The 44172-nt window shown below is 48.1% G+C and carries 37 protein-coding genes and 3 tRNA genes; 18 read left to right on the top strand and 22 right to left on the bottom strand.

Going from position 1 to position 44172, the window contains the following annotated elements; all coding sequences use genetic code 11:
- The first annotated feature begins 121 nt into the window (after window positions 1–121).
- On the top strand, window positions 122–547 hold the full coding sequence (locus H6F68_RS11400; protein ID WP_190559087.1) for a sensor histidine kinase KdpD: 426 nt from the start codon (window positions 122–124) through the stop codon (window positions 545–547).
- A gap of 16 nt (window positions 548–563) precedes the next feature.
- Here H6F68_RS11400 and H6F68_RS11395 read toward each other — a convergent pair whose 3' ends face one another.
- Window positions 564–3587, bottom strand: a complete 3024-nt coding sequence (locus H6F68_RS11395; RefSeq protein WP_199300042.1) for an NACHT domain-containing NTPase — start codon at window positions 3585–3587, stop codon at window positions 564–566.
- Between the two features lie 197 nt (window positions 3588–3784).
- On the opposite strand from H6F68_RS11395, the gene H6F68_RS11390 reads away from it, so the two are divergent.
- Window positions 3785–4120 carry an ankyrin repeat domain-containing protein gene (locus tag H6F68_RS11390; RefSeq protein ID WP_190559084.1) on the top strand — a complete coding sequence of 112 codons (336 nt, stop codon included), beginning with the start codon at window positions 3785–3787 and terminating at the stop codon, window positions 4118–4120.
- A 289-nt stretch (window positions 4121–4409) separates the two neighbouring features.
- Here H6F68_RS11390 and H6F68_RS11385 read toward each other — a convergent pair whose 3' ends face one another.
- Both H6F68_RS11385 and H6F68_RS11380 read right to left on the bottom strand, forming a co-directional pair.
- Entirely contained in the window at window positions 4410–4643 is a 234-nt protein-coding gene (locus H6F68_RS11385) for a DUF2283 domain-containing protein (protein ID WP_190440212.1), read from the bottom strand.
- The gene (locus H6F68_RS11380) at window positions 4628–4954 is read right to left on the bottom strand and encodes a hypothetical protein (protein WP_190559082.1); all 327 of its coding nucleotides are present in this window, start codon (window positions 4952–4954) and stop codon (window positions 4628–4630) included. The genes H6F68_RS11385 and H6F68_RS11380 overlap by 16 nt, the downstream gene beginning before the upstream one ends.
- 406 nt (window positions 4955–5360) lie before the next feature.
- Here H6F68_RS11380 and H6F68_RS11375 point away from each other — a divergent pair.
- The 7 genes from H6F68_RS11375 (at window position 5361) to H6F68_RS11345 (ending at window position 12826) form a co-directional block, all read left to right on the top strand.
- Window positions 5361–5488 (top strand) — tRNA-OTHER (locus H6F68_RS11375).
- Window positions 5489–5504: 16 nt separating this feature from the next.
- Window positions 5505–5632: transfer RNA gene (locus H6F68_RS11370), tRNA-OTHER, on the top strand.
- Window positions 5633–5656: 24 nt separating this feature from the next.
- Window positions 5657–5779, top strand: a tRNA-OTHER gene (locus H6F68_RS11365).
- A 40-nt stretch (window positions 5780–5819) separates the two neighbouring features.
- Complete coding sequence (locus H6F68_RS11360; RefSeq protein ID WP_190559081.1) at window positions 5820–7424, top strand: TROVE domain-containing protein; 1605 nt, start codon at window positions 5820–5822, stop codon at window positions 7422–7424.
- A 204-nt stretch (window positions 7425–7628) separates the two neighbouring features.
- A complete protein-coding gene (locus tag H6F68_RS11355; protein ID WP_190559079.1) occupies window positions 7629–10901 on the top strand; it encodes a DEAD/DEAH box helicase in 3273 nt (1090 codons plus the stop codon).
- 8 nt (window positions 10902–10909) lie between these two features.
- On the top strand, window positions 10910–11749 hold the full coding sequence (locus H6F68_RS11350; RefSeq protein ID WP_190559077.1) for an SWIM zinc finger family protein: 840 nt from the start codon (window positions 10910–10912) through the stop codon (window positions 11747–11749).
- An 84-nt stretch (window positions 11750–11833) separates the two neighbouring features.
- Entirely contained in the window at window positions 11834–12826 is a 993-nt protein-coding gene (locus tag H6F68_RS11345) for an isopenicillin N synthase family oxygenase (protein ID WP_190559075.1), read from the top strand.
- Here the strand turns inward: H6F68_RS11345 and H6F68_RS11340 are convergent.
- From H6F68_RS11340 to H6F68_RS11330, 3 genes are all read right to left on the bottom strand, one after another.
- Complete coding sequence (locus H6F68_RS11340) at window positions 12794–13228, bottom strand: DUF1634 domain-containing protein (RefSeq protein ID WP_190559073.1); 435 nt, start codon at window positions 13226–13228, stop codon at window positions 12794–12796. The genes H6F68_RS11345 and H6F68_RS11340 overlap by 33 nt on opposite strands.
- A complete protein-coding gene (locus tag H6F68_RS11335; RefSeq protein ID WP_242065455.1) occupies window positions 13229–14032 on the bottom strand; it encodes a sulfite exporter TauE/SafE family protein in 804 nt (267 codons plus the stop codon). It lies immediately after the preceding gene.
- A 190-nt stretch (window positions 14033–14222) separates the two neighbouring features.
- A complete protein-coding gene (locus H6F68_RS11330; RefSeq protein ID WP_190559069.1) occupies window positions 14223–14903 on the bottom strand; it encodes a DUF1003 domain-containing protein in 681 nt (226 codons plus the stop codon).
- A gap of 485 nt (window positions 14904–15388) precedes the next feature.
- Between H6F68_RS11330 and H6F68_RS11325 the strand changes: the two genes are divergently transcribed.
- From H6F68_RS11325 to H6F68_RS11310, 4 genes are all read left to right on the top strand, one after another.
- Window positions 15389–16009, top strand: coding sequence for a hypothetical protein (locus H6F68_RS11325; protein WP_190559067.1), 621 nt, complete (start codon window positions 15389–15391; stop codon window positions 16007–16009).
- Window positions 16010–16067: 58 nt separating this feature from the next.
- Window positions 16068–16772 (top strand): TerC family protein, encoded by a 705-nt coding sequence (locus H6F68_RS11320; RefSeq protein WP_190559065.1) that lies wholly within the window; start codon window positions 16068–16070, stop codon window positions 16770–16772.
- Window positions 16773–16904: 132 nt separating this feature from the next.
- Entirely contained in the window at window positions 16905–17222 is a 318-nt protein-coding gene (locus H6F68_RS11315; protein WP_190559063.1) for a hypothetical protein, read from the top strand.
- Between the two features lie 47 nt (window positions 17223–17269).
- Window positions 17270–17878, top strand: a complete 609-nt coding sequence (locus H6F68_RS11310) for a hypothetical protein (protein WP_190559061.1) — start codon at window positions 17270–17272, stop codon at window positions 17876–17878.
- A 108-nt stretch (window positions 17879–17986) separates the two neighbouring features.
- Here H6F68_RS11310 and H6F68_RS11305 read toward each other — a convergent pair whose 3' ends face one another.
- Window positions 17987–19336, bottom strand: coding sequence for an FAD-dependent oxidoreductase (locus H6F68_RS11305; RefSeq protein WP_190559059.1), 1350 nt, complete (start codon window positions 19334–19336; stop codon window positions 17987–17989).
- 188 nt (window positions 19337–19524) lie between these two features.
- Between H6F68_RS11305 and H6F68_RS11300 the strand changes: the two genes are divergently transcribed.
- Both H6F68_RS11300 and H6F68_RS11295 read left to right on the top strand, forming a co-directional pair.
- On the top strand, window positions 19525–19710 hold the full coding sequence (locus H6F68_RS11300) for a hypothetical protein (protein WP_190440249.1): 186 nt from the start codon (window positions 19525–19527) through the stop codon (window positions 19708–19710).
- A gap of 349 nt (window positions 19711–20059) precedes the next feature.
- A complete protein-coding gene (locus H6F68_RS11295; protein ID WP_190559057.1) occupies window positions 20060–20302 on the top strand; it encodes a hypothetical protein in 243 nt (80 codons plus the stop codon).
- Between the two features lie 72 nt (window positions 20303–20374).
- Here H6F68_RS11295 and H6F68_RS11290 read toward each other — a convergent pair whose 3' ends face one another.
- From H6F68_RS11290 to H6F68_RS11240, 11 genes are all read right to left on the bottom strand, one after another.
- Window positions 20375–22558, bottom strand: a complete 2184-nt coding sequence (locus H6F68_RS11290) for an ATP-binding protein (RefSeq protein WP_190559055.1) — start codon at window positions 22556–22558, stop codon at window positions 20375–20377.
- A gap of 58 nt (window positions 22559–22616) precedes the next feature.
- Window positions 22617–22937, bottom strand: coding sequence for an MSMEG_0570 family nitrogen starvation response protein (locus tag H6F68_RS11285; protein ID WP_190559053.1), 321 nt, complete (start codon window positions 22935–22937; stop codon window positions 22617–22619).
- Complete coding sequence (locus H6F68_RS11280) at window positions 22930–24141, bottom strand: MSMEG_0565 family glycosyltransferase (RefSeq protein ID WP_190559051.1); 1212 nt, start codon at window positions 24139–24141, stop codon at window positions 22930–22932. The genes H6F68_RS11285 and H6F68_RS11280 overlap by 8 nt, the downstream gene beginning before the upstream one ends.
- A 1-nt stretch (window position 24142) precedes the next feature.
- Window positions 24143–25111: a sll0787 family AIR synthase-like protein gene (locus tag H6F68_RS11275; RefSeq protein ID WP_190559049.1), complete on the bottom strand. Its 969-nt coding sequence runs from the start codon at window positions 25109–25111 to the stop codon at window positions 24143–24145.
- The gene (locus H6F68_RS11270) at window positions 25111–25614 is read right to left on the bottom strand and encodes an MSMEG_0567/Sll0786 family nitrogen starvation N-acetyltransferase (protein WP_190559047.1); all 504 of its coding nucleotides are present in this window, start codon (window positions 25612–25614) and stop codon (window positions 25111–25113) included. The genes H6F68_RS11275 and H6F68_RS11270 overlap by 1 nt, the downstream gene beginning before the upstream one ends.
- Window positions 25615–25632: 18 nt before the next feature.
- On the bottom strand, window positions 25633–26718 hold the full coding sequence (locus H6F68_RS11265; protein ID WP_190559045.1) for an MSMEG_0568 family radical SAM protein: 1086 nt from the start codon (window positions 26716–26718) through the stop codon (window positions 25633–25635).
- A complete protein-coding gene (locus tag H6F68_RS11260; protein WP_190559042.1) occupies window positions 26715–27146 on the bottom strand; it encodes a nuclear transport factor 2 family protein in 432 nt (143 codons plus the stop codon). Before H6F68_RS11260 ends, H6F68_RS11265 begins: the two co-directional genes overlap by 4 nt.
- Before the next feature lie 12 nt (window positions 27147–27158).
- Entirely contained in the window at window positions 27159–28151 is a 993-nt protein-coding gene (locus H6F68_RS11255; protein ID WP_190559040.1) for a Nit6803 family nitrilase, read from the bottom strand.
- A gap of 3 nt (window positions 28152–28154) precedes the next feature.
- On the bottom strand, window positions 28155–28637 hold the full coding sequence (locus tag H6F68_RS11250) for an MSMEG_0572/Sll0783 family nitrogen starvation response protein (protein WP_190559038.1): 483 nt from the start codon (window positions 28635–28637) through the stop codon (window positions 28155–28157).
- Between the two features lie 204 nt (window positions 28638–28841).
- Window positions 28842–30125, bottom strand: coding sequence for an MSMEG_0569 family flavin-dependent oxidoreductase (locus H6F68_RS11245; RefSeq protein ID WP_190559036.1), 1284 nt, complete (start codon window positions 30123–30125; stop codon window positions 28842–28844).
- Between the two features lie 132 nt (window positions 30126–30257).
- Window positions 30258–31730, bottom strand: coding sequence for a LuxR C-terminal-related transcriptional regulator (locus tag H6F68_RS11240; RefSeq protein WP_190559034.1), 1473 nt, complete (start codon window positions 31728–31730; stop codon window positions 30258–30260).
- Between the two features lie 358 nt (window positions 31731–32088).
- On the opposite strand from H6F68_RS11240, the gene H6F68_RS11235 reads away from it, so the two are divergent.
- Both H6F68_RS11235 and H6F68_RS11230 read left to right on the top strand, forming a co-directional pair.
- Window positions 32089–33135 (top strand): hemerythrin domain-containing protein, encoded by a 1047-nt coding sequence (locus H6F68_RS11235; protein ID WP_190559032.1) that lies wholly within the window; start codon window positions 32089–32091, stop codon window positions 33133–33135.
- 169 nt (window positions 33136–33304) lie between these two features.
- Window positions 33305–35611 (top strand): NB-ARC domain-containing protein, encoded by a 2307-nt coding sequence (locus tag H6F68_RS11230; protein WP_190559030.1) that lies wholly within the window; start codon window positions 33305–33307, stop codon window positions 35609–35611.
- Window positions 35612–35753: 142 nt separating this feature from the next.
- Here H6F68_RS11230 and H6F68_RS11225 read toward each other — a convergent pair whose 3' ends face one another.
- Complete coding sequence (locus H6F68_RS11225) at window positions 35754–36299, bottom strand: glycine-rich domain-containing protein-like (protein WP_190559028.1); 546 nt, start codon at window positions 36297–36299, stop codon at window positions 35754–35756.
- Between the two features lie 226 nt (window positions 36300–36525).
- Between H6F68_RS11225 and H6F68_RS11220 the strand changes: the two genes are divergently transcribed.
- Window positions 36526–40149 (top strand): eIF2A-related protein, encoded by a 3624-nt coding sequence (locus H6F68_RS11220; protein WP_190559026.1) that lies wholly within the window; start codon window positions 36526–36528, stop codon window positions 40147–40149.
- Here the strand turns inward: H6F68_RS11220 and H6F68_RS11215 are convergent.
- From H6F68_RS11215 to H6F68_RS11205, 3 genes are read right to left on the bottom strand one after another with little or no spacing between them, the layout of a single operon-like run.
- Window positions 40146–40451 (bottom strand): DHH family phosphoesterase, encoded by a 306-nt coding sequence (locus H6F68_RS11215; protein ID WP_206755516.1) that lies wholly within the window; start codon window positions 40449–40451, stop codon window positions 40146–40148. The two genes, H6F68_RS11220 and H6F68_RS11215, sit on opposite strands and share 4 nt — an antisense overlap.
- A 27-nt stretch (window positions 40452–40478) precedes the next feature.
- On the bottom strand, window positions 40479–41225 hold the full coding sequence (locus H6F68_RS11210; RefSeq protein ID WP_190559021.1) for a DHH family phosphoesterase: 747 nt from the start codon (window positions 41223–41225) through the stop codon (window positions 40479–40481).
- Window positions 41226–41238: 13 nt separating this feature from the next.
- Complete coding sequence (locus tag H6F68_RS11205) at window positions 41239–43014, bottom strand: ATP-dependent DNA ligase (RefSeq protein WP_190559019.1); 1776 nt, start codon at window positions 43012–43014, stop codon at window positions 41239–41241.
- Between the last annotated feature and the right edge of the window lie 1158 nt (window positions 43015–44172).

The following is a 44172-nucleotide window of genomic DNA, read 5'->3' as shown; positions in this document are numbered from 1 at the left end:
CGAGCAAGTGGTAGATTAGCTCTTGGGCGTGGGCAAGAATATCCATTGTTCTTGCAGAGTATTGGTTTCACGCCCCTTCTTCTCACCTTTCAAGCCTTGGTGCAAGATGTGAGTTATCCCAGTGATCGAGCCTTTCACAGACCGAATTTGCCAGCAACAACAATGCCTACAAATTGCGATCCCACCTCAACTCCCCCCATTAGAAACCGATTTTTCTTACCTAGAACGGATACTGAGCGAACTGCTCAACAATGCTTACAAATACACTCCTCCCCAGGGAAGCATCACCATCTCAGCCCAGGCGACAGCGACAAACTTAGAATTGCAAGTGAGCAACTCAGGAATAGAAGTTCCTGAGAAAGAACTCAACTACATCTTTGACAAGTTTTACCGCATTGCTAGTAATGATCCTTGGAAACACAGTGGCACAGGACTAGGACTAGCCTTAGTCAAGAAGCGAGTAGAACAAATTCAAGGCACTATTGAGGTAGCTAAGAAGAACGATGCGATCGCCTTTACACTACATCTTCCTTGGTGCGTCGCCTAGAATTTAGCCTCCAGTCTTACTTCAGATGCCAAGCCGTATAAAAAGCGGCATAAGGTAATTGTTGGGCGCAATACCAAAGCAGCTTGTAACACTCCTGGGCTTGAGAAGAAGGCTTTTCGTTGGGTTTGTCTTGGGGCAGGTCTGTCTTAGTTGCAGAGCCAAAACCTCTCAAAGTAGAAACAATCATTGGTAACTGTTCTTGCAGGAGAATCTCTCTCAAGTTCTCACCAATGCGGCGATAGAGAGTCGTAGAGCGTTGAGATTGCAACAGTTGCAGCAATATCTCAACTGCTTGAGGGTGTCCTGGCTGGAGATGCCCCAATTGACAAGCCAACCGTCGCTGGGTAGAAGCATCCGCCGCTGCTGCCAAACGCTGTTCCAAAGACGCGATCGCTTGGGCTGGATCTCTTTGCACTTGGGATTTAGTCTTGCGCTGTGGCTTGGGGAATGGTGCAGGTTTTCGATGCGCTTGGATGAACTGGGTAGCGATCGCATTCCCTGGATCTAACTGCAATAAATTCTCTGCTGCTTGCAGACATAAAACCTCCTCTGGAGCTGACTTGATCAGGTTGAGTAAAGTGGTGATGGCGATCGCATTGCCTGGATCAAGTTTGCCGAGGGCGTAGGCAGCTTTCCGCCGCAGCGTGTTTTGTTGGGTCGTGGCAATGAGTTCTATTAGGGTCGCGATCGCCAAAGCATTGCCAGGGTCAACTCTGCCTAAACTCTCACTAACTTGCAGCCGCAACGGTTCACTCTGTAGCGTTTGGAGGAGCTGTGTCATTGCTGCGATCGCCACTACATTCCCCTGATCAAACGTTTTACCCAAACTATAAGCCGCATTCCAGCAGGCAAAGAAATTGGAGGTAGATTGAATAAATTGTTCTAAAGCTACGATCGCTTGGGTGCGATCGCTTTGCAGCAATGCCACTCTCGCTCCCTCTTGTGCTGGAAATGGGTAGCGGTGCCAATGCTCCTGAGAGTCGAACTCACCAAACCGCCATCGCAGCAACTGAGCAAAGATAGATGCTGCGTTAGGATATTCGGGAAACTCTGCCAAACCTGCGGCTGCGAGGAAATAAGCTTGATAGTGATAGAACCCGCCACAGCTATCCTCCCATGCTGTGAGGGCTTGCAGAAAAGCGGTCTTCTCTGTAACAGGTATATCGGAGCGTCCTAACCACAGCAAGATCACTTCTCGCCACTGGGAGGCAAAGACGAGCGGAGATGCTTCTAGATCTACCGTTAAGTTGGCAGCAGTTGCAGGGAGAAAGCAACGCCAATCAGCGATCGCTTGCGCGGCAAAATATTCCTGAAACGTCGGGTGGTAAAAGGCGTAGACCTTCTCTCCAGATGCAGTAGAGATCCCCACCTGATTCAGCCAGCCCAAATTGAGAGCCAGCTCTAGCAGTTCCAGGGACTGTTCTCTAAAGACCTGCTGGACAAAAGATTGCGACAACCGAAACTTAGTCTTTGCTTGAGCCAATCCCTGCAAAGCCAGATGCCCCAAGGCTTGATTCAGTTGCCAGCGTTGAGCCAAAGTCGTGGGAAAGCGATCTTGCTTCCACTCGTAGATAGTCTCGACAAACTGTTGGTATAGCGCGGCTTTCGAGTTGGGCAGAGTCCCTTGGCTGAGTGACCAAGCTCGACAGAGCAAGGCCAGTCGCAACGGATTTTTTACTACATCCTTAATCCGTCTCCGCTCCAGCTTATCGAGTTCTGCCTGCAAGCGATCGCCCAATGTGGGGTGTTGATGAAACCAACGCTCAATAAATTGTCCTACCTGATCTGCACTGGCAGCATCTCCATGACTAAACGTGAGATTACGATAGGTGGTAAAGGTTTCTAGCGCGTTTTTGCCACTATCCCAAACGTTGAGGCGACAGGTGAGAATCACATGGGCATCGGCAACCCAACCCCGCAATTGCTTCGCGATCGTACTCAAAGCAGAACTCGCCTCCGTTGCCATCTCATCCACTGCATCCAGTAACAGCCAAACCCGTCCTTGATTAAACTGCGCTCCTAAGGCTTCTTGTAGCTCTGTTGAAACCGTGACTTTGCGAGTTGCTGCTTTCAACCAATCTTGTAGTAGATACTGCTCTAGGCTAGCTCCCTGCAAATCTGCCAAAGAGATCCAAATCGGCAACGCTCGCTGGTCTAGCAACCAACTGGCGAGTTTTTGCAGCAATGTGGTTTTGCCTGCTCCTGGTTCTCCGGCGATCGCAATCCGCTTTGCCGATCCAGGCTGCTGCAACTGTTCTAGAAATTGCTCTAGAGCAAATTGAGCTGTATCTCCCTCCTCCGCCTCATAGAGTTTCGAGCCTTGATCCACCCTCACTTCTGTATCTCGCCGCTCATGTTGTTTACGCTCCACTAACCCTAGTGGCACATAGACTTCATCTAACTCAAACGCAACACCATCTCCCATCGTCAACGGATTGGTTGTGAGTCGTTGATACTGCTGCGCCTCTAAAACATCTTGGCACCACTGCCACCACATATCTGTTTCGGACTCATCACCATTTGCCTCTATAACTGCGACTTCTGCATCCTGAGTTGTGCTTTTCTGGGTAGACTGCTTCGACTTCTGAGACCGTCGCTGCTCCCACTCCTGCTCAAATCGCTCTAAGTTGGCTTTGCGATCGCGCCGAGGATGCCAGAGCTTCAAGGTGAAATGCCAAGTTTCCGACCCACCCCGATTCGGGCGATTATCCTCTAGTAGTTCCAGAAAATCCTCCAGCCGTCGCAATGCTTCCTTAATCTGTTCTCCGGTTAAAGGAGGAACCACAATCCGGGTTAAAGCCTCCAAAAACCGCACTTTCGTCCGCACCACCAACCGCTGTTCCGTCTGCCAATGCGCCTGAATCTGCGATCGCAACCCATCCAAAGCCACGTCATCACAGTCCAACTCATCATTGGCATAATCCAACAACACCGCCAACAACTGCTGCGATCGCTTCTTCACTTCCGGGCCATAACTCAGGCGTGCCATTGGTAGAACAACCAGCGCTGAAAAGTGGTTTTGTAGACTGCGTTGCAGCATAGTCTACACTTCTAATAATCTCTTCTCTATTTTTTCACCTGTTGGGGTGTAACTGAAGCTGAGCGTAAAAAGGTCAAAGAGTCTCAGCTCAAGAACGTTTCTACTACAATTGTTTGCGAGTAGGCCAATACCAAGATTTACAACTATACAGGTGAAGTATTTTACTAGGGCAGAGGTGTTGCATTGGGGTTTGCAGCATGTTTAATCATGAAGAAGATCTACCACTTTTCTTTAGTCTAATCCGAGCAGGAGAGGTGGAAAGAGCAAAAGAACTAATTGCTATTGGACATAATGTAAATGCTGCCTTTGAAGATGGAAGGACACCACTTATATCAGCGGCCCATCATGGACATTTTGAAATTGTCAAACTGTTAGTTGAGGCAGGTGCAGATGTTAATGCTGTTGATGCAGAGCAAAATTCACCGCTCTTCTCTGCTGCATATCGTGGCTTTCAAAACATAGTTCAATACTTGACTCCAATAACCGATCTGAAACTACAGGAAACTGTTCAACAGCAGTTGGAAGAAATCTAACTACTTGGACCAGCGCTTAGAGTAGGCATTGCCGAAATGTATATGAATGCATGAAGTGCGATCGCCCTAGCTCCCCATCTTCAACCAACCAAAAACTTGATTCACTGTTAAGGTCAGCTCAATCCCTAGTAACACAGGCAAAAGGTAAGGGGTTAAGGCGTTACCGCAACCATGTTCTAGCATCCTCTACAGATGTGTTCTGAGTTTAGCAAAGAGAACAGTGAGCGATCGCAATGATTCAATCTTCAACGGGATATGACAACATCAATTTGTTAAGATTCTGCAATTACTAGCTCGCAAGCCGTAAATCAGCGATTATAGGTAATTCAAACAAATTATTACTGAGCAAGCGTTTTGAGAAAAATAAAATTTCTAAATTCTCAATCTCACCAGACGTTGGATTCAATCGAGCAATGATTTCGTCACCAATCTCTTCAGATTCTTGATCGGAGTAAGGAGAGCATTTATCGATGTACAGGATATCTCCTGCACGATCATATCGAAAGGTTAGCTTTTCTTCCATATCACCTGGCCTCCAGTCAGCTTACGAGCAGTATAAGCTGTCACAATCCAATATCTTGCTGAGCTTGTATCTGTAACAGTAACCACAATGAAGTATCTTCCTGTTCGGATCGTATCAAACCATTTGGAGAATAGTAGAGCATTTTCATCTCGTTCGCTCTGGCGGATCAGATCCGGATCTACAAGCGTGATGCTCAACTGCTCCAAATACTCAGGTAATGTGCCTGGATGTGTCTGAATAATATGCTGCTCTCTTTCGTCCGTTAATTCAATGTCTGTTCCTAAATAAGAACAAGGGAAAAATCGAGTCATGGCTATTATTAGCTTCTAGAAAGCCCAGTCCCAGTGTATGGGGTTGAGTTGATAGTGCGATCGCCCTAGTAGGTTGAGTTGTAGCGCACCACTTAGCCAGGGTCAATATTGACAGGATACCTTGCAATTGCTTTGTAGCATGGGTAGCGCAAGCATTCATCTTAGGACGGTACGTTGCAACGTACCCTACGATTTTTGGAAATCAACCGCAAAACCTAGGGGAGTCCCCCAGGTGCAATTATTCCCATAGTATTCAAACCTTTGCTACAGAAGCGTTTTGCCTGTTGCTCGATTGATTCGCTTGAGGGAAGGTGTCTCGCCTATTCTGGATTCATCCAAGACAGAGAGGCAGCAAAAACGATGAATTCACGACGAAATTAAACCAAACGCTCCAATAACTTTGCATGTGGCGGCTAGCTCAACAGTAGAGCACCAACTTTGCCCTTACGGGCCGCAGATTTAGGGTTATCGCTTGAAAATCGACACCCCCTTAATCGCCGGAGATGCGGGTGCAACCCCCGCGCCGCTACACCAAACTCTAAGCCTACATGTGGCGGGTAGCTAAGTGGTAAAGCAGCGTGAGTATGTCCTTGTTCACAACCTTGTCCGTAAGGGCCGACGAATGAGGGTTATCGTTGAACACGCGGTCGCAGGTTCGATTCCTGCCCCACCACACCAAACTCAAAATTTCTCTATTTACACTGGCAGGTCGCTTAATAGTAAGGCACCACTTTTTGCCCTCACGGGCCGCAGATTTAGGGTTATCGCTGTAGACGAAGTCCCCCTTAATCGCCGGAGATGCGGGTGCGATTCCCGTCCTGTCAATTTTCCAATTTGCCCAATCGGGCCGGAGGTGTAGAAGACTATGAACTACAAATTTTTTGCTCAAAACAAAACTCGTACTCCTCAAACTCAACCCATTCCTGGACGCGAAAAGGAAATGATCCAGGGGCGCTCTGGGGGGTACATGTTCAAAGCGGGGTTGTGGCAGAATCTGCGACGTTGCTTGCTGATTGGTACCGCCCAGAGCACTTATTACGCCGGGAAACAAGAACTGACGAACGAGTTTGCCAATGTCTTAGGGCAAGCGATCGCAGAGAATCCGGAGCGAGTTGCGGCTGAGATTGTCTATGCCTCGGATGGTCGTGCCATCAATAACAGTGCGCCGATCTTTGCCCTGGTGTTGCTCTCGATGGGGGAGGCACCAGAAGCGAAACATGCATTCCAAAAAATCTTTCCCAAAGTGGTGCGCACAGCTAGCCATTTCTATGAGTGGTTGAGCTACACCAAGTCAGTGCGGGGATTCGGCAAAATTGTCCGAGCAGCGGGTCAACGTTGGTTAACCCGAGAGAACGTCAAAGAATTGGCCTATCAACTGCTGAAATATCAACAGCGCCAAGGATTCTCGCATCGAGATGCGCTGCGTCTATTCCACGTTAAGCCCTCAACTGAAGAACATAACCAGTTGTTTCAATGGGTGACTCAAGGTTGGGAGAACTTGCCTAAAACAGCTCCCTCCGAGGCTCTGTCACAAATTTGGTGGTACGAGTGGCTGAAGCGGCACCCAGAGCAAGCTCATGAGGCGATCGCGAAAGGCCGCTTAACTCACGAAATGGCTGCACCTGTCGGCAAAATGGACAAGCAGGCTTGGCAGCTCTTGTTTAATGACATGCCAATTGGAGCCATGTTGCGGAATCTAGGTTCCTTGACAGAGTTGGGGGTTCTTCGTTCTGATCACCGCAAAAATCTAGACAAAGTGGAGAAAGTTCTCAACAGTCGCGATCATCTCCGTAAAGGTCGTATCCATCCCATTGATGTTCTCAAAGCGCTGAAAACTTACCAGTCAGGCGGTAAGTTAGGCCGCAGCCAGAAAACATGGGAACCGATCCCTCGCATTGTAGACATTTTGGAAAAGGCGTTAGAACTCTCCTTTGATGTGCTGCAACCGACTGGAAAAGTCTTTCTCCATGCGATCGATGTTTCTGGCTCTATGTCTTACTACAGCGTCAGTTCCATCGGCTTAACCTGTTGTGAAATTGCCACCACAATGGCACTCGCCACGGCTAAAGCTGAGAAGAACTATGTGATTCGAGGTTTTGCAGAGAACTTTCGAGACCTCAATATCTCGGCTCAAGATTCCTTCAGTTCTGCGATCGCCAAAGCCAATAACCAAAACTTTGGTGGCACCGATGCCTCGGTCGCTTACGACTGGATGATCAAGCACAAGTTCAAAGCAGATGTCGTTTGCTTCTGGACCGATTGCGAAAGCTGGGCGGGACGGCGACATCCTAGCCAAGCGCTAGCAGAATATCGCCGCAAGGTGAATCCTAACGTAAAGGCGGTGTATATCACCTTGGCTCCCTACCAAATCTCCCTAGTTGATCCCCAAGATCCACTTTCCTGGGATATGGCAGGCTTTGATCCCGGCGCTCCTCGCCTGATTCAGATGCTAGCAACAGGTGAATTGTAGATGGAGACTTAACCCACAGCCCCTTTCCTACTAGGGAAGGGAAGCTAGATTCATAGCCCCTCTCCGACGCGGAGAGGGGTTTGGGGAGAGGTCGGTAAGAATGTAGCAAACCCCCAAAGCTAATTTTTTGATCTAAGCAACACCAATTAGAACAATCTGATTTAATGGAGGCAGATCAAGTTAAGGGTGTTGAGAGTAGCTGCGATGCATATTCTTCATGGCACTTGGATTCCAGAAGAGACAGCGAGCTTTGTCCAGAGTGGCGGATTTTATCTATGGATCGAAACCACAGAAACACTGCGACGACGTAAAACAGCTCCACTTCTCCACCTGAATCATTTGCCACAAGAGAAGCTAGCTGCATTTCTCACCGAATCTCTGGGTATCAAGCCTGCTGCCTATCAAACACTTGAAACCGCGATCGCGCCTAAATATTTCTTGCTGCCCACTGTAGGAGATCAACCTTGTCCTTCTCCAGAGCTGGCTCGTTGCTTGGAACTGGAACCACCAGAGCAATGGCAATGGCAGTACTGGCAAGTAGATTGCTACCGTCCCACAGCCTATGTCAAAACTGGCGCCTACAACCGCGCCTCGGTCACGAATGTGATTAAGCTGCTGAATGAGCTGCATTTCATCGCCTTACACAATCTAGCGGAGATTCAGTTAGGTGCGGATCTCCTGTTTTGGTATCACTACACTCAATTCTTTAAGCAAATTATTCTGCACGATCAATATATTCCAGCGCTGAAGTATCGATCGCTAGCTCCGACAGAGCCGCCTACTAAAAGCAAGCGTAAAACTGCATCCCAAGCTGTCAATAAGACCTCCAAAACAGCAAAAAGTAAGGGCCAAACCACAACCAAAACAACACCCGAAGAATTTGAAATTTATCAGGGTTGGGAAATACTTTCAGCCCGATATGAAGCGGAATTAGAACGCTATGTAGAACTCATGCCGCTGGTTTGTGTTGCGGGTCGTTCAGAGCCACAAGAGCCACCGCAACTCTACGACAAGATGACCTTGCTGCGTCATTTTTCGGAGGTGTTGCTCGCAGAAATTGTCACTCATACTCCCACTTCCACGGCCTTTGAAAAACAGATTAACGATACCCTGCTGTGGAGTTGCCTACACCCCGGACATCCCTGGCAGCATCTGGAAGGGCTAACCCAATATCAACAGTGGAAAACTTGGCGCGATCGCATTGGTCGCAGCCAAAGTGATCTCCCTTTTTATTTATGTTTTCAGCTCCAGTCTCCTGCCAAGTCAGAGGACGCTTGGACGCTGGAGTTTCAAGTGGCATCGCGGCAAGATCCCTCTGTCCAGATCCCCTTACAGGATTACTGGCGACTCCGCACCAAGCGCCACAAGGCTTTAATGCAACAGTTTGGCGAAAACTTTGAGCAACATTTACTGATTCATCTCGGTTATGCTGCTCGGATCTATCCGCAACTTTGGGCTGGTCTAGAAACCGATCAACCCGTTGGTATCTCTCTGGCGATCGCGGAAGCCTCTGCCTTTTTGCAAGAATCAGCTTGGGTCTTAGAAGCAGCAGGATATAAGGTTAGAGTGCCTGCTTGGTGGACCCCCCAGGGTTGGCGACGTACTAAGCTGCGGATGAAAGCGCGCGGTCGCACGTTGGGCGGAGATGACAAAAGCAAAAGCTACTTCTCCTTCGAAACGCTGGTAGATTATCGCTACGAGCTATCCATTGATGGCAAGCCCGTGAGCGAGCAAGAATGGCAAGAATTGGTCAATGCGAAAGCCTCCTTGGTGCAATTTCGGGGGCAGTGGATGCAGCTTGACCAAGACAAGATGCAGCAAATGTTGGAGTTTTGGAAAAAACATCAGCACGAGCAGCCAGAACTGAGTTTGCTCGATTTCATGAGATTGTCTGGAGGCAGTGAAGATGGGATTGAACTAGAGGTCGATCACGACGAAACCTTGGCAGAGATGCTGAGCAGGTTGAATGATAAAAGCCATTTAGAGATATTGCCTGATCCTAAAACACTTCAAGGAACCCTACGTACTTACCAAAAACGCGGATTAGCTTGGCTGCACTATCTTGAAACGCTAGGACTTAACGGTTGCCTCGCCGATGATATGGGCATGGGCAAGTCGATACAGGTGATTGCTCGTTTGGTGCAGGAGCGGGAACAAACGCCCAAAAAGTCTAAAAAATCGGCATCAATTCCACCCACCTTACTAATTGCGCCGACTTCAGTCGTGGGTAACTGGCAAAAGGAGATCGAGAAATTTGCACCCCACCTCCGATCCCTCATCCATCATGGTAGCGATCGCCGCCAGAAAAAAGAAGAGTTTCAATCAGCGATCGCCAACTGTGATGTGGTGATCACTTCCTATACCCTGGTGCGCAAAGATGCCGCTTTGCTCTCAGAAGTAGAATGGCGGCGGATTGTGATCGATGAAGCCCAAAACATCAAAAATCCTAAGGCGGCTCAAACCAAAGCAATTTACAAACTGCCAGCGCAATATCGTCTTGCACTCACAGGCACTCCGGTCGAAAATCGCTTGCTCGACCTGTGGTCGATTTTTAACTTCCTCAATCCTGGTTATTTAGGCAAAGAGTCGCAGTTCCGCCAATCCTTTGAGATTCCGATTCAAAAAAACAATGATGTCGTGCGCTCAGCCACGCTGAAAAAGCTGGTCGAACCCTTCATTCTACGTCGTGTCAAAACCGACCCTTCAATTATTCAAGATCTCCCTGACAAGCTAGAGCAAAAACTCTACTGCAACCTTACCAGGGAACAAGCCTCTCTCTACGAAGCCACGGTGAAAGATGTGGAGAAGCAACTGCAAGCGGCAGAAGGCATTCAGCGCAAGGGCTTGATTCTTGCCACCCTGATGAAACTGAAGCAGATTTGTAACCATCCTATGCAGTTTTTGCAAGACGGCAGCGATTTCACGCCAGAGCGATCGCATAAGCTGGAGCGCCTCACAGAGATGACCCAAGAAGCGATCGCAGAAGGAGAAAGCCTCTTGATATTTACGCAATTTGCAGAGATTGGCGAAGCTCTAGAGAAATACCTGAAACATACTCTTCGCTGCAATACCTACTATCTCCACGGTGGCACCCCTCGTCCCAAACGCGAACAGATGATTGCCGAGTTCCAAGACCCCAATACTGAACCCTCGGTCTTTGTGCTGTCTCTCAAAGCAGGAGGAGTTGGCATTACCTTAACTAAAGCCAATCACGTGTTTCATTTCGATCGCTGGTGGAATCCAGCGGTAGAAGACCAAGCCACCGATCGCGCTTTCCGGATTGGGCAAAAGAAGAATGTTTTTGTGCATAAATTTGTGGCGATCGGCACCTTGGAAGAACGCATTGACCAGATGATTGAAGATAAAAAGAAACTGGTGGGCGCGATCGTGGGGGCCGATGAATCTTGGCTGACGGAACTCGACAATGAAGCCTTTAAGCAACTCATTTCTTTGAATCGCAGCGCTGTTCTGGACTAGAGGTAGCCATGAAAAAACTTGTAAAAACCTGGTGGGGCAATCGATTTATTCAAGCCTTAGAAGCATTCAGCGATCCTGCTCGCTTGAGCCGGGGGCGCTCCTATGCCAACAGCAATCGCATCCGCGAACTCGATATTATTGATTCCGTGATTCACGCGAAAGTGCGAGGCAACATCAATCCCTATTTTGGCGTTTACAAAGAACCGACTTATACCATTGAGATTGTCATCCATCCCATTAGTCAGGCTCAATGGGCGGCAGCGATCGCTTACATTGCCTCTAAAGCCAGTTTCATCTCAAAACTGCTGCTGAATGAGATGCCAGATAACATCGAGGATGCCTTTCAAACCTTAGGATTGCATCTATTACCAAAATCAAAACTAGATTTTGAAACGCACTGCTCCTGTCCCGATTGGGGTAATCCTTGCAAGCATGTAGCTGGGGTTTATTATCGCGTTGCCAAAGATCTCGATCGCGATCCCTTTCTCCTGTTTGAGTTACGAGGGCTACCCAGAAAACAACTCCATGCAGAGCTAGCCAAATCACCTTTAGGCCAAGCCCTGATTGCAGAACTGAACGCCGAAATGAGTGCACCTTCCCCTGTGACCTCCTACTACACTCGACCTCAACTCACGGCGTTGCCACAGGAGATCAATCCTAAAACTTTTTGGCAGGGAGAGAAACCATTTCCTAAAACTGTTGAAGTACTGCCGCCTAGCACCGTTTCAGGCATTTTGGTCAAAAAGCAGGGAGACTTTCCTGCCTTTTGGCAAAAGGACCACTCGTTTATTGCAACGATTGATGAACTATACGATCGCGTTAAAACAAAAAATCACGACTTGCTATAATCTTAGCGATTGTGGAGCCTGTCCTAGCCCCTAGTGCTCCTGCATCCTTTCGCTTGCCTTAGTCCATCAGTCCCCAGCAGGTCTATGAAAGCAATCCCCCACCTTCCTTTACTCTCTGATTCCTCCGCTGCTCAGACAGAGTTTGCTTATCAACTCTTTGATGCGCTTTTTAGGGTGGGTGTGGCCTATGTTCCTGTATTACCCGCAATGCAGGATGATGTTTTATTCAACAACTTGCGAGACTTTTTTGCCCTCAGCGATTTACAGAAGCGATCGCTAGCTCAACAGTTATCATCTCCCTGGCAAGGTGTGTTTCTCCCTCTGGGACAGGAACAACTCAGCGATGCCAATGAAGACTACAAAGAAGTGTTAGATCTCAATCTTGAGAATGGCACTTATGCTCAATGGCTCCAGCGTTGGGGAAAGCAGTCCTATGTGGATTCAAGCACTCTAGAAGGGATTCTTCCTTACCAAGAGGAATTGGCTAGGCTAACAACCCAACTTTATGACATCTTTCATGCCTTTCAGGAACAGGCTAATCGAGTTTTAGCGGCCCTTGAGATAGTCTATCAGCAGCCTCCAAATAGTTTGGTGAAGCAGCATGGACAGAACAGTACCCTACGGCTCCTACATTACCCTCCTGCCCCTCACTTTACCCTCGGCTCGGTTCGCCTGGGAGCCCACCAAGACTACTCTGGAATTACTCTGCTTTGGCAAGATTCCACCGGAGGTCTAGAAGTTCTCACCCCCAACTATGAATGGGTCGCTGTAGATATTCCGCCTGGTTGCATTGGAGTGCTTGCTAGTGAAGTGATGCAACGCTGGAGCGGAGATACGATCCATGCGGCTCCCCATCGGGTTCGGGTTATGGATGCTCAGCAACTTCAGAAGACTAGATACGCAATCGCCTTCTTTTGTGAAACCAATCATGATTGTGTGGTCTACCCAGGTTCATTAATCAGCGAGCCGAGTTTAGCAGACACGCCCATCGCGATCCAGGAATTCCTCGATCGCAAGTATGACCAAATTCAGAATCAGGCAGCTTCAAACGTAAGCTCCGATAAAGCTGTAAATTAATCCTGTGAGCACCAGTAAGGTGATTACGGTATAAGTCAAGTCTCGCCAGCGCAAAAAAGTCACCAACGACAAAATTACACGGGCGATCGGCGTGGCAATTAGAATCAGAAGACCAAGCTGAATCAGCCCCCGTGCCCGACCCGCTAGCACTGCTGCTACTATCCCCGCAGGAGAACGGAAGATATCTGGTTCTCCTCGAAAAACGTGATAATCAACAGGTTCTGCACCATGACGGATCAAATACCAAATGCCGCCGATGCAAACGATCGCGCTGGCTGTTAATACTCCATAACTGAGCAGGTAACTAATCCATTGCCCCAGTTTTTGCTCACGAGCCGCAAAGATAAGATTGCACTCTATAGCGCTTGAGTTTGGTTGTGTCTCTGAATTCAGTTCGCGCATCTAAATCCCTCCCGCCAAGCTGTTGTAGACCATTCTCAAGGCCATGACAACGAGCACGAGGCTAAACAGAATCCTCAAAATTTGCGTCTTAGCACCAATCAACACTTTTGCGCCTAAAAAAGCACCCGGCAGCACACCTAACATCACTGGCATTGATAACCCTGGATCGATGTAGCCCCTCGCCAAATACACACCTGCTGAGGCGGCTGCGGTCACTCCGATCATGAAGTTGCTGGTAGTAGTAGAAACCTTAAATGGCAGTCGCATCGCTTGATCCATCGCCAACACCTTCAGCGCGCCTGAGCCAATGCCCAGTAGTCCCGAAAGCACTCCTGCCACAAACATGACCCCAAATCCTGTTGGCACTGCTGCGGCTTGATAAGCCATTAAGCCGTCTGGGGTCGGACAGGTGCCACTGAGCCTGAGCTGAACGACTAGCGGATCAACGGCTTCACTCGCAACATACTCGGAGCGTGGCTGTTGAGCGAGATAAGCAGAGTAGAGGAGCACCACTGCCAGCACCACAGTTAAGGCTTTAATAGAAACCCAAGTTGCTAAAAAAGCTCCTGCGATCGCGCCAATGGTCGTAGCAACCTCTAGAAACATGCCTAAGCGTAAATTGGCAAAGCCTTGTCGGATATAGGTTGAGGCCGCACCAGAGGACGTGGCAATCACGGAAACTAGGGAAGCACCGATCGCATAACGAATGTCCACCCCGAACACTGAAGTGAGTAAAGGGACAATGACTACGCCGCCTCCCAAGCCCGTCAGTGAGCCTAAAAAACCAGCAATTAACGATCCCAACCAAACCAGTAACGAAAACTCTAGAATGCTCAACCGTTCTATCCCCGCTTTTGGGACATTGTGCCTAATTTGATTCTAAATAGGCTGTAGCGTCTGTTCCAAAAGCGCAACAGTTTTATGCAACAGTTGTCATAAATTATCGGTAGTACATGTAATGAAGCGATCGCCTTTATTACAAGTCTGATTCAACTTATTCAATAGAATTAACATTAAAAGGGAAGTAGACAGAATAGTTATTGCTCTTGGGGGACTGCTCGTCGCCCACCTTGATCTCTTGCAATTGCTGCTGAGCAATGGGTAGAATGCTGACCTTGAGTTCGTTCAGCGATCGCTGCTGTTGCAATACAGGTAGCACGGTCGCTTTCATTTCATTCAGGCTATGCTGTTGTTCTTTCACAATTAAAGTCAATTCTTTCAATTGTTGCGCTTGTAGAGTATCTATTTTTTCATGTAGCAATCCAATGTCATATCCTGCTTTTAAGTTGACTTGGCGGTCATATTCAGATTTCTCTCGCTCCGCATCTGACTGACGGTTCTGACTCATCAACACAATTGGGGCGGTGTAGGCTGAGGCAAAGGAGAACACCAAATTGAGCAAGATAAACGGTTGTTCATCCCAATGGGGCACTCCAGGCATCAAGTTGAAGGTTACCCAGCCTGTGAGTACCGTCGTTTGTCCAATCAGAAATCCCCAAGACCCCACTTTGGCAGCCAGTTTATCAGCAATTCGTTGGCCTGTAGTCAGCTTTTGCGGTTGGGAGCGTTGTTGCTCAATCTCTTGTAAAGCTGTGTATGTTTTTTTCTGTCTCAACTCAATTACTTTATTTTCTTTAGCTGTGGTTGCCTGTTGGGTGGAGTGTTGTGCTCTCATAATTGACCTATTGAAGAGTTAGGTGAGTTCTGTATGAACTGTTGGTATGGGCTGCAGTTCAGCTTGTTATCAACATAAAGCCAGTCCAGAAATAAAAGCAAATGCTCTTTTTTCTTAAAACGATAAATTTAAGTAATGCTAGACAAAAAGACGGCTAAGGGTGAAAGATGTCCATCCTGGAAAGCAAGTGTAGCTGTGTTTGTAGATATCAATCACTTCAAGTTATCTTCTCAACAAAAAAGAATGTTTGCTTTTATGGAACAGGCTTCCTAGAGTGAGACTATGTTTTTCGCAGCCAGTCTTCACTGAACTCTATCAAGAGCAATCAACCTAGTAGGGATAGCAGGTAACGTAAATTCCCTCTCTAAGTTGCAGCGAGTCGCAGTCATGCCACCCCCAGCGATCGCCTCACAGATCGCCTCACTCAAGCTTGGTATTTCCCCATCCCAGCCTTAGAAATTTTCAGACCAACCGGAGTAAAGCCCATGAAATTATTCAAAGTCGTTCTTGTCGCCTTAGTACTGCTAGTCAATTTGGTCATTGCTCCTGCTTCCTGGGCAGACCGACCCAAACTGACCAATACCCCTGAATACACAGAAGTAACCCAGGCGATCGATAGTCTCCTGCAAGTTAAAAGTGCACCCAACCGATCGGGCTTAGCTCCCGACGAGATTGAGCAACAACTCGGTGAGTTGAAACTGCAAAAGTATATCCTTGAAACTGCAACGGAGTGGGCGCAATGCCGCAATAACACAGGTAAGACTTTGGCAGTCTATGCTCACAAAGCCAAGAAAGCAGCTCAACCCAGCACCCTCTACTATCTAGGGAGTGGCAAGATTACAGATGATGACTGGAATTGCGATGGTGTCTACTTACCCAGTGGGGCTCTAATCGCAAATCGAGATCAACCCTTGGCTGAACCTCTGGCGCTCAAAGTTACCCCTGGCACTCAACTCATTGCCAAGAATGATCCTGAAACAGGTGTGCTGGAATTCAATGTCAATCCCGCGCAAGTGTTCCGGGCTGGTGAAACAAATTGGTCAATTCCTAACCTATCTCAAGCCAACATTGACGCTAAAGTACCCAATGCCCCAATCGAAGACTAACCTGATTTTCCCTCGGCATTTGGGAAAAGTAGCTGATGTAGGTAGTTAGGAAACAGGCATGTTAGAGCAAGTGACAAATACTGTAGGGATGGCTTTCTCCCCCAACACGTTGGGAGTTTTATTGGCCCTGGTTGCTTTAGAAACGGTTCTCTCTGCTGATAATGCAGTCGCCTTAGCGGCTCTAGTCCAGCCGCTACCCGATCCTAAACATCAGCAGCAAGCCTTAAATTGGGGCCTGGCAGGTGCCTTCATCCTACGGATCGCTTTGCTCTTTACTGCCACCTGGGTCATTCGCTTCTGGCAGATAGAATTAGCGGGGGCGCTTTATTTACTGTGGTTAGTTGGCAAACATTTCTGGACAAAGTTTTCCATCAGCTCAGCCTTCAATCACCCCAGTACTGAACCACCAGTATCCGGTTCGCTTTGGCAGCTAATCGCCTTAATTGCTTTAACGGATTTAGCGTTCTCCCTAGATAGCGTTACAACTGCGATCGCTATCTCTGATAACACCTGGATTGTCCTCACAGGTTGCATTATTGGTATCCTGACTCTCCGCTTTTTAGCAGGCTTGTTCGTGCAATGGCTAGAACGCTTTACCTACCTCCAGGATGCGGCTTACCTAACTGTTTTAGGAGTAGGATTGCGGCTGCTATGTAAAGCATTGCAACCCGATTCAGTACCGCCTGAATGGATTGTATTGACCATGATTGTCGTACTGTTTACCTGGGGATTTTCTAAGCGTACAGCCTCGCTAGAAACCTAGGAACGATAGTAAAACGATAGTAACTGCTGATGCTGATTAGAAAACATATCCTGATCAGCGCAGAACCAGAAAAGTGATAACAAGTGGGTGCAGGCGCAGATCGTTTAACAAACTCAGGGATAGAACTAGATTATGTCTCGCCCTCGAATTCAAATTCTTCCTCACTTGGCCCATGCAGAACTAGTGCGTCGTCAAGAGGAATGCCAAGACCCCAAAACCAAAAACTACTGGCTCACCATTCAACTTTTGAGTCAACCGCATATACCAATGACAGTAGAACAAGTTGCCGAAATTCTCGGCTTTTCTACCGATTGGGTGCGTAAACTAGCAGGTCGATATAATCGGCTGGGACCCGTCCGTTTCGTAGATAGTCATCAACGGCGGGACAAAATCTACAAGACCACTTGGCAGAGTTCTGAGCATACGTTAGAGACGTTATTCAGCACATAATCGCCATAGTTTCAGCATCAACCAAATTTGTGAATAGGAGATCTCGTATGAAATTGGTAAAAATTATTCTGGTTTTGCTCGTATTTCTAGTCAACCTGGCGATCGCTCCCGCTTCCTGGGCCGATAAACCAAAGGTCAGCAAAAATCATGACTATGTAGAGATGACCAGAACTCTCAATCGCTTGTTTGCAGAAAGAGATGCTCAAGGCAATTCTCCTGAGCTGAAGCAACAAATTGACGAGTTACAACTACAGAAAGCGGCGATCGAATCTGGCATTACTTGGGGTCAGTGCCGCAATGCAACTGGGCAGACTTTAGCGATTTATGGCCCCGCAGGTGAGGAATCTAAGTCTGGCAGCAACGCCCTTTACTTCCTGGCAGATGGTGAAACAACCCCAGAAGGATGGGATTGCAACGGCGTTTACCTCCCCAATGATGCCCAAGCCGCAGGAATTCCATCTAGCCCCGCTGTGTTTAAGATTTTGGACGGCACTCGGTTAGTAGCAAAAACCAACCCTGACACTTCCGAAATCGTCTTTAACGTTCCAGCAGTTCAGGATTCTCCAGCTAAGGATCTATCCATTCCTAACGTATCTCAAACATTCATCAACTCACGAATTCCTAGCCCACTAGCTGCTGGTGAAATCGATGACTAACATTATTGATCTGCCGAGACTCTAAGCGAATCAGCATGATCAAAAGAGAGATGAAGGAGCAAGAAAATTTCTTTCATCCTTCATCCCTCATCTCATCTTTTCAACAACTCAGCTCTGGGCCATTGAGATCGATTCTGCCTCAAACCACGAGCGATCGAAGTTACAACCTAGATGTTGTTGAATTCGCAATAGATCTTGTTCCGCGTTGCCTAAGCAAGTAGTAGCTCCGGGAGAAGGCGTGATATTAAAGCGAATCCCCTCTCCTGGATCAATCTCTGCTTGCCCTAGAATCAGCTTCCGTTGGGTGCGATCGATCAACTGAGGCCGAATCCCGCCAATGCCGTGAGCGAATTCTAGGTCTTCTAACTGCAATGAAGGAACGATTTTACGAGCATCTTGCAAGAACAAGCGACGGTTCACTAAAGGCACCTCGAAGGCCATGTTTTTGAAGATGTAGTTCCGGATGTCTTTCACCTTCAACAGATCGCCCAGCACACTCGCTACAGTGCCGTCTAGCTTCAAAACTTCCAAGTAGTCGATTAAGGTTTTGAGGTTGTTTCGTTCTAACAACGGTAGAGGCAACGCCGTAGGTCCAAAACGAGTCTTACCAGGCACCGTGATATCTGGATCACCGTGAATTGCTGCAAAGGGCAACTTATCATTCTGGACGGTGTAAACCTTGCCGTTCAAGATCTCCGGCGTGAAGTAGAAGTTGCCTGCGACTGGCAAACAAGAATATTCCAGCCCAATTCCCATGCGGTGAGCGAACAGCAGGCTGTGACCGCCTGCAGACACCACCACAAACCGCGCTGTTACAGTTCCTTCAGCGGTTGTGATTTGGTAATTAGACCCCACAGGTTCAATCGATTGGACTGGGTAACCCAACTTTAGGTCAACGGTTTTATCGGTTACTGCTTGAGCCTGCTCGACAAAGGACTGCGCTAAGGCTCCATAGTTAATGGCCGTGTATTCTCCCAAAATGGCGATCGCGACTAACTCTTCTGGGCGATCGCCGCCGTTCAGCCGCACCACATTTGGCTCAATTTCGGCAATCTGGGATTTTTCTAGCAGTTGCATCCCAGTGAAGTGGGGCTTAAATACTTCATATCGCTGCCGCAAAAACTCGCACTCTTGCGAGCCCACCCCCAAAACCATCTTGGGAAACTGGTAGATAATCTGGTCCCGCAGGGCTGGCGGCAACTGGCTACCATAGCGGACCAACATTTGAGCCGATCGCCGGACTTTAATTGCTTTTTCCAGCGTGTAGTTGGTCTCAATATCGCCGCAATGGATTGTCTGGCTATTATTTGTGGCTTTCGAGTTGACCGAGGCAACGCTAGGATACTTTTCTAACAGTGCCACACGCTTGAGATCGGTAAAGGTCGCCAAAGAGTAGAGCAAGGCTGCTCCTGCTACTCCGCCCCCTATTACCACAACGTCGTATACCTGATTGACCATCCCAGAGCCTGCTGAATCCCTAAACTTCTTCAGCGTATCGTATTCAGGGTCAGTTCAGGTAGCGTTGCTTCTAGACAAACCCTATTCCTTTAGGCTCCTGTCAAAGTTCTGAGATATAGCCAAAGTCAGAGGTAATTTCTGAGATTAGCAGTAAGTTAAGGAATAAGGGAAATTCAAGGATATTTGATATGGAAAATACAAAAAAGAATTTTGCTCCAGGTGCTAGTGAAGAACTGTCAACTGTTATTGATCATGGTCAAGACGGGTTAAATCCTAACAAAAGCCTTCCAGTAAAATTGACTTTCTGGCTTTCAATGGGAGCCTCGGCAATTGTTCTTCTGGCTACGCTTTATTACTATGGAGTTTTCTCCTAGTTAGCTGATACATAGTAGTCCTAAATGATTGATGAAGTTAGCGGGGTGCGCCTCTCACAACCTACTAGGATCGCTATAGTATTTCTGAGTTCATGGCAGTGCCTTTGCTTTGTCGAATCTTAGCGGTACTGCCATCGTTGTGTGTTGATGTAAATGTACCGCTTCATTACCATCCATTTCTGACACAGGTATTTAACCACAACCGTATCTAGATTACTTTTGGGCTTAGCACAGGGTTACTCACTGGGTAGAGAGAGCTAATAGCCATCACCCCTCATCGGTTAGAGGGAAGTAGCTCGTAAAAAGCTATCAAAGCAGTTCCTCAAAAATACTTAAAGGAGACAGGAGCATGAGTAATCATCACGATCAAAGTAGTGAGAAACAAAGTCAGCCCTCGAAGGAGAACGATCGCCCTCAGGAGGTCGAAACCTATGACGTGTTAAAGCTAGTCCGTCCAGGTGGCTTTGATGGAGACCCTCAAGAGATTTTAGGCAATCCAGCTGTTGCCCCTGAAATGATTCAGGAAGGTAGAGATCTTAGACCCGATTTGTTTAGAGAGCCAGCAGAAGCCAGTCCAGATGAGGGAGCTTAGGCCGAAGGCTGAGGCGATCGCATGGTTAAATCTGTATTCACAATTTTGTGCATATTGAGGACTGCTACACCATCAACACTTTCTAGGAATCTGAATCACAAACTCTGTGCCTTTTCCTAGTGTGGAGAAACATTCCAGCTTTCCACCATGTTTCTCTGTGATGATCTGGTAGCTAATCGACATCCCCATGCCTGTCCCCTTACCTACTGGCTTGGTTGTAAAGAATGGGTTGAAGATTTGCTGCTGCGTCTGTTGCGTCATTCCTTTCCCATTATCCGCGATCGCCACTTGGACCCACTGAGCATTTATTGCCGTTGTCCGAATAGTGATCTGGCTCGGATGGGCTTGCATCTCTTGGTAGGTACGTTTGTGGTTGTGCTCCTCTAGGGCATCAATGGCATTCACCAAGATGTTCATAAACACCTGATTCAGCTGACCTGCGTAGCACTCCACCAAGGGCAACTGATCGTAGTCTTTGATGACCTCAATCTCCGGTCGCTCTGGTCTGGCTTTGAGGCGGTGTTGCAGAATCATTAGGGTACTGTCAAGACCTTCATGGATATTGACAGGCTTAATCTCTGCTTCATCCATACGCGAGAAGTTGCGTAATGACAACACAATCTGCCGGATGCGATCGCTGCCGATTTTCATAGAAGCGAGCATTTTAGGCAGATCTTGCTGCAAAAATTCAAGGTCAATCTCTTCGGCTTCCGCTTGGATCTCGGAGACAGGTTGAGGATAGTGCTGCTCGTATAACTGCACAAAGCCTAAAAGGTCTTGAGTGTATTCCTGAACATGCACCAGATTGCCATGAATGAAGTTGATGGGATTGTTGATCTCATGAGCCAATCCCGCAACCAGTTGTCCCAGGCTCGACATTTTCTCACTTTGCACCACCTGAGCTTGAGTTCTTTGCAACTCACCTAGCGCCTCTTTAAGCTCGACCGTACGGGCTTCAACGCGGTGCTCTAGTTCGGTATTGCTCTGCTCCAGAGCGGCAAAGGAGTCGCGTAGTTGTCCTGCCATATGGTTGAAGGAGACCGCCAACGTGTTCAGCTCCTGAATGCCACTATCTCCTACCGTTTGGTTGAGGTTGCCTGCTGCCATATCTTCACTGGCACGGCTTAGCCGCAGAATAGGTCGGCTAATCCAACGAGAAGTAACCACGCTCAAAACTGAGGCGACAGCTAGGGCCACTAGACACAGTAAGATCGTGGTGCGGTTATTGGCATTAATTTGGGCCATAAACCCATCTTCTGGCACGCTAACCACCACAAGCCAATCCAGCCCATATTGATCACGCCAAGGAGTAAGCTGCACGTACTGTGGCTCTCCCTGAAAATCGAGTTTAATCTTCTGGGCTTTGGTAATGTTGCGAAAATCGCCGAACTGCTGTTGCAGTTGTTTGGTAATTCCCTGCACCACTGGATTGGGGCTATCGATCGCCTGCAAACGTTTGATTTCGTCCTTCAAAATCGCGAAAGGCTGCTCAGGTGCCGAATTAGCAATCAAGGTACCTTTGCGATCTAGGATGAAGATCTGGCCAGAATGACTGACATCTGAACTTCGTAAAAACTCACTGAGTTTCAGTAGATGAATATCTACAGCAACGATGCCCAGCAATTGATTTTGAGCGCTATAAATTGGTCTGCCCGCTGAAGCCACAATGTAGGGGTGGCCTGGATAGTTCCAAGTATAGACCCGAGACCAAATTGGTCTCTTCGCAGCGATCGGCTCGGTATACCAGGTTTCCTTGAGGCTATCCCAGTCGAATACCGTCATGACTTTGGTCCGATTGCCCTGGTTATCAGTGGCATAGGTGAAGAGATTATTGACAGATGCGGCGGTCCAATCGTCTACTGTGACGGTTTTGCCATCATAGCGGGCTGCCCCTGCCCCCTCACCTGTGGTCAACCCAATACCGATATAACTCAAGTCATAAGCCTGCATCTGCCGCCAAAAGTACTTAGCCACTGTTTCGCGATCGCCCACATCTAGCAACCCCATCTGGATCGCGTCAGCATTGATCTGAAGCACCTTATGGGGAACTGACAAGTAAGCATCCAAATGTTGATTCACCGAACGACTAGTGCGTTCCATTAACTGGTCTGCTAACTCATTGACCGCTTTCTGACCGTTCTTGAAGGACAGGTAGCCAACCAAAGCAACTGCTCCAAAAATTTGCAGCACAAAGGGAACAATTAGGACAAGCTGTAAAGGGAAAGCTTGAACTTGGCCAAAGCGATGCATCTTCATGGGTACAATTACGGTTCAATCTGGTGTCAAATTAAACACAGTATTCCCATCTAGGCTTTTAGAATATCGATTCGCTTGATTCAATGAACTGCACGAACCGTACCTTCAGCGGTGGTAGCTCCTTGTACTGCCCAGACTGGTACTGAGCAGACTTAGCTTCAATTTCTTGTAGTTGGCCCAATGCTAAACCGCAAGGTTTTCCATACTTGACCTGCACCCGATCGCTGGCAATTTTTAGGGCTGTACGCGATCGCGCTACAAAATCATCTAAGTCATAGTCTTGGTTGGGAGTGAAGTAGTCTTTGACGATAAAAGAGGGAGAATAACAAGTTTCCTGAGAACCATCGGGCCATTGAATTTGAAAACGAATTTCAGGCATAGGAAGCTAGAAGTTGTTTGTAGTGATGGAGGTGCATTTCAGCAGAGGCTGCCCAGGTATAGCGAGACAAAACTGATTGGCTGTGCTGCACCAAAGAGCGAGACAGGTCTGGCTGGACCATAGCTTGCATGGCTTGGGCGATCGCGGTAGGTGATTCGGGATCTACCAGGAGAGCTTGAGTTGGAGCAAGGAATTCGGTAAAAGGAGTTTGGTGGGAAGTTAGAACCGGGAGACCAGAGGCGATCGCTTCCAGTAACACCAAGCCCCACCCCTCTTTGACTGAAGGAAAGACAAAGGCATCAGCAGTTCGATACAGAGCGGGCAGATCAACATCGGCAATGACTCCTGGTAAAACTAGGGAATGCCCGATTTTGATTTTTAGGGTATTGGCGATCGCAAAAAACTTATCTCGGTAGGATTGGTAGTCAAATAAGGTGGCTCCGCCTGCAATCACTAACTGAGCGTTTGGATAATGCGATCGCACTCGAGCAAAGGCTTGTAGTAGTCGGATGGAGTTCTTGCGAGGTTCGATCCCACCCACGGTCAAATAAATGGGAGAACCATTCAAGCCCCATCGTTCTTTCAAATCTTGTTCTGTCTCATTGAGGACAGGAGTAAATTTGTCTAGGTTCACGCCATTGATAATCCGAGGAGCTTGAATCTGGTATTGCTGCTGGACGACAGTCTGCCAATAGTCACTGACACAAAAGCAGAGATTCGCGCCTCGAATCGAACGATCCTGGCACTGCTGTAGATAGGGACTGCTGTAGTCTTCAATATGATGTACAGTTCGGACAAAGTGGGGAATCTTTTGCTGTTGAACCAGCTTGGCTAGGGCATTGGCGCTGATGCAATCCTGAGCATGATAGCAGTCATAAGTTTGTTCAGAGTGACTTAAGTAGTTTACAAACTCCTGAATCCGCTGCTGGATCAAAGCATCCATGTCAGCTAGGGCAGATTGAGCGGGAACAAGTTGGTAATTGCAAGTTAAAGGATAGTCAAATCCTGTCCCATCTTTGTCCAGGGCATAAACACAGACCTCATTGCCTAGATGGTGCAGTGCTTCAGCTAACTCCAGCGTATGGATAACGCTGCCTCTGGGCTTGGTGGAGTAGGTGAGTAGAGCAATTTTGAAGTTGGCTGAGGGAGAAGTCTGCGAGAAGTTCGGCTCAGTTTGATCGGTAATGAGTGCAGAATAGCTCATCTCATACTCCTACTGGAGAGAACCCTGTCAGCGGCTCATGAGATAGATCCCAAAATACCATTGACTCTTGATGAGAGCGTAGAACGAGTTGCTGGGTTAGTTGCACTTCTCCAACTACCTCACAGACTAAGCCTTGTTGCTGAAAGCAAGCCTGAACTGCTGAGACATTGTGGGGCCGAACACTGAGGAGAAAGCCATAGCTAGGGAAACTTACGAGCCAAAGCTCCAGGGTTAATCCTGGGGGGCAGGGAACTTGGTTCAAATGCAGGATGGCCCCGCAGCCAGAGGTTTCCAGCAACATCAGCAGAGTACCAATGATGCCGCCATTGCTGATGTCTTTGCCCGTATCACACAGATCTGCTTCCGCCAAATAGGGCAAGATTGCTAGATTTTCGCGCAACTGAACTGGATCAGCTGTAGTTGCTGCGTCCCAAAAAGGATATTTAGGATGGGGTTTACCCCGAAAATCAACCGCCACCAACAGTTGATCGCCCGGTTGAGCATTAAAGCTACTGATCAATCGCTGCGATCGCCCTAAAATTGCCACTGACAGAGCGTTGTAGGGACTATGGCAATTGGTATGTCCACCCACAATCGGCACATTGTACGCTTGAGCCGCCGCTTGCATCCCTAGCCAAATCGCTTCAGTACTATTGGTGGACTGGCTCCACAAAGTATCAACCACCGCGATCGCTCGTCCACCCATCGCAGCAATATCGCTGATGTTCACCATCACCGCCGACCACCCCGCAAACCAAGGGTCTGTTTCTACGAGCAGCGGCAACATCCCCTCTGCTGCCAATAACAGATATCCTTCTCCATCTGGAATAGCGGCACAATCATCTCCCGGTAGTATATTGACAGAAGTCCACTGTGCCCCTACTTTTAAAGCTTGGGATGCCGTTTGGATATCCTGCTTCTGCAAAAGGCTAAGGGATTGGCGCAATTGGGCAGCAAGGGACAATAGCATCAAGAAGCCTCTCTGGCTGGCAAAGGTAGAATGGGATGTATCTCGACGTTAGGCGGATAGAAACTGAGGTCTGCTTCCATCAAATGATGCGGGTGAGTCCGAATCGCCATCTCTTCTAATGATTGCCAGTGCAGCCGTTGGAAGAAGCGTACATTTTGCAACTGCACCGTGGCTAGAAACTGCTGACAACCCCAAGTGTTAGCAGTCGTGACAGCTTTGTAAATAAGTCCTTTGCCAATTTGCCAGCCTTTGCGATAGTCCGGATGAGTGCCTAGCCTACCTCCATACCAAATGCCTGGTTTGGCTTCGTAGATTCGCACCACTCCAACGACCTGCTGGGTAGCAGTGGCGATCGCCACGATAGGATAGGCGAACTGATCAATTTCATCTACGTCGTCTCCGGAAAAGAGTTGCTGTTCTTCCGCAAAGATGGCACGACGCAATGCAAAGTAAGCTGCAATCTCTTGAGTATTTGTCGCGAGTTTGAATTCGTAAGTCTTCATGGACTGGGTTTGTCAGAATTACTTTTCAAAAGTAGAAAGAGCCGAGCAAGCACCACACTTCGCACAGCCTGCTTTCATGTCTGCTGATGACATCCCTGCCTGCTTTAACATGGAACCGACTCGTTCATAAAGCGTGAACATAAATTCGCTCTTAGGAGCAGGATGATGAGCGAGGGGAGTACTTGTGATGGGAACAAAGGGCACCACAAAGGGATAAACGCCGATTTGAATTAGGCGATCGCAAATCTCCAATAAGGTCTCCAAACTATCTCCCAATCCTGCCAATAAGTAGGTATTCACTTGTCCCCAACCAAACACTTTGACTGCGGCAGCAAACGCCTCAAAATAGTACTCAACGGGGACTGTAGCTTTCCCTGGCATAATCCTAGCCCGAACCTCTGGGTCAGCCGCTTCCAAATGCATGCCTAAGCTATCAATTCCTGCTGCCTGCATGCGATCGAACCAGACAAAATCATCTGGAGGTTCACACTGCGCCTGAATCGGGATATTCACCCTGGCTTTGATGGCTTTGGCACATTCTGTCAAATAAGCCGCACCGCGATCGCTGCTGTTAGGGGTTCCTGTCGTCATCACCATTTGCTTGACCCCATCCAGTCGCACTGCTGCTTCGGCAACTTCGGCCAGTTGAGCAGGTGTTTTCCGAGCAATCGTTCTCCCTACTGCTAGCGATTGCCCGATCGCACAGAACTGGCAAGAGGTATCTGTATTGCCATAACGCATACAGGTTTGCAGCACCGTGGTCGCCAATACATCTCGGCTATGCAACAAGGCAATTTGATTGTAAGGGATACCGTCAGCCGTCGTGAGATTGTAGAACTGGGGTGACTGGGGAAACTGAATTGGGGCGATCGCTTCTCCCTGATGATCTAAAGTCAATGATGGAGATGAGGTGGTAGTGACTGTGTAAGGCGATCGCGCTGCTGGATTGTTGAAGATAGGCACCATGACAGTCGTGCCGTCTACAGTCACAGCTTTGTGATCAGAAGGACCCGCTCCACCTTTGCGTCCTGCTGCTCCAATTTCTTGTTCTACCAGCTTCAACCCCTGGGTTTGCAGTTCTACAATCACCTGTTGCTTGTTCATAGACTGGGTTTACGCTCCCACCAAAACTTTCTTTCAGACTCTTGAATCAGCACATCATTAATACTGGCCTCTCGTTTTTGCATCAGTCCATTCTCAGCAAACTCCCACTGTTCATTGCCGTAAGCCCGATACCAATAGCCAGAATCATCATGCCATTCATACTCAAATCGCACCGAGATCCGATTCTCTGTAAAGCTCCAAAGCTCCTTTTTGAGACGGTAATCTAACTCCTTGGCCCACTTGCGCTTCAGAAAAGCTGCGATCGCTTCCCGTCCACTAAAAAACTCAGCTCGATTGCGCCACTGGGAATCCTCTGTATAGGCCAAGGCGACCTTTTGAGGATCACGCGTGTTCCAAGCATCCTCTGCGGCTTGAACTTTGGCTTTTGCTGTTTCCAGAGTAAAGGGTGGTAGAGGTGGTTTTTCCATGCAGTGTTGCAGTTAGGGAGTAGGTTGTAGCGAAGGATCGAGGGGTGTTTCGGTCATTAGAAAATTGCTGTCGGGAGATTCTGCCATCACTGTCTGAGCCTCTAAATTGACTTGCAATTGCAGCAACTCTGGGCGGGAATAGTGACCCACACAATCCATCATGCGTTTCCGTTTAGTAATTAAAGAGAAATTCAGATCGGCGATCGCCATTCCCTCACCTTCTGTAATCGGTGGACAAAGATGATTTCCTTCAGGTCCGATAATTGCGGTATTACAGCCGCCACTGAGCACCCGTTGCAGTTTCTCATCAGAGGTGATCTGACCGACTTGTTCTGGAAAAAGCCAACCTGTAGCATTGACAACGAAACAGCTAGCCTCTAAGGCATGATGACGAATCGTGACTTCAATCTGGTCAGCAAAAATCTGCCCTACTAAGGAACCGGGGAATTGAGCACAGTGAATTTGTTCATGCTGGGCCATGAGGGCGAATCGAGCCAAAGGATTGTAGTGCTCCCAGCAAGCCAAGGCACCCAGTTTTCCCACTGCTGTCTCCACAACCCTCAAGCCAGAACCATCTCCTTGCCCCCATACCATCCGCTCATGATAGGTAGGTGTAATCTTGCGCCGCTGCAACAATAGAGTGCCGTCGGCATCAAAAATTAGCTGCGTGTTGTAGAGGGAGCCATGATCTCGCTCATTGACTCCTAGCACCACCACCATTGCATAAGAACGAGCCGCTCTGCTCACCGCATCTACCACTGGCCCAGGTACGGTCACCGCTTCTTCATACAGGCGCATATGTTCCTGCCCCATGAGAACGGGTGGTTGCACAAAGGAGAAGTAAGGATAATAAGGGATAAAAGTCTCAGGGAAAACGATCAGTTGCACCCCTGCTTTGGCAGCTTTAGCGATCGCCTGCAACACCTTCTCGGTGGTGCCATCTCGACTAAACAAAACTGGGCTAATCTGTATGGCTGCGGCTCGAATGGTTTGGGAATCATTCATTGTTTACAAGGTCCAAGTATCTAAAATCAAGGCTCCATCCTTGCGGTGCAGGAGCACTAAATCCAGTACGTCCAAAGGATTGATGGGACGGATGCCAGGAATCAGGGAGGGTTCACCATGCCCGTACAAAGCTTGTAAAGCAAAGCGACAGGCATAAACTTTGCCACCTTCCGCCATAAACTTGCTGATTTGGTCATTAAAGTTTTGATGTCCAGGGAAAGCTGCATCTCCTAACTTAGGAAATCCCCGCTGCACCCCCAAAGTTACGCCAGGGCCATACAACAAGATAGAAGTCTCAAATCCTTTGCGCAGTAAGCGTGTAGCTTGCAAGAGATTAACAAAACCAATCGATCCTTCAAACGCAACGGTGTGGAATGTCACCAATGCTTTCTCGCCAGGTTCGGCTTTGACATCGGGAAATACTTTCTCTTCGTAATCAACAAAGAAATCACCAACTTGATGAGCAGGAGTGGTTACTTCAGGCATCTCTTTTTCCTTGAATGGTGTTGCCAGATTAAGGGCTAGCTGAGGAGATCTTTGTATCCCTCACTACGAAAGGTTTAACTCTATCAATAAGGCTAGGGAGGGCGATCGCTCGGTCTATTTCTCAGGCCAAAACGCTGCAAACCATCACCAAACTGACCTAAGTACCTATCGATTTCGCTAGGTCGCTAACAATGCGTCTCTGGACTACGAACCCAGCAAAAATTCATTGACCACACTCCAGTCATTGGGGTATGACACCTTCTTCCTGGCGACGATGTAATCTGCTAGATAACTGGCGTCACGGGCGATTCCAGAAAAGCGGCCTGACCCCCAGGTATAGAGCCAGGGAAGCCCTAGAAAATAGAGTCCCCACACCCCAGTTACACCCCGTTCATGGCCTGGATACCCCTTGCCATCAAAGACAGGCACCTCTACCCAACTAAAATCAGACTGATACCCAGTACACCAAATCACTGTACTAATATTGGCTTGAGCATAGTCTAGGCTGAGAATCGACTGCTCAGGCTGCCAAACTGGATGGTAAGCAGGTTCTGTCGGAGCCTCAATCTGGTTTTCCTCAATGAATCCATTAATGGTTTTCTTGATACTTTCCGCTACCGCATCGGCTTGATCCAAATTTTGCTGCAAGTTATCCCAGAATTCCAACTGGCGATCGCTGATATCCTTCAGCCTGCCATAGAGTTGCATCCCTTCTAAAGCAAATTGTCGCAAGTTAATCTCTCTTCCTCCATCTCGACCTGTAACATAGTGATTAGCTTTGGCCCTCACTTTTTCTTTTTGGGGATGCTCATCAATCGATAAATCGTAATATCCCATCTGATCTAGCCAATCCACGACATCTTTACCTCGGTAGCGTCGGGGCGATCGCGGCGCACTCCCCACGCAGAGATGTACTTGCCTACCAGCCAAATGCAGATCTTCAGCAATTTGGCATCCTGACTGCCCTGTACCCACGACCAACACGGCTCCAGACGGTAAAGACTGGGAGTTTTTATATTCTGAGGCGTGGAGTTGCGTGATGTTTTTAGGGAGCCGTTCAGCAATCTTTGGCACCTTAGAAAGATGGTAGCTACCGGATGCCACAACTACCTGGTCAGCCGTGTATTCTCCAATTGAAGTTGTCACCTCAAAGAAGTTTTGGGCTACATTCTGACTAAGCTTTAATACCTCAACACCTTGCTGAATGGGAGGATCGAAAGAGGCAGCATAAGCTTCAATGTATTGTACAATTTCGTCTTTCTGCATGAAACCATGAGGATCATCGCCTGGATAGGCATAGCCTGGGAGTTTACATTGCCAATTGGGTGTGACTAAACAAAAAGAGTCCCAGCGCTTAGTGCGCCAAGCATAGCCAATTTTGTTCTTCTCAAAAACAATGTGATCGATGCCTCTCTCCTTTAAGCAATAGCTCATGGAAAGCCCTGACTGACCTCCACCCACAATAATGACTGAATAGTGATTGTTCATAAGCTGACTTCTGACTGGCTGGAATGTGTTGCCAGATTAAGTCCTGATTTCGCAAGTCTTTGTATCTCTCACTACGGAAGTGGGAGATCTAACAATAAGGACAGGAGAAACGATCGCAGCACTTTCTCAGATTTATGTAACCAGCCATCCCTTAGCGATCGCCTCATAAATCGCTTGGTAACGAGTCCGCGCTTGCAGTTTCGCCAGGACATTATTCATGTGGAACTTAACGGTACTTTCGCTAATGATCAGATGATCGGCAATATCGCGATCGCGATGCCCCTGAGTCAACAAAGCCAGAATCTCCAACTCTCGCTCAGACAGAGGTTGCTGTTTTTCTAAATCTGGGTCGATACCCCACGATTTACCCTGTGACAACGCTTCTACTGCCTGTCTTAATGCCTCTGGGCTGGTAGACAAATCAACTTTGCCTCGAATCCCCTTCGGTGCAATTTGACTTCCCTGTTGCACCCACAGCACCCATTTCGCTGTCTGAATTTGTGTAGCATCATCGGTCAATAAGGGTACATTCTTGTTTGCTTCTTTGGCTATTTCACGGCAAACGGGTAGACCTGCCGAAAAAGCTAGGTGTGTAAAGGCTAGTTGTAGAACTGATGAGCGGCATTGAATTCGCAGTTGATGACCACCGAAATCGCGCCAATTGGGTACTTTGAGCAAAAACTGCATGGCCCGTTGATTACTGGTGGCTTGGGTTTGCAGCACTCCCCCTAAACAGGTGACAGTAAAAAACAGTTTATTTAGGGAGGACGGCAAGCCATTTTGTGGATCGAGGTCGGGAAAATGAGTTGCCGGAATCATGGCCTCTAATGCTACAGACTCTGCTGTATAAATCAGCCGACAATAGTGACAGGTAAATTGGTACAAAGTTTCGGCTGCTTGCAAGAAGACATAAGCTACTGGCAGAGGGAGAGGTCGCTCTGTGCCTACCAAAGTTAAGCGGGTATCACTTAGCAGACTGACTAATTGATCAGAAAGAGAGAGATAGTTGAATGTAAGGTTCTGAACCGCAGGCTGGGCCATCGACTGCATCGAGGTTTGCCAAATCTGCTTTTCATGCTGATATTGTATAGCTGTGTCTAAGGCGATCGCTGTAACCGTGCAAAGAGTCTGTAAAACCTCTAAAAACTCTGTCTCCATTGCTTGATGGTTAAAGGTGGCCAGCACGCCGATGACTTTATCTTGAATCACTAAAGGATATCCTGCAAATCCTCGAATGTTGTTAGCGATCGCCCATTCGCGATTTCCTACCCAAGTTTCTGCTGCAAGATGATTGCTCAAAAAGGAAACTCGATTTTGAGCAATTTTGCCCACTTTGTAAGCTCCCATCGGAACTCGCCCGAAGGTGCCATTGAGATGCGTATACATCCCTGAAGAAGCAACCAATTTTAAGGTAGTTTGCTCTGGTTCTAGTAGCCAGATCCGGGCTAAGGCACAGCCAAACTTCTCTACCAAGCCATTCGCGACCCGACGAGCTATTTCCTCTGGTTCTAAGCAACCAGAAAAGCCTTGGGCAATTTCATTGCTCTGCTGCAAATCAAACAGAATTCGAGTTGCATCAAGGTGCTCTATCAACGGATCAGGCATTGGTATATCGCTCTAGTCCCTAATCTATTGAGGACTAGATTGTTTCCTGACTCTGTATCTCAAGTTACGGAATTTCAGCTTTGATCATCGTCAGGCTACCTATTCCGGGTTAGCGACGATGATTAAACCTATATTTCCCTACAACTTTTGGCAGACTCCCCGAAACATCTAACTTGAGTTAGGTGGCTGATGCCTGCAACCTAGACAGAATCAAGGTATTCAAGCCTTTTTGTTTGAAACATAGTCCAGTGTAATGCTGGCTTGCTGTTCTTTAATACTTTTCTCACAAGGATTAGGTCGTAAGAACAAAACATTCATTAACTTAAATTTCTCATAAAAGACATAACAAGAGAACAACATGGTTACAACCCTAGATGATGCAAAACGGCTAGCGATCGCAGAGAGATTGGCAGACCTGCGAGCACTCCAGGCTTTCATTCTCTCTAACGATCAAAAGCTAATTGAAGCTTGCCCCTACCAAGATGTGCGGGAACGGCTACAGAACATGCTGGCCGACGACCAGAAAAACATCGGCATTATCGACACCGTCATCGTGCAATACGGCATTCAATCTGACCCTAGTGCTGCAACCAAGGCTTTTATTCCTCAGTTTGAGCAGATGATTTCAGGTAATGAGTTGACGTTCTACCAAAAACTCATGCACCACGAACTGATGAAGCATAGCCAAGTGATGAGTGGCATCGTGATCCATAAGGCAGCTCAGAAAGTAGGCGCAGACATCGAACTAGCCATTGGTCCTTTGAATACCGTTAACTTCGAAGGTCGAGCGCACCAAGAGCAACTCAAAGGATTGCTAGAGCAGGTGGGTGTCCGCGAAATGACTGGACAGGATGCCGATCAAGGTCTCTGGGCTAGAGTCCAAGACGCGATCGCCGCTTTCTCTGGGGTGGCTGGCAGTGTGATCACTCAAAACACCGACAAGCAGGATATGAATATCCAGACTTTGATTCGGTTGGACCATGAGAAAGTGAATACCATCTTCACAGAAATTGGAGCCACCAAAGATCCTCAAAAACTCCAAGAGTACTTCGGCCAGCTCTACAAAGATTTGCTAGTTCATGCTCAAGCCGAGGAAGAAGTAGTTTATCCTAAGGTGCGTCCCTTCTACGGCAACGACGACACTCAGGAGCTTTACGACGAGCAAGCTGAAATGAAGCGGGTGCTGGATGAAATCAAAGCGATGAATCCTGCTGATGCTGATGCCTTCAGATCCAGAATCAAGGATTTGATGGATGCCGTGGGCGATCACATTCGTCAAGAAGAAAGCACCATGTTTGCCGCGATCGATCGCAATTGCAGTACTGAGCAAAAAGAGCAAATGGCCACTGAATTCAAAGCTGCCAAGAGCCATATTCAACAAGAACTGGCAGCTTCTCTACGATAACAATCAAGGCTGACCTCTCCCCAAACCCCTCTCCTGTAGGAGAGGGGCTTTGAATACCAACAAATAGTCCGGGATAATGTTTGTGGGGTGCGGAAACTATGAAATAGCCAGATGGGTGGCAGAATTACAGCCGTTCCATCTCAACGACATCAGCAAAGGGTGAGACAGAATGACGGTGGAGGAAGCATTAGTAGTTGTTGAGCGAATCTTGCCTCAAGGACGGTTAAGCAAAATTCAGGCAGAAATTTTGCGTCAATCTTGGGACGGGAAATCCTACACAGATATAGCTCTCGCTTCTGACTACGATGCTGGCTACGTCAAAGATGTGGGGTCTCACTTGTGGCAGCTGCTCTCCCAAGTGTTAGGTGAAAAAGTCACAAAACATAACTTTCGGGGAGTATTACAACGCTTTATTCAACGAGAAGTAACTAACACCCAACCACAACGACCCGTTGCCCCACTCATCCTGCCTAAGGCTTTAACGGCGATCGCCCACAACCTACCAGTTCGAGATTTCAGTCGCATTGTAGGGCGCGATCGCGAACTTGCCCAGTTACTAGAATCGCTGACCTTTGAGTGCCCCACTCACTGCATCAGCATCGAAGGCATTGGCGGCATGGGTAAAACCACCCTGGCTTTGTCTGCGGCCTATCACTACCTACACGCTACATCCAGCACTGCCAATCCAGAGTCTGGCTCATTTCTGAGACTGTTTGAGGCGATCATCTTCACCTCGGCCAAACAAGAGCGTCTCACCCCCCAAGGAGTCTTGCCCCGTCTGAAGCCAGAGCGGAGTTTGCGGGATGTCTTCCGCGCGATCGCTCGCACGCTCAAGTGCTCGGATATCTTATTGATGGATTTTGAGGAGCAGATTGAACAAATTCAGGATGCGTTAAATCGTCAGCTCACCCTGCTGATTGTAGACAACCTGGAAACCTTAGAAGACTGGCGGTCGATATTAGCATTCTTGTATGACCTGCCCTCTACGGTTAAAGTGGTGATCACCAGCCGTCAACAGTTCTCATTTCATGCCATTCGCTTAGAGCCACTGCCACCTGCGGAAAGCTTTTCCCTCATTCAGCAGCAGGTTCAAAGCAAGAGTATCGTGCTAGGGTCAGCCGATGTGCAAACCCTACATCATTACACCAGCGGCGTACCTGCGGCTATTGTTTATGCGATCGGGCAACTCGCAGCAGGTTACCCAGTGAAGCATCTATCTTCTCGTTTGACCTTGGCGGTTGGGGACTATGCTCACTTCTATTTCCAGAGTTCTATGTCCCTGCTGCAAGGAACCTTACCTCACTACTTACTCATGGCGTTGGCACTGTCTCCGGGGTCAGCTCCTTTAGAGGCGATCGCGCATATTGCAGGCAGCGACAATCTCGCTCACTCGATGGAGGGGTTGGCACAATTGCTGCAACTTTCTCTGGTGAATCAGCAGGCAGGGCGCTACAGTATCTTGGCGCTAACGCGAGAATATGCTTTAGCAGAATTGGCGACCCATCCCAACTTTGAGCAAGCAGCCCGCAATCGCTGGATCAATTGGTTCATGTCTTATGTGCAACAGCACGGCGGCAAAGATGGCAAAGAATGGCAGGAATATCCTCTGCTCGACCAGGAATGGGATAACCTGCAAGCGGTGATTGAATGGTGTATTGCCAGCGATCGCTATGACGAGATGCGGCAGTTGTGGCAGCAGGTCAACTCCTACACCCACACGCAAGGCTACCGCAAAAATCGGTTGAACGTCTGGAACACTCGCCTCGACTGGGCTGATTGGCTGATCCAAGCCGCCGAGCAACGGCAAGATTGGTTTACTGCTCTAGAAGTGAGGCTGGACCAAGGCTGGACCTTAACTTTACTCGGTCAATCCAGACATTTAGAACAAGCTCATACCCTCTATCAAAAAGCTTGGGAACAGCGACATTACCAAACCCTCAACTTCCAAGCCGAGTTAGCCATCAACATCGCCGTGCTCCGAATTCAACAGCGCCTTTTTATCGAAGCGACAGACTGGCTACAACAAGCGCAACAATTCCTTAGCCGCGCTGCGATCGAGACAGCCATGCCGCGATCGCAGATACAGATTTGGTATTACCAAGGCGAGGTGGCTTACAAAACCGAAAACTATAACCAAGCCCACACCTTATTCCAACAAGTCTTAGCACAAGCTGAATACCTGAATTGGCAACGGGCTAAGTTTTTAGCTAAAGACTGGTTAGCGGATATTGCCATTCAGCAACAGCACTTCAGCGAAGCACAACACTTGCTAGAGGAAGGCTTGCAAGCAGCCACAACCAACCAAGACACATGCCGAGTCGCCTTTTGTGAGCGATCGCTAGCCCGCCTAGAAAAAGCCCGTGGCAACGGTGCGATCGCCCAACATTGGGCCGCGACAGCGAAACACCGCTTTGAGGAGTTGGGAATGCTGACCGAAGCTAAGGAAACAGCCGTCCTGCTGCAAACCTTGGTATAAGCCTAACAACCTATCACTTAACGACTAAAGTCACGGCTACAAAAACAAAGACCGCCTGCGCGGTCTCATTCTTGAAAAACTATTTATAGCCTGCGGAGGCAGGCTTGGTTTCAATAGCCCCAAGCTTCAGCCTGCGGGATATTTAGGCAGGCGTAAAAAAGCTCCTCAAAGCATCTTCCATTGAGAGGCTAACGGTAGGGCGCGACTGAGTAGAAGATCGATCTACACCTCGGCAAGTTTGCATCGTATGTAACGGCTCGCAATCCGATGGAGCAGCAGCCGTCGCCAGATCTAGACCAAAGTGTTTGCGAAAGAGCACTTGAGTAAGTGCATAAGCCCGTTGCCAATCTTGTTGATCTGCTTCTCCTCTAGTACCTAAATAGGGAAAATGATGGATAAATCGCCCAAATAAGTGTTGACAATCTTCCGCATATTTATGCGTATCAAGGATATGCTGATGCCAAACTTGATCGATCTCTTGAGTTGGTACCAGTTGTAAGCGAGGATATTGTCCTACCAAATAAAGAAAACCCAGATAACGCGCGATCGCCCTGGTAGCCTGAAGTTTCGTCCACTGAGGACCAATCTGAGAGTGCATTAATTGATGTGCAATAGGACCAAGATCGAGCGATCGCACCTTTTGGAGAAACGCTTGATATGATTGGGGTGAGGCGGGGTACTGCACCATTGCGGCTTGCTCCTTCAAAGTAGACGTAGCTTAGGAGAAGTTTGTTTTAGAACCAACAAGTCATCTCCTATCTATAAACATCGCTAGAAGTATGGCCTCGTACGGATTTTAATCGGTTCACTTTTTGGTTCAGTTTTGGTTCAGTGTCACATTTCGTCAACATCAATTCTGAAATGAGCGTGCAATACTGAGATAGACTCAGTTTCCGCTCTCGTGCAATCTATCAATGCCCTCGCTCAAGGTCTCCCCTCAGGAGTTAAATCGAATCAAGCAGCTTAGGAAGGCGAGACACTGGGCAATTGAAGACAGGCAGTGGTTAATTGTCGCTAGTCAAATTCTTGACTCCGCCACCGATTGGGGCTCTGAAGCTTACGCAGGCCAACAAATTTTTGCACCTGGTGTTTCTCTTTCTACTTGGAAGCGGTTTTTACGGGGCGAGGCCATCAATGCGAAAATCTTTAAGGTTTTCTGTCAAGTTCTGGAACTACCTTGGCAATCGGTTGTAGAACCAGAAAAAACAGCAAGAGTTGATGCTCCAGCAGTTCCGCCTAAAGTATCCCTATCCTGTTATCAGGATTGGGGAGAGGCTCCGGAAGTTCCCGTGTTTTTTGGGCGATCGCAGGAATTGAGCACTTTGGAGCAATGGGTTTTAGGGGATCGGTGCCGTCTAGTCGCAATTTTGGGTATTGGTGGCACTGGCAAAACGGGGCTCTCGCTGAAATTTGGCTCCGGTGGGATGGGCAAGACTAACCTATCTCTCGCTTTGGCTCAGAATATTCAGGATGAGTTTGAGTGCATCGTTTGGCGATCGCTCCTCAATGCTTCTCCCTTGGCTACTTTACTGGTAGATCTGATCCAGATTCTCTCGAATCAGCAGGAATCAACCCTGCCAAATACTTTAGAAGACAGTCTTTCTCGGTTATTGCACTACCTGCGATCGCGACGCTGCTTGCTGATTTTGGATAACGTAGAAACGATTCTGCAAAGTGGAGATGTAGCAGGGCAATATCGAGCAGGATATGAAGGCTACGGACAACTATTCAAGCAACTGGGAGAAGTACCTCACAAAAGCTGCCTATTGCTCACCAGCCGCGAGAAGCCCCGAGAAGTAGCGCGTTTAGAAGGTCGCAATCGACCTGTGCGATCGCTAGAGCTAGGAGGTTTGGGAGTCACCGATGGACAGCAGATTTTTGCTGAGATTGATCAGTTTGCTGGTTCTGAGCAAGATTGGCAAGAACTGATTGCGCTCTACAATGGTAATCCTCTGGCATTAGAGCTAGCCGCCAAACATATTCGGGATGTTTTCTGTGGCAGTATTAGTGAGTTCCTCAAATATGGCAAGCCCATCTTTCATGATTTGCAAGACTTGCTAGGGTGGTACTTTCAGCGCTTAACCGAGCAGGAAATTGAGGTGATTTATTGGCTGGTAATCAATCGCGAGCCAGTAGCGATCGCCCAACTAAGTGAGGATCTCCTCTCTCCCATCTCTAAGAAGCAACTACCCACCACGCTACAATCCCTGCAACGCCGCTTGGCACTAGAAAAAACTGGCGATCGCTTTACGCTGCATCCAGTGCTGATGGAGTATTTCGCCGCTCAATTCATTCAGACGATCGCAGTGGAGATCCAAACAGGCGATATACGTTTCTTCAAAAGTCATGCTTTGCTGAAAGCGATCGCCAAAGACTATATCCGTGAGGCTCAAAAGCAACTGATTCTCCAGACACTCACGGATCAGCTGTTGGCTAAATTAGGCGAATTTGCAGCGGTTGAACAACAACTAAACCAACTTTTGGCAGAGTTGCGAGGTAAGCCTTCATCGTACACAGGCTATGCGGCAGGTAATATCCTCAATCTACTTTGCCATCTAAAAGTAGACTTGAGCGATCGCGATTTCTCTAATCTAGCAATTCGCCAAGCTTATTTAGCCAATATCTCTCTACATCGCATCAATCTCACTGATACCACTATCGAGCAATCTGTTTTTACCGAAACCACCGGAAGCATTCTCGCCATTACTTTTAGTCCTGATGGCAACTTGCTAGCAACTGGAGAAATTGATGGCATTCTCCGACTTTGGCACGTCCCAACAGGAAGACAAATTTTTACTTGGAAGGGGCACAGCAGTTGGGTCTCTTCAGTCGCCTTTAGCCCAGATGGTAGCATTTTGGCTAGCGGTAATTACGACCATACCATTCGTCTTTGGGACATTGCCACAAAGACCTACTTGAGGATGCTGGAAGGACATAATAGTTGGGTTCAGCATATATTATTTAGTCCAGATGGTCAGTTTTTATTCAGTGCCAGCAGTGACCAAACGGTGAAAATTTGGCAAGTGAATTCAGGTGTGTGCCTTAAAACTCTAATAGGACATAGCGCTCGCATCTGGAAACTAGCTCTCAGCCCTGATGGTCGCTTGCTGGCTAGTAGCAGTTCTGACGGCACGATTCGCCTGTGGAATTCTCATACCGGGAACTGTCTACGGGTTCTACAAGGGCATCAACATTGGGTTCGGTTCATAGAATTTTATCTAGATAATCAGATATTACTAAGCATCGGGGATGATGAAACTGTGCGAAGGTGGGACTGTGGCACAGGTGAATGTTTAGCTATCTTACCAAGTCATATAGATGTAGTATTTTCCAGTGCCTGTGACCCAACTGGGAAATTATTAGCTATGACTGATTCTAAAAATAGAGCCCAGCTTTGGAATGTAGAGACTTGGCGTTGTGAAAAGTTGCTGGAGGGCCATTCTAACCAGATTTCAGCAATCGCCTTTAGTCCTGATGGCGTAATCTGCGCTACAGGTGGAGAAGATCAAATCCTGAAGTTATGGGATGTCAAGTCTGGGCAATTGATCAGAACGTTTCATGGATTTAAAGATGAGATTTTTTCCCTTGCTTATGCTCACGATCGTCGTTGGTTAGCCAGTGGCCATCATAATGGCATGATTCGCTTTTGGGATTTCTCAACTGAAGAAGCTGGCAAAACCTTGAAAGGGCACACCGCTAAAATTTGGTCGGTTGCCTTTAACTCAGACAGTTCTATGGTTGCCAGCGGTGGCAGTGATCTATCTCTTCGGCTATGGGATACCGAAACGGGTGCCTGTCTGCTAGTTCTACCAGGAAGTATCTATTGGTTCTGGGCAGTCGCTTTTAGCCCCGACGACAACGTACTGATCAGCGGTGCGGGGAATGGATGTATTCAATTTTGGGATGTGCAGTCGGGTAAATGTTTAAGAGCGATCGCGGCACACCAAGGCCGAGCTTGGTCCCTTTCCTGTAGCCCCGATGGCAAAACGTTAGTCAGTGGTGGGCAAGATTTAACCGTCAAATTCTGGGATTTGGTAACTGGAGAATATCTTGCCGCCTTACCCCCTGTAGAGCATCCAGTCTGGTTAGCCGAGTTCAGTCCCGATGGCCAAATCCTAGCTTGTAGCAGCCCTAGTGGCACTCTGAGTTTGTGGGATGCTAACACTCGTACCTGTTTGCACTTTCTCCCAGGCCACTCCAAGCAGACTTGGCGGGCAAAATTTAGTGTAGATGGCAAACTTCTGGCTAGCTGTAGTGATGACCAAACTGCTCGGATTTGGGATGTAGCCACCGGAAAATGCCTGCAAGTGCTTATAGGTCACACTCATACAGTTAATTCAGTCTGTTTTATTCCCGACGGCAAAACCCTAACCACTGGCAGCCAAGACGGCACCATTCGCCTTTGGGAGATTGCCACTGGAAAATGCCTCAACGTTCTACGCGCCCCTCGCCCTTATGAAGGTATGAAGATTACAGGCATAACAGGGCTGACTGATGCTGAGAAAGAAACGCTACATCTTTTAGGAGCAGTGAGCTAGGAAGCGATCGCCTCTCTCGGAAAACCAATCTTGAGCAGTAACTCCTGCCAACGCTCCTGTGGTAGACTACCTCCTGATGCTTGATCATGCCCGTGACCGTAGCTGCCTTCTCCCTCAGAGATCTGCTGTGCCCGGAGAAACTCCAACACATTGGCACTGGTAGAGCGGGCGGAGAAATTAACTCGGCCAGGGAGATAACCGGAATTAGCCACGATCACAATATGTTTAGGGAGACGAGTGCGCCAACTTTGAGCCAGCAGGGGATGAATTTGGCAGGGAGAGTTAACTTGAATCAACGCCACATCCCCCGCGAAAACAGGGGCCGCTTTTCAGCCTGCCTCCATTGCTGCTTTCACCTCTGCCCGCGCCGATCGCAACTGTTGCACGGCATCTGAGGTAGAGTTCACCAATTCCTTAGGGTTGCTGTGCGTCAGTAGGGCTTGCGCTGCGGCTTCTGGGTTGTAGTGAGAGGCTCGGCGGATAGCATTAATGAGAACCGTTGCCTCTTTTAAGTATTTGGCGGTGTACTTGCGCTTAGCAGTACTCAACAACTCAAAAGGAGCGCGATCGCCCAAGTCACTGACAATTCCGATTGCGGCAACCCAGTCTAAATCCGAGATATCCGCGATCGCTTGGCACAGATCCCAAACTAGAAGGGACGTATTCGGTACAGGGTCCCAAGTGTAAGCGCTAATTAGCGTATCTCCCGGTGGTACTCCTTCAGGATGGTGATGATCGATGAAACAGGTGGGAACGCCTGCCAATACAGGTTCGGCTTGACTGCCCAAATCTAAGACAAATAAGCGCTCGGGATGCTCCGTCTTGACGCGATCGCGGTTGCTCACCGTCCAAGCATTACGTTCGCGATCGGGAATCACACGGGTAGGAGCGACAAACCCAGCTCGCTGAAAGGCTTGCTGCCATACCACTCCCGCCGTCACACCATCAGCATCGGAGTCATGTAGTGCCACCAATTTACTAGCGGTAGAAATGCTTCCGACAAACTGTGCGAACACGGTACAGGCTGCTGCCAAGTTGTGAGTGAGATCCGTTCTAGTTTCCAGTTTTTGCGTCATGATTGATAAGTTCTCATGTTTCTGCGAGCCGACGGACTGTTTCTAGCGTGTCAATCTCTTCTGGCGGCTTATCATGCCGTATCCGCACAATCCGAGGAAAGCGCAGGGCATAGCCGCTCTTGTGGCGCTTGGAGAGTTGGACGCGATCGAACGTCACTTCCAGAACAATTTGAGGCTCCACGACATGCACTTTGCCATGAGCAAACTCCTGTACCGTATGCGCTTGGAACCAAGTAGATAGCTCTGTTACTTCCACATCCGTCAAGCCAGAGTAAGCTTTACCCACATTCAGCAAAGTAGGATCGGTTTCACTAGCTCGCACAGCAAAGGTGTAATCGGAGAGAAATCGACTACGCTTGCCAGTGCCAACCTCTGCCGCTGTCACCACCACGTCCAAAGTGGCGATCGCCCGCTTAATTTTCAGCCACTCCTTACCCCGCCGCCCTGGTTTGTAGGTAGAGTCAAGTGCCTTGACCATCAAGCCTTCGTTACCGCGATCGCGAGCTGCGAGAAATTCTGCATCCAAAGCCGTGGCATCGCTAAAGCGTTGTGAGACTGCCCGACGAACTCTCGGTGTCGCCAGTGGCAGCATAGTTAATGCTGTTTGACGCTGCACATACGGCTCCTCTATCAACACCGTGCCATTTTGGTAGAGCAGATCATAGGCAACAAACGTCACAGGCACTTCAGCTAGTAGTTTTTCCGTAGGGGTTTTACGTCCCAGCCGCTTTTGGAGTTCTTGAAAAGGGAGAATTTGCTCATCTCGGAATGGCACAATCTCGCCATCCAAAATCAATTCTGTGGTTTCTCCTTCTCCAGTCCCTCTTGCTAAAGCAGCCAATGGAGCCAATAAGTCTGGGAAACTTGCTGTGATGTCATCTAAGGTGCGAGAAAAAAGAGCCACCCGAATGCCATCAATCACGATTCCGTGAGCCGATTTATTTACTGGATCGGCGGGAGCAATATGGGCTTGGGCTCGAATGCCATCGTATTTATCCTCAACCGCAAATTCTCCTGGCAACAGCCGGGATACTTCTGCCAAATCCTCGGCGGGACTTGCCAACATAAACTTAATTGGATGAAATAGCTGCATTTGGGCTTGCTCTAGCTGGCCGTGACGAGCCAACACAGCCGTTGCCCCAATATCCCCTAGCAACATATTCACCCACTGAATCCGCTCTACCTTTTGCTTCGCCAGCCGAGCGATCGCGTCTTCTACCGCGCCTTCTTTGAGACCAATCCGTAGATCTCCAGATAACAGCTTGATTAAATACTTAGCTTCTAGAGGAGTCGCGCGTTTCAGCAGTTTTACCACCCACTCTAATTTGCGTTTGGAGCCTTTGGTTTTGGCAATTTGCTCTAGGGCGATCGCGACATCGGTAAGATCAAGAGAAGATAAGGCGCGATCGGGAAACACAGCAGCCGTGACATCACCTAAGTCTCCCAGTTTGACCAACTGCGTCTTGAGCGTCTCCAACTCAATCTTCGTAATCAGCATCAAAGCTGACAACAAAGTTGCCCCTCCAACCTTAGTTGTTCTTTGCTCCTTTAGAGGAAACACATAACCTGCAAAATAACGAGCTGCATAAGCTAGCTGCTCATCATTGAGGCTATTAAAGTAGTGACCCAGTAAAGCAGACTTGGCCAAACGTTTCGTTGTGGCACCTACCTGTTCTGCCACTTGAGCAAACCGCCGAAAGGCACCCATCTGAGCGCCTGTGCCAGAGTCAACCCCAACTTTAACCACAGGGGTGGTGAGTGAGTTAGCGCCAAGATCTCCCGAAGTCATGGATGGTAGTAAAGCGACTTGTATCGAGTTGCCCAGCAAAACGGTTCTCCCTTTTCAACGTTTTGTGCAGCTCACTCTAACCAGAAAGGCAAAAGAACAGAGAACTCAACCAGGAATGATTCAAATATAGTCAGGGTGGGGGGTCACAGCCTCTATCTTTTGGTACGACCCGCAGGAGCGATCGCGGCTCATTGCCCTGCCGCAAGAGTTATTGCTATAAAGATCTGACTTTCTCCAGACCTTTTCTGACCCTCAGAATGTAGGACAACACGTTAAAGTTGGCTGGGAGTTGAGTATTAGAGGCCTGAGCTAACAAGATTGCTGAGACAACGCAGTTTAGGACGCAATCAGTAAACCAATTTCATTTAAGCAATAAATTATACTTACGCAATCCACTACGATTTCATTTAAGACTTGGTGGATTATTTTTTAATGTCAATTTTTACAAGAATTAAATCACTTCTTTTTTAAGGTTTAAATTACTTTTTGATTGTTATTTCTTAATATATAAAAATCCTTTAAATGCCTTCCAGTAGAACTTTAAGGCGCTCACTAGTTCAAAAATGATGAAAATATAGAGTGTGTGGACGATCGCTTGCTTTACTTTCAACAAAGCACCAAATTATTATGAAGAAATTCATAAAAAGACTGTAAAGCAGAAAGACGTGTAGTAGATTTTACAGGTAGGGTGCTGTATCTTCGATGTACATTCACGGAGTAAGTGTTGTTAGTACATCGAAGCAAACTGACGGCAAGCGTATGAACCCGTCAGATTACTGAAATCAGGTTTTCGTCTACCGAATGGTTCCATCTGCTGCGGCAGCATCTTTTATGCCAAGCAGTTAGCCCAACTCATTGCGATCGCGCTAACAGTTTTTATCTCTGTAGAGCAGAAAAGTTGCGGTAATCATCGTTGCCGCTCTAATTCTGCTGCCGTTCCCTTATTCAACCGTTTGAGATCAGCCCATGACCGCTACTTTGCAAAAAGCTCCAGCCGCTTCTCTCACTTTCAGCACCTCCGCTGCTAGCCACGAAATTGTTTTTACTCACATCTTGCACCTTGTGATGTGAACCTCCCATCCTTGCTTCTGTAACAACCTTCGCTTTTGCGCGACTTCCTCAAGGAGCAGAGCAATAACTACTTCACTCAGGCAGACT

Origin of the sequence: Trichocoleus sp. FACHB-262 (assembly GCF_014696035.1) — a bacterium.
Lineage (GTDB): Bacteria > Cyanobacteriota > Cyanobacteriia > FACHB-46 > FACHB-46 > Trichocoleus.
The sequence above is the reverse complement of the archived record's forward strand: the minus strand, read 5'-3'. Positions and strand labels throughout refer to the sequence as shown.

What these genes read in the sequence shown, in the direction of transcription:
- H6F68_RS11395 (WP_199300042.1), bottom strand. Translation starts at nt 3,587, where the DNA reads ATGCTGCAACGCAGTCTACAAAACCACTTTTCAGCGCTGGTTGTTCTA.
- H6F68_RS11390 (WP_190559084.1), top strand. Translation starts at nt 3,785, where the DNA reads ATGTTTAATCATGAAGAAGATCTACCACTTTTCTTTAGTCTAATCCGA.
- H6F68_RS11385 (WP_190440212.1), bottom strand. Translation starts at nt 4,643, where the DNA reads ATGGAAGAAAAGCTAACCTTTCGATATGATCGTGCAGGAGATATCCTG.
- H6F68_RS11380 (WP_190559082.1), bottom strand. Translation starts at nt 4,954, where the DNA reads ATGACTCGATTTTTCCCTTGTTCTTATTTAGGAACAGACATTGAATTA.
- H6F68_RS11360 (WP_190559081.1), top strand. Translation starts at nt 5,820, where the DNA reads ATGAACTACAAATTTTTTGCTCAAAACAAAACTCGTACTCCTCAAACT.
- H6F68_RS11355 (WP_190559079.1), top strand. Translation starts at nt 7,629, where the DNA reads ATGCATATTCTTCATGGCACTTGGATTCCAGAAGAGACAGCGAGCTTT.
- H6F68_RS11350 (WP_190559077.1), top strand. Translation starts at nt 10,910, where the DNA reads ATGAAAAAACTTGTAAAAACCTGGTGGGGCAATCGATTTATTCAAGCC.
- H6F68_RS11345 (WP_190559075.1), top strand. Translation starts at nt 11,834, where the DNA reads ATGAAAGCAATCCCCCACCTTCCTTTACTCTCTGATTCCTCCGCTGCT.
- H6F68_RS11340 (WP_190559073.1), bottom strand. Translation starts at nt 13,228, where the DNA reads ATGCGCGAACTGAATTCAGAGACACAACCAAACTCAAGCGCTATAGAG.
- H6F68_RS11330 (WP_190559069.1), bottom strand. Translation starts at nt 14,903, where the DNA reads ATGAGAGCACAACACTCCACCCAACAGGCAACCACAGCTAAAGAAAAT.
- H6F68_RS11325 (WP_190559067.1), top strand. Translation starts at nt 15,389, where the DNA reads ATGAAATTATTCAAAGTCGTTCTTGTCGCCTTAGTACTGCTAGTCAAT.
- H6F68_RS11320 (WP_190559065.1), top strand. Translation starts at nt 16,068, where the DNA reads ATGTTAGAGCAAGTGACAAATACTGTAGGGATGGCTTTCTCCCCCAAC.
- H6F68_RS11315 (WP_190559063.1), top strand. Translation starts at nt 16,905, where the DNA reads ATGTCTCGCCCTCGAATTCAAATTCTTCCTCACTTGGCCCATGCAGAA.
- H6F68_RS11310 (WP_190559061.1), top strand. Translation starts at nt 17,270, where the DNA reads ATGAAATTGGTAAAAATTATTCTGGTTTTGCTCGTATTTCTAGTCAAC.
- H6F68_RS11305 (WP_190559059.1), bottom strand. Translation starts at nt 19,336, where the DNA reads ATGGTCAATCAGGTATACGACGTTGTGGTAATAGGGGGCGGAGTAGCA.
- H6F68_RS11300 (WP_190440249.1), top strand. Translation starts at nt 19,525, where the DNA reads ATGGAAAATACAAAAAAGAATTTTGCTCCAGGTGCTAGTGAAGAACTG.
- H6F68_RS11295 (WP_190559057.1), top strand. Translation starts at nt 20,060, where the DNA reads ATGAGTAATCATCACGATCAAAGTAGTGAGAAACAAAGTCAGCCCTCG.
- H6F68_RS11290 (WP_190559055.1), bottom strand. Translation starts at nt 22,558, where the DNA reads ATGAAGATGCATCGCTTTGGCCAAGTTCAAGCTTTCCCTTTACAGCTT.
- H6F68_RS11285 (WP_190559053.1), bottom strand. Translation starts at nt 22,937, where the DNA reads ATGCCTGAAATTCGTTTTCAAATTCAATGGCCCGATGGTTCTCAGGAA.
- H6F68_RS11280 (WP_190559051.1), bottom strand. Translation starts at nt 24,141, where the DNA reads ATGAGCTATTCTGCACTCATTACCGATCAAACTGAGCCGAACTTCTCG.
- H6F68_RS11275 (WP_190559049.1), bottom strand. Translation starts at nt 25,111, where the DNA reads ATGCTATTGTCCCTTGCTGCCCAATTGCGCCAATCCCTTAGCCTTTTG.
- H6F68_RS11270 (WP_190559047.1), bottom strand. Translation starts at nt 25,614, where the DNA reads ATGAAGACTTACGAATTCAAACTCGCGACAAATACTCAAGAGATTGCA.
- H6F68_RS11265 (WP_190559045.1), bottom strand. Translation starts at nt 26,718, where the DNA reads ATGAACAAGCAACAGGTGATTGTAGAACTGCAAACCCAGGGGTTGAAG.
- H6F68_RS11260 (WP_190559042.1), bottom strand. Translation starts at nt 27,146, where the DNA reads ATGGAAAAACCACCTCTACCACCCTTTACTCTGGAAACAGCAAAAGCC.
- H6F68_RS11255 (WP_190559040.1), bottom strand. Translation starts at nt 28,151, where the DNA reads ATGAATGATTCCCAAACCATTCGAGCCGCAGCCATACAGATTAGCCCA.
- H6F68_RS11250 (WP_190559038.1), bottom strand. Translation starts at nt 28,637, where the DNA reads ATGCCTGAAGTAACCACTCCTGCTCATCAAGTTGGTGATTTCTTTGTT.
- H6F68_RS11245 (WP_190559036.1), bottom strand. Translation starts at nt 30,125, where the DNA reads ATGAACAATCACTATTCAGTCATTATTGTGGGTGGAGGTCAGTCAGGG.
- H6F68_RS11240 (WP_190559034.1), bottom strand. Translation starts at nt 31,730, where the DNA reads ATGCCTGATCCGTTGATAGAGCACCTTGATGCAACTCGAATTCTGTTT.
- H6F68_RS11235 (WP_190559032.1), top strand. Translation starts at nt 32,089, where the DNA reads ATGGTTACAACCCTAGATGATGCAAAACGGCTAGCGATCGCAGAGAGA.
- H6F68_RS11230 (WP_190559030.1), top strand. Translation starts at nt 33,305, where the DNA reads ATGACGGTGGAGGAAGCATTAGTAGTTGTTGAGCGAATCTTGCCTCAA.
- H6F68_RS11225 (WP_190559028.1), bottom strand. Translation starts at nt 36,299, where the DNA reads ATGGTGCAGTACCCCGCCTCACCCCAATCATATCAAGCGTTTCTCCAA.
- H6F68_RS11220 (WP_190559026.1), top strand. Translation starts at nt 36,526, where the DNA reads ATGCCCTCGCTCAAGGTCTCCCCTCAGGAGTTAAATCGAATCAAGCAG.
- H6F68_RS11210 (WP_190559021.1), bottom strand. Translation starts at nt 41,225, where the DNA reads ATGACGCAAAAACTGGAAACTAGAACGGATCTCACTCACAACTTGGCA.
- H6F68_RS11205 (WP_190559019.1), bottom strand. Translation starts at nt 43,014, where the DNA reads ATGACTTCGGGAGATCTTGGCGCTAACTCACTCACCACCCCTGTGGTT.